We start from the raw sequence: 57,305 nt of genomic DNA, 5'->3' as shown, positions 1-57,305 counted from the left end.
AGCTCGACGCGGACACGAACGAGCTCGCGCAGTACCGCGCGACGATCGAGGAGGAGGAGGCGCGCCTCGCGTCGTTGCCCGCCTCCCAGCGGGCACGGTCGCTGCTGTCGTGGACGTGGCGCGACGGCACCGTCCTGCCGCAGGCGCCTGCCGACGAGCTGCTGGCCGAGGCGCGTGCCCTGCTCGCCCGGGACGAGGCGGAGCTCGCCGCCCGCACGGAGGCGTTGCGGGCCACCGGTGAGGAGATCCTCGCGGAGCAGGCGCGGATCACGACGGTGCGCGTCGAGCTCGAGGCGCTGCTCGGACAGCTCGTCCCGGGGTGAGCGTCAGCGGGGGTGTCCCCGGCACAGGCGACGGTCACCCCGGTCACCGGTGTCCGGGTGGGCCGAGCACGTCGACGACACCCCGGGCGGCCGGCCGTCGTCGCGAGCTGACGACCTGGTTCCCTCAGGCTGCGCCCGGGGCACCGCCCACCGCGCGGACCGCCAGGTCGGCCAGGTCGTCGGCGTCGAGGCCCGGCCACCCGTGCAGCTTCTGCCGCCACCCGGCGGGCACGGCCGCGGCACCGTGGGCGGCACCGGCGAGCGCACCGGCGATCGCCGCGACCGTGTCGGTGTCGCGTCCCCCGCGCACGGCGCGCTCCAGGACGTCGACGAGGTCAGCGCCGTGGTGCAGGGCCGACCAGGCACCCTGCAGCGCCTGCACCACCCACCCGTTCTTGGCGAAGTCCGCCGGCTGCGACTCCTCCGCCTCGGCGATGACGGCCGCCCACCGTGCACGCCGGTCGGCCGGGAGCCACGGGAGCTGCGCGGTCAGGTCGACGACGCCCTCGCGCACCGCGTGCCGCACGGCCAGCGACCACAGCACGCACGCGTCCCCGGCGTCGGGGTCGCCGTGCGTGAGGTCGGAGACGGCGCGCGCGGCGGCCGCGAGCGCGTCCTCCCGGCCGTCACCGAGGTAGCCGAGCGCGACGGGGCCGGTGCGCATGAGGGTGCCGTTGCCGCCCGCGTGGCGGGGGTTGGCGGCGTAGTGCTCCGCGGCCTGCCGGCGCGCCGCCGCGGCGGTGGGCTCCGGCAGGGCGTCGAGCAGGGTGCTGGTCTGCACCCCGATGTCCGTGGCGCTCAGCGCCCACTCCGCCCACGCGGCGACGATCCGGTCGAGGGACGCCTCGTCGTCGAGCGAGCCGCCGTCGGCCAGCACCTGCGCGATCGGCACAGCCATGGACGTGTCGTCGGTCCACTCCCCCGGCTCCCAGTCGAAGCTGCCGCCCCCGGCCATGTGGACAGGCTGGTCGTCGGGCAGCGGCGGACCGAACTCGTAGCCGGCGCCCAGGGCGTCGCCCGCGGCGGAGCCGAGCACGGCGCCGATGGCGCGGTCGGTCTGGGCAGGGGTGAGGGGCATGGGACCTCCGGGGGACGGCGGCTGCGGGTGCCCGAGGGTGCCACGAGGCACCGACATCGCTGGTCGGAGGGCCTGCGCCTCACCCGTCGGCTGGTGCCCCGGAGGTCGAGTCGGCGAGCAGCTCCCGGACGCGCGCGTACTTCGCCACCAGGCGCGCACGGGTCGCCTCGTCCAGCGCCGCCAGCCGGGCGGGGTCGGTGTTGTCCGCCAGGTCGGCGGTCTTGACAGCCACCGCCAGCGGGTCGCGCCTCACGCGCGCGACGTAGTCCTCCATGGCCTCGCCGGCGACCTTGCTCACGGCGACGACGGCCGCGACGACGTCGTCCGGGATGCCGGCGGCGCGCAGGTCGTCGGGGGTGACGCCGGTGTCCTCGACCACGTCGTGCAGCCACGCGGCGGCGACCACGCGCTCGTCACCGCCGGCCGCTGCGGCGTGCGCGGCCACGCGCGCCGGGTGCCCGATGTAGGGGGCACCGGCCTTGTCGGTCTGGCCACGGTGGGCGTCGGTCGCGATCCGGCGGGCCGTCGCGACGAGGTCGGTCACGACGCGCCGTCCGGGGCGGGGCCCGAGGCGGGATCCGGGCCAGGGGCGCCGCCCGCGGGACGGTCGACGGTGAGGCTCGTCGCCAGCGCGCGGACGGCCCGCTGCAGCGCCGGGACCTGCGGGGCGCCCGTGGTGGAGCCGGTGAGCACCGCCAGCCAGATCGAGTCCGGCACGGGCGCGGCCACCTGCACCGTGTGCTGCTCGCCGCCGGTGACGGTCTCCTCGGAGCGCGTCGCCAGGAGCCCGGGACCCAGCCCGGTGGCGACGGGTTCCCCCGCCCGCAGCACGAGCCGCGCGAGGTCGAGGTCGGCCCGGACGGGCGCGGTGCGCAGCCAGGTCAGGCTCATGGTCGACACGTCGGGCTCGTCGCGCTGCTCCGGGGTGACGTCCGCGGGCAGGTGCAGGAACGTCGCGAGCGCACCGCTGGCGGCGCTCGCCCGCGCGACGCCGTGCAGCAGGTACCCCAGGCCGCCGCGGCGGCGGTCGTCCAGCGCCGCCCACAGCGGGGTCCGCGCGACGAGCGCGAGCAGGTCGTCGCCGAGCGAGGCCGAGTCGCCGCGCAACGTCTGCCAGCCGGCGGGCGCCTGCAGCGTGAAGGCGAACGGCGGGCGCGCGGGCGTCCCGGCGCGACGTCCCGGGGGTGCGGCTGCGGTGCTCACAAGCCGCGAGCCTAGCGAGGGACGGCGGCGCAAACGGGGCGGAACACCTCACCCTCGGGACGACGCCCACGGCACCGGTCGAACCAGTATGTTTCGGGCAGCCACCGACGACCCGGAGGGACGCCCGATGACCGCCGTCGACGCGGCCGAGCGTCACGTGCAGGAGCTGCAGGCACTGCTCGCCGCCGTGCGTGCCGCCCGCGCGCGCCTGCCGTCGCTGCGGCATGCGACCGGGACGGTCGGGGCTCCCGGTAGCTGGACGGACACCGCCGCGCACCGGCTGCACCACGACGAGCTGGTGCCCCTGACCGACCAGCTGACTCATGGCCTGGACCGGGCTGAGCAGGCCGTGCTGGACGACCTGCAGCAGGCCCGGCGCGCGCTCACCCGCGCAGAGGAAGAGCACGAGGCCGCCGAGCGGAGGTCCGCATCGTGACCCGGGTGGTGGAGGTCAGCGCGGACGCGGTCGCGGGTGTGCGCTCGGACGTCGCGGCGGTGCGGGCGTCGCTGGACGCGGACTGGGGGTCGCTGCGGTCGCGGGCGCTGGCACTCGGGGTGCGCACCTCGGGGTTCGACGACGTGCTGGGCGCCGGTGACCGGCTGGGCACCCACGTGCTGCCCGTGGTCGACCGGCACCTGGACCGGGCCCGGGCGCTGGAGCAGCTGCGGTACGGGTCGACGGGCAGACCGCTGCCCGTGCTCGACGTGGACCCCGCACCGGTCGCGGTGCCGTTCACCTCCTCCCCGCTCGGTGACGGCGGGGCCATCTTGACCTGGGCGGCGGCCTCCCCGGCCGAGGTCGAGGCGGACGAGCAGCGGACGAGGGAGTCCCGCGGCATCGGCGACTGGGTCTCCGACCGGTGGGACGACGTGTCCGACGCGGTCGACGACGGCACCGACTGGGTCGCCGACACCGCCGGGCAGGCGTGGGAGACCGTCACCGACGCCGGGGCGGCCGTCGGCGACTGGTGGGAAAGCACCACCGCCGACCTCGGCGCGTGGATCGACACCCACCTGACCGGGGTGCGCGAGTTCATCGGCCGGCACGTGGCGGTCTTCCGGTTCCTGGCCGACGCCCTGCGGATCGTCGGGTGGATCCTGGTGGCCGTCGGGGTCGTGCTGGCCGTCGCCCTGGCGGTCATCGGCGCCATGGGCGGCACCGCCGCCGGCGCCATCTTCGGTTTCGGCGTCGGGGCCGTGCCGGGCGGTGCGGCCGGCGCGGTCGCGGGGCTGTCCTTCGGTCTGAAGGTCCTCGGCGTCGGGTTCACCCTTGTCTCCGTCGGGGACTTCCTCGACGTGGCTGCCGACTGGGGCGAGGGCAAGATCGCCGGGCAGGACCTCGTCAAGCTCGGGTCGCTGGAGCTCGGGCTGGCCCTGACGTCCCTCATCGGCGTCGGGGTCGTCGGGAAGATCCTGCAGAAGGCCGTGAGGCACATGCCCGCGTCGTGGCGGCGGCGGATCGACGACTGGCTGGCTCCACCCAACGACCGCCACCGTCCACCCGGCTCGGCAACTGAGTGGGTAGGACCGAACGGGCTGCGGCTCTCCGGCGACGAGGTCGCCGAGGTCGACGCGCTCCTGCTCGCGGCGTCCCGTTCCGAGCCGGCCATCACAACTGGGCTTCAGCGCGCATTGGGCCGGGTCGACGGGGCGACGATGCCGGGGCTCGAGTTCCGACTGAAATCTCCGGACTCGCTCTACCGCAAGATCGCGACCGACCTCGAGGGCAACGAACCACCGCGAGACGTCAGACGTGCCGTGTCAAGGATCAAGGACGCGGTCCGCTACACCGCGCAAGTCCCGGACGCCGACTTCGCGCGCGGAGTCGAACTCGTCACAAGCGACCTCTCGGCGCGGGGCTTCACACCTGTGTCGTGGAAGAACACCTTCGGTCAACCCGGGTACCAAGGCATCAACAGCGCCTGGCGGTCACCCGACGGGCAAGTTTTCGAGCTCCAGTTCCACACTCCAACGAGCTTCGATGTGAAGATGCGTAGCCACGACGTCTACGAGCGGTTGAGGCTGCCCAACCTGAGCCGGCAGGAACGAACTCGACTCCTCGCCGAGACGGTGCGGATCTTCGAGACCGTGCCCATGCCACCCGGGGCCACTGCCCTCAGAGGACCGGAGATCAGATGACAGCCCACACCGAGTACTTCGGGATCCTGTGGGACGGCGACAGCGCCTCCCGACCTCGAGCCATTCTGCGGCGGCGGCCTGTCGGCGACGAATGGGAAGAGGAGCTCCTCCGCAGTGACGGGACGTGGGAGGGCACCGGCATCCTGGCGCTGGTGAGCCTCAACATGTACGAGCACGACGTGCAGCCGATCAGCGCTGCCACAGCCCGTGACTTCGAGCGACGCCTCCTGTCCCGACGCCCTGCGGAGCATGACGAGAGCTGAGCACCGATCGGGGATCGCGGGTTCCGATGGAGCGACGTCATCGCCGAGCTCACACGAGAGACCGTCGCCCGTCCGTTCCACATCAAGGAAGGTGGCCTCGAGCGACGCTCACGCAGCCCGAGCTCCTGCTCTCATTCGTCGTCGAGGCGGGCGGTGTCGCCGAGCAGCGCGGTGACGTGCTGCACCTCCGCCTCGACGACGTGACGCTCCTCGTCCGTGCCGACGAGGGCCGTTACGTCGTCGAGCAGATGGACCGCGGCGTCGTCGAAGGGACCGACCTCGACACCACGTCCCGTCCCGCTCTCGACCGCTTCCTGGCCCTGTCCGCCGGCCAGAGCTGGCGTTCCAGGAATCGTCTTCGCCCGCTGCGGGCACCTTCCGGGGGCATCTCGGAGGTGACCGTGCGCGCCGACGGTCCGGGATGGTCGGCGGACTGGACCGACCTCGAAGGACACCCCAGACCGAGTACTTTGCTCTTCTTTGGGACGGAGATGACATCACCAGACCGCGCACCATTCTGCGACGACGACCGGCGCCCGGCCAATGGGAAGAAGAGATACTTCTCGGCGACGGTACGTGGCAGCGCACGGGCGTGCTTGAACTCGTACGGCTGAACATGTTCGAGGACGACGTGCGTCCGATGAGCACGGCGGCCGCACTCGACTTCGAACGTCAAGTCCTCTCAGCGCGCACCGCGAAAGACGAGCAGAACTGAGTGACAGGCGCATCGCACGCTGGCGCGCCCGCGCAGAGACACCGCCCGGGCGCCGTCGCTTCCAGCAGGGGAGATCAGGTGGCCGCACCGACCGAGTACCCCTGGGGAAGCAAGTGATGCCGGCACCCCTCACTGCGCCGGGCGGCGCACGCCTCGAGTCGCTCGGCCTCGAACCCGCGGCCGGCGACGAACCGTGGGTGCGCTCGGTCCGCTTCGACACCGCACGTGGCACGGTCACCCTCACGTGGGACACGGTTGCAGCCTCCACGCACCTCCTGTGGGTACGCGGGGACGAAGTCCTCGTCGAGGTCACGCGAGAGACCGTCGAGGCGGTGACGGTGGACCATGGTGTTCGAGCTCCAGTTCCACACGCGACCAGACGGGTGCGGAGCTCACAGCCGGTCAGCCTCGCGACGGGCGACGCCCGGAAGGTCGCGTGTGACCGGTTCCGTCGAAGTCGCGACTTAGCGGCGTGCGCGTAAGTGCCCGGACGTGCGCCGACCCTCGGCAGGAGGCGCGGTGACCAGGACCGAGCGGCGGAGCGTCACGTGCGGGCCGGTCGGCGGGGAGTCGCGAGCTGTGGGACGTCCGGTCAGCGGGTGACGACGGTCTGGATCTCGGCGACGGGGACCTCGGCGGTCGTGGTCGTCGTCTGCACCTCCAGCGCCTGGGGCGTCGCGTCCAGCGAGGAGGTCCACGTCGCCTCCCACGTCGCGGTCGCGGTCAGGGTCGCCGTCGGGTACCGCTGCCCATCCTTGACCGGCAGCGCGGCGGTCGAGCGGGTGAACACCACCGCGCAGTCCGACCGCGTCATGCCGGCCGCGTACGGCGTGCCCATGTCCGTGCACATCGCGTCGTGGGCGTTCGGCGCCGACAACGTCAGCCGCGTCATCCGCGCCTCGACCCGCGACCACACCCCCGGCACCGACGCCGTCACCTGCACCGACGTCGCGGAGTCCTCCACCCACACGAATGTCTCCAGGTTCACCACCGTGGCCCCCGTCCCGTCCAGGGACGGGTTCCACCGCACCGTGCCGGCCGGCAGCTGCATGTGCTCGTACGCGACCTCGGCCAGGAATGCCGGGTCCAGGTCCTCGCGCACCGCCGGCGCGGGGGTCCCGGCAAGCACGTACACCGGAGGATGCGCCTGCCGGTACTCCAACCACTCCGCACCTGAGACGTGCGCGGCGCACTCCGCGTCGTACCAGTGCCCCTCGGTATCGGTGCCGTGGTCCTCGTAACCGGGGTGCAGCAGGCCCTGGGCGGCGAAGGCGTCCAGCGTCCCGGACTCGCGCGCCACACCACCGAGCTTCCAGTACTCGTAGTACGAGTACCCGGTCATCCCCTGCCCATACCAGCACCGCCGCGGCACCTCGACCTGCTTGCGGTGCGAGAACGGCACGCCCGTCGTGGTCGAACCGTCGGTGACGACATCCACCGTCGTCCCGGCACCCGCCGAGATCTCCTCACCCGAGGCTTCGCCTGACGTCGGCGGCGTCGGTTCCGCGCCCTTGTTGTCCACCACGGGCGCGGCCGCCGCCGGCAGGGCTGAGCCGCAGACCATGAGCAGCACCGCTGTGAAGGTGATGCCGAGTCGGCGGCCGCTCAGCACGTGCCGTCCCGCCCGCTCGTGCTCAGCTGCCAGGTCGGCCCCGCGTCGCGCAGAGTCACGACGAAACGCTGCCGCTCACCGAACCCGACCTCTGCCGGCGTGTACGTCCCGTCGGGGTCGGCGAACGTGGCGCCGAGGTAGTCGGAACAGACGACGGCGGTCGCGGTGCCGTCGCCAGCGAGTCCCACGTCACTGATACTCACACGGTACGTACCGTCGACGGTGATGCCGTTGTTGCCGTTGTTCGTCGCGACACGCTCCATCACCGTCTGCAGCTCCGGCGAGGCGAGGACCTCGAAGCCTGGGCTGAGGGAGTTGGTGGTCATCGTCCGCCAGTACTCCTTCTCGTAGGCGGCGATGGTGTCGTAGACGTCAGCCTCGTCGCCGGTCAGCGCCGGGACGCCCTCGAGGACGACGCCCAGTGCCGGATCGGACTCCTCGAGGATCCCGTCGGCCCTGGGCGTCGGCGAGGCCGACACGGAGGGCGTCGCCGTGGGCGTGGCCTCGAGGCCGGGGGGCTCGACCGCCGGGGACGTGCACCCGACGGTGACCAGCAGCACCGCCAGCAGCGGCATCGTCCTGCGCAGGCGCACTCGTCCTCGTCCCGTCGGCGGCGTGTGACGGAGCCGAGGCTAGCGGACAAACGGGGCGCCGCGGGCGGTCGGCCCGTTGTTGTGGCACGGACAGGTGACGGCCAGGCTGGTGCGGGACGGCCGAGCCGTCCCCAGGCGACGGTCCGGTGCTGGGCACCGTCGCGGGTGACCCGTTCTGGGGAAACCGCCACACCCCGGTGCCGGACCGGTACGTTTCGGACATTCACAACGGTGCGGAGGGGTGCGATGACCGCAGTGGACGCCGCTGAGCGTCGCGTGCAGGAGCTGCAGGCACTGCTCGCGGCCTTGCGTGCTGCTCGCGCCCGCGTGCCGTCGCTGCGGCGTGCGACCGGGACGGTCGGGGCTCCCGGTAGCTGGACCGGCACGGCCGCGCACCGCTTGCACCACGACGAGCTGGTCCCGCTGACCGATCAGCTGGGCCGCGGCCTGGAGCGCGCCGAGCAGGCCGTGCTGGACGACCTGCAGCACGCCCAGCGCGCACTCGGCCGGGCCCGGGACGACCAGGAGGCCGCCGAGCGCCGGCCCGCGTCATGACCCGGGTGGTGGAGATCAGCGCCGACGCCGTGGCCGGCGTGTGCGGCGACGTCGTCGCGGTGCGGGACTCGCTGGACGCGGACTGGGCGTCGCTGCGGACGCGGGCGCTGGCACTCGGGGTGCGCACCTCCGGGTTCGACGACGTGCTGGGCGCCGGCGACCGGCTCGGCTCGCACGTGCTGCCCGTGGTCGACCGGCACCTGAACCGGGCCCGGGCGCTGGAGCAGCTGCGGTACGGCCCGGTCGGCGGGCCGATCCCCGTGCTCGACGTCGACCCCGCACCCCTCGCCCTGCCGTTCACCGCCACGCCCCTGGACGACGGCGGCACGACCCTGACCTGGGCGGCGACCTCCCAGGCCGAGGTCGAGGCCGACGAGCAGCAGGCCCAGGAGTCCCGCGGGATCGGTGGCTGGTTCGCCGACCGGTGGGACGACGCCTCCGACGCCGTGGCCGACGGCACCGACTGGGTCGCCGAGAAGGCCGGCCAGGCCTGGGAGGCCGTCACCGACGCCGGGGCGGCCATCGGCGACTGGTGGGAACGCACCACCGCCGACCTCGGTGCGTGGATCGACACCCACCTGGACGGGGTCCGCGAGTTCATCGGCCGGCACGTGGCGGTCTTCCGGTTCCTGGCCGACGCCCTGCGGATCGTCGGGTGGATCCTCGTGGTCGTCGGGGCCGTGCTGGCCGTCGCCCTGGCCGTCATCGGCGCCATGGGCGGCACCGCCGCCGGCGCGATCTTCGGGTTCGGCGTCGGCGCCGTACCCGGCGGGGCCGCCGGCGCGGTCGCCGGGCTCACGTTCGGCCTGAAGATCCTCGGCGTCGGGTTCACCCTCGTCTCGGTCGGGGACTTCCTCGACGTGGCCGCCGACTGGGGCGAGGGAAAGATCGACGGCCAGGAGCTGGTCAAGCGCGGGTCCATCGAGCTCGGCCTGGCCGTCACGTCGCTGATCGGTGTGGGGGTCGTCGGCAAGATCCTGCAGAAGGCCCTCACGCACCTGCCCGCGTCGTGGCGGCGGCGGATCGACGACTGGCTGACCCCCGCTGACGGTCGCACTCCGGCCGGCAAGCCCTCCGCATGGGTCGGCCCGGACGGGCTTCGCCTCTCGGCCGACGAGGTGGCCGCGGTCGACGACCTCATGCGCAAGGCCGCGCGCGCGGAGCCGGACATCACCGACCCGCTCCAGCGCATGGTCGGGCAGGTCGACGGCGCGACCATGCCTGGGTTGGAGTACCGCCTGAAGGGCTCGGACTCGCTGTACCGCAAGATCGCGACGGACCTCATGGACGACGCGCCGCCCCGGGACGTCGCAGGCGCCCTCGCCCGGATCAAGGACGCGGTCCGCTACACCGCCCAGATCCCTGATGCCGACTTCGCCAGCGGGGTCGAGCGTGTGACGAGGGACCTGCGCGCGGAAGGGTTCACGCCCGTGTCGTGGAAGAACACCTTCGGTCAGCCGGGCTACCAGGGCATCAACAGCGCGTGGCGGTCCCCCGACGGACAGGTCTTCGAGCTCCAGTTCCACACCCCGACGAGCTTCGATGTGAAGATGCGGAGCCACGAGCTCTACGAACAGATTCGACTGCCCAACATCAGCCCGCAGGAACGGGCCCGGCTCGAGGCGGAGTCGCAACGCGTGTTCGCCACCGTACCGACGCCACCCGGCGCACCCTCGATCCCAGCACCGGAGATCCGATGACACCCCAGACCGAGTACTTCGCCCTCCTGTGGGACGGCGACGACATCGCCCACCCACGCGCCGTCCTCCGACGGCGGCCCGCACCCGAGCAACCGTTCGAGGAGATCCTGCGCGCGGACGGCACCTGGGAGAACACCGGGATCCTCGCCCTGGTGCGCCTGAACATGTACGAGCACGACGTTCAGCCGATCAGCGCCGATGCTGCTCTCGAATTCGAGCGCCGGCTGCTGTCGGGAGGACTGGGCAAGGACTGAGGTCCGGGCGGAGGACCGCGCGTGGCGGCGACCGCCGGCGCCCCAGATCGATCGAGACCTCTGCCGCCCTGCCACCTCGCGCGAGAGCTGCACACCTACGAGTTCACCGGGCGCCTGCCGCACGGGCTGACGATCGAGGTCTCCGAGATCGAGTCAGCCTTCGGCGTCCGGGAGGCGGCATCCAGGTTCGCTTCATGAAAGGCACGAAGCCTGTTCCGATCGCCGACCTGCTGCCCGGCAGCACCATCGAGGGCGAGAACTGGGACGCGACCCTCACGTGGACCGAGGACGGGCGGCGGTCCACCGCCACCGAGCTCGACGTCGGCGCAGCGCGCCGCCTGGCCGCCCTGCTCGCGCACGACCTCGACGCGCTCGTCGCCTCGTACCAGGCCCCGGAGGGGCGGCCTGCACTCGTGATCGTCTGACTCGACGGCGGCCCGGCCAGCACGACGATGGTCCGCTCGAAGCCGGCGTCGCCGAAGGGAGCGACCTGGCCACCACATCCCGTCACGCACTCGACCGCTTCCTGGTCCTGCCCGCCCGACAGCGCTGGCGTTCCAGGAATCGCCTTCGCCCGCTGCCGGCACCTTCCGGTGACGGCCCCTCGAACGTGACCGCGCGCGCCGACGGGCCGGGCTGGTCGGTGGACTGGACCGACCTCGAGGGCCCACAGCGCGCGACGCTCTGGTGGCAGTTCGACGCCCACGAGCTGGCTCTGGGTGACGGCGACCTCGTCCGGCGACCCTGCGAGAGCTCGGGCCACGGTTCGCGCATCCCTCACCCCCGAGGCGTCAGCACCCGACCGTGAACTCCGCCTCCTCGACACGCCAGGTCGCTCCGCCGTCAGGGCTCGCCAACGTCATCGCCGAGCCCACGAACTGGGCGTACTCGGCTTGCTCGAGAGTCAGCGGGGCCGCGGCGTCCGGCATCGTGAACCTGACGTCGGCGTAGTCCTCGCACACCGACGCCGTGGCGGTCGCGCCGTCGACCACGACGTCGGAGATGGTGACGCGCAAGGCCCCCTCGTACCCCCATCCGGCCTCGCGATCCCTCTGCACCAGGGACTCGACCCAGGTGAGCTGGCTCGGCGAGACCGTCGACGCGAGGCCAGGGCTGATCGCGCCCTCCTTCTGGGACCGCCAGGTCTCCACCTCGGTCCTCGCGACCGCGTCGTGCGCTGCGGCGGCCGGACCCCTCAGGTCAGGGATGTCGACGAAGACGATCCCCGCACCGTCCGGGTCCGACAGGTCGGACGCCGTGACCTCGGCGGGCGTCGGGGACGGCGTCGGCGAGGGCGTCGGCGACGGCGTGGGTGACGCCGACGCCGTCGGCTCCGCCGTCGCGGCCTGCTCGACCGCGCACCCCGCGAGCCCCGTCACGACCACCCCGACGACCAGCACCGTCGTACGACGCACCACACACCTCCACGCCACCGCGCACCGTGCGCCGCAGACCGCGCGAAGGGTAGCAAAGCGGACGCTCGGGTGGGCATCAGCGTGCAGGACATGGTCGGGCCCGGAGCTGCACGGCACGACGTTCTCGAGCGGCGCGAGGGCGTCCGTCAGTGGCGCCGGCAGCGGCGGGTGCGGGCGCGAGGGAGCGCGCCGCGACGCAGCATCGAGATGGCGCCGGGAACGCCCGGCGCGATCGTCCGCACGACGAGCAAGGAGAGCACGCACGGGTATCGACGACCTCCGGGGTGCGGACGTCGTCGGGCCGTCCGCGCGGGTCGAGGACGACGAGGGACGCATGCTGCTGATCACCGGGGGCCTCGGTCTGGACGGTGCGGGCGCCTGGCGGGACGACCTGGTCGCCTCCCCCGGCTCGGACACCGTGCCCGACCTGAGCACGGCGGCGAGGGTCCTCGTCGAGTGCCGGTGGGAGGACCCGTTCGCCTCCTGGATCGCGAGGCTCGCCGTGCTCCTGCCGGGGGCGCCGTGGGCGTGGACGACGACGGCGTCGTGTGGCCGGCGACGCGCGTCGGTCCGGAGGCTGTGCGGCTGTGAGGGTGGGTGCAGCAGCTCAGGGCGCTCGGCCACGCTGAGAACGCTCCGAGCCAACGGACCACCGCCCGCCTGACCCGGCAGAAGGATGGACAAGCAGGACTCTTATCCATCCCTATTCGGTGATCGGTGCATAAGATCGTGGCGTGGACACCGCTCCGAATGTCGACGTGCCACGGCCGACGGACGGGCCGTGGCCTCCACTCGGCTGGGAGGAGCGCGCGTGGCGGTCCACCCTGCCGCCCGACCTGTTCTCCCGGTCGGCGCGCGAGGCCCTGCGGAAGCCGTACCGGGCGGCGGTCACGCCCCTGATCGCCGACCTCGACGTGCACCTGCCGCGCGCGACCGCCGCCGCTGCCGAGGACGCGTCGGCAGCGATCCGCGACTTCGATGCCGACGCCGCCGGTGACGTGGCCCCGTTCGCTGCGATCCTGCTGCGGTCCGAGTCGGCGTCGAGCTCGCAGATCGAGAACCTGACGTCCGGCGCGAAGCAGGTCGCCCTCGCGGAGATCGGCGAGGAGTCACGCCGGAACGCGGTGCAGATCGTCGGGAACGTGCATGCCATGCAAGCGGCGATCGCCCTGTCGCGGACGATCGACGGTGCCGCGATCCTGGCGATGCACCGCGCGCTGCTCGAGGAGGCCGAGCCGGAGACGGCCGGCCACTGGCGCACCGAGCAGGTCTGGGTCGGCGGCACGGGCTACTCCCCTCACGGTGCCGCGTTCGTCGCCCCGCACCCCGACCGCGTCCCTGCGGCGATCGACGACCTGGTGGCCTTCGCCGAGCGCGACGACATCCCGCCGCTCGTCCACGCAGCCCTCACCCACGCGCAGTTCGAGACGATCCACCCGTTCCCCGACGGCAACGGCCGCACGGGCCGCGCCCTGATCCACGCCCTCCTGCGACACCGCGGCCTGACGCGGTCCGTCACCGTGCCGGTCTCCGCCGGGCTGCTCGTCGACACACCCGCGTACTTCGACGCGCTGACCGCGTACCGACAGGGTGACCCGGCCACCATCGTCGACGAGCTGGCCCGTGCCACGCACGACGCGGTCGCCAACGGTCGGGTGCTCCTCGCCGACCTGCGCGCGGCGCGCGACGAGTGGCGTTCGAGGATCCGGGCCCGGTCCGACTCGTCCGCGTGGCCCCTCGTCGAGCTCGTGCTCCGTCAACCGGTCCTCAACACCGCCACCGTCCAGCGGGAGCTCGGCATCTCGCACACCAACGCGATGCGCGCGATCGAGCGGCTCGTGGCGGCAGGGGCGCTCGCGGAGGTCGGTGGCAGGCGCCGCTCCGTGCTGTGGCAGTCGACGCAGGTGCTCACCGCGCTGGACGGGTTCGCGGCACGGGCGGGGAGGCGCGGGTTGGGGCGGTCGTGAGGTCGCTGACCGGTGGCGCGGGAGGAAGCGGCGCGAATCCGGGGACCGGTGACGGTCGCACGACAACTCGTCGCAACCGACGCGGCTCCGCACCCCCGATAGCGTCCGCGCTATCGTCGACCCATGACCGACCCCTACGGCGACGAGCTGCGCGCCCGGCGCACGCGCCTGGGCCTCACGCAGCGTGAGCTCGCGGCACGGTCCGGCGTCGCCCAGCCGGTCATCGCCGCCGCCGAGACCGGACGGCGCGGCGTCGGTCCCGAGGGGCGGGCACGGCTCGACGCCGCACTCCGCGTCCGCCCGTCCACGGTCCTCGACCGTCATCGTGCGGAGGTCCGCGAGACTGTTGCCCGGCATCACGGTCACGACGCACTCGTCATCGGCTCGGTCGCCCGGGGCGACGACACGCCCGACTCCGACGTCGATCTCATGATCACGTTCGACGACGGCACCGACCTGGTCGACGTGCTCGATCTCACCGACGAGCTCGAACGGCTGCTGGGGACCAAGGTCGACGTCGTCTCCGGTCGCGTCGTCGGGGCCGTGAGCACACAGGCCCGACGTGAGGCGGTGCCCCTGTGATGGCGTCCGACAAGGTCGCGCGACTCCTCGCCGACCTGGCGTCCACGGGTGAGGACGCGGCCCACATCGTCAGCCACGGGCAGGACGCCTACCTCGCGGACGACGCCCAGGGTCGGCTGCTGCGCAACGCCGGGGAGCGCATCGTCATCAAGGTCTCGACGGTCGTCGAGAGGCTGCCCGCCGAGTTCACGGCGGAACACCCCCAGGTGGAGTGGGTCAAGATCCAGCGGATGCGGAACCTCGTGGCGCACCACTATGACAAGGTGCAGGCGGACTTCGTGTGGGCGACGCTCGCGCACCGCATCCCGGGGCTGGTCGCGGACGTGGCGGGCCGCGCCGGGTGAGCGCCGAGGGGCACCCGCGCGCGTGAGGAGCCGGGCCGGAGTCCTCGGGACGGCTGGCCAACCCTCGCGTCGCCACACGACCGGCCGCACTTGCCGGCACCGAGAACGCGTCGGTCAGCCGCGAGCAGGAACCGGCACGTCGCTCCCGTACCCGAAGACGTGCGCGCTCAGCACGTCCACCTCGCGCCGCGGGTCCCCGAAGAACGCGGCAAGACGATGCACGACGCGCGCGAACGGCCGCTCGCGCGCCTGCCCCGCCCCGCTCCAGTCCGCAGCCGGGACGACGAGGAACAGGTGCTGCGCGTCCTGCGCGATGTGCACCTTCCAGAAGTCCTTGAGCCTGGAGCTGCACGACTCGATGTTCTCCGGCGGGGTGACGGTCACCGTCGGCTGAGTGGTCGCGGTCGGTGACGGCGCGCCCGGGGCAGGGGGGCGGGCGCGCCGACCGGCGCGTCCGCGCGCTGTCAGCCGGCCGTGCCGGGCTGGTCGGGTCGGCCGGCAGCACCGTGCCGCACCGCCCGTACCGCCAGGTCGGAAAGCCCGTCTGCGTCCAGGCCGGGCCACCCGTGGAGCTTCTCGCGCCACGCGCCCGGCACCGCGCGGGCTCCGTGGGCTGACCCCCGCGAGCGCGCCCGCGATGGCGAGCGAACGCCGTCCGCGAGGACCTGGGCGATCGGCACGGCCATCGACGTGTCGTCCGTCCACTCCCCCGGCGCCCACCCGAAGGTCCCCCCACGGCCACCCGCGCCCATCCGGCCCATGCCGCGACGACGCGGTCCAGCGACGCCTCGTCGTCCTGCCATGCGGACGGGCTGGTCGTCGGGCAGCGGCGGGCCGAACTCGTAGCCGGCGCCGAGGGCGTCGCCTGCGGCGGAGGCGAGGAGGGTGCCGGTGGCGCGGTCGAGGAGGGTGGGGGTCATGGTGTCTCCGGACTCTGGGTGCATCGCCGCGTCGCGTCTGCGCGGTCAACTGCGAAGTGAAGACACATGGTCCGCGACGCAGTCGGATGAACATCCTCCGCGCTCGTTGCTAGTCCAGCACGAACCTGATGAGCTCCACGTCGTGAGTCCTGCTGTGCAGCTGCGTCCCGGGGGTACGGGCCCGTGCTAGCCGACCTCCTCGACCACCTCCTTGATGAGTACGACGCAAGGAACACTCCGGTCCTTGGCGACCACGTGGTGGTCGCGCGCGGTCGCCGGTACGACGCCGACGCGCTCGAAGCCGCATTGGCGTCCGCGACGTCAGCGAGCGAGCGGCCCTACCGCACCAGCAGTCGTCGTCCGCTGCTCGAAGCAGCGGGATTCCGTGTGCTCTCGCTGCGCGCATGGTCGACGGGCGACGAACTGGTGTGGCGCATGAGCGTCTGGGACGAGGTCCAGAAGCACGACGGGCTCGTCCGACCCCAGTGGCTGCGCGCCCGTGGGGTGTACGGCGGCGGTCAGGGCATCTACGTCGACAAGGCGCGCACCCGGATCCTCACGCCCACCGGACTTGCCGTCAGCGTCCTGTCGACAGGGCGGCACTACTCCGACCAGTCGGGCGTCGAGCGGATGATCTACAGCTTTCCGATGACCCGCCGCCCCGCCGGGCGCGACCGCGCGGAGATCGACGCGGTGGCGGCACTGCTCGCGGCCCGGATGCCGCTGTTCGTCATCGAGCACGTTGGGACGCTCCGCCGGGTCCGCCTCGCGTGGGTGACGGCATCCGACGACCCGGCTCAGAGCTTCCTTTTCGAGTTCGCCCCCCAGCCACCCCCGCCACTCGTCGTCGAGCCGGATCCCCATCGACCCTTCGAGCGCCACACGCAGCGGCGCCGCACGACTGTGACGACCACGAAGGCCGAGCGTGATGCGCATTTCAGCTACCGCGTGCTTCACCGCTACGAGGCACGCTGCGCGATCAGCGGCGTGCCGGTGAAGGAGGTGCTCGACGCGGCGCACGTCATTCCGGTGGCAGACGGCGGCCCTGACGACGAGCGCAACGGGATCCTCCTGACAGCGACCCTGCACCGGGCGTTCGACGCGGGGCTGTGGGCGCTCAACCCGGCGAGCGGCACGATCGAGCTCGACCCCCGTGTGCAGCCCGCCGACCTTCGGCTGACGACGCTCCGGCTCCGCCCGGGAGCGCCGTACCCGCATGCGGAGGCGATGGCGTGGCGGTACTCCAAGTTCCGGCACCGCGAGCCAGCCCAGACGTAGTCGACGAGAGCCGGTACGAGTGCACTCTCCCCATCACACGTCTAGCCGTTGCGGTTGCATCTGAAAGCGACTTACAGTTACGACTGTCACGCTGCGTGACGGGGAGTCGGCGGAGTTGGCGCCACAGAGCCCCATGGCTGAGGGAGACATCATGGTGACGCGTGTTGCCGCACGGCGAGACCTGCTCATCGACGACCACGACTCCAAGCTCGCCGAGAACGTCCTGCAGTCCCTCGAAGGCCCGGAGGGCTTCCTCTCGGTCGGACGGTCGGACGCCGCCGCCGAGCCGCTTCCGCGCGACATCGGTGTCCTTCTCCAAGAGGTGCTGCGCGCGGTGGCCTCCGGCTCGACGGTCACGGTCACGACCACGCCGCGGGAAGTGACGACGTCGACCGCGGCAGCGATGCTCGGGATCTCTCGGCCCACGCTCATGAAGATGGTCAAGGACGGGACGATCTCCACGCACAAGGTGGGGACCCACACCCGCCTCCGGACCGAGGACGTGCTCGCGGCCAAGCGGGCTCGACGTGAACGTGAGCGCGCCGCATTCGCAGCTCTGCTCGAGCTCGAGGGCGACGAGGAGTGAGAGCGCGAGGTGCTGTCCGACGCGGCCGGCACCTCGCGCTGACCGTGGTCGCCGGTCGCTAGGGTCCGCGCATGCAGGGGACCGGGCCGTACAGCGCCTTCGTCGACGCCAACGTGTGGTTCTCACGGACGCTGCGCGACTGGCTCGGCATGCTCTACACGGTTCCCGAGTCTCCTCCGTTCGTCGTCTACTGGACTGAGGACGTGCTGGCCGAACTGATCTACCACTTGCGCAAGAAGAACCCGAGCTGGCCAGGTGATCGCATCACCGGCATCCGGGACCAACTCGCAGGCACCTTCGAAGCGGGTCGCGTCGAGCGGTTCGAAGTGGACCCGACGTACGGCGGGCGCGACCCCGGCGACGCACACGTCCACGCGGCCGCCGTGGCCTGCCGCGCGGACGTGCTCGTGACGTGCAACGCCAACGACTTTGAGTGGAGCGAGAACACATCGCCGTACGAGGTCATGACCCGGACGACTTCCTCATGCTCGTCGACGACTCGTCCCCCGAGCTCGTCGCGGCTGTCGTCAGTCAGATGTGCGCTTACTGGGTCAGGCGCCAAGGCGAAGCGGACCTGGGAGCCACGCTGCGAAAGGCGGACTGCCCGCAGTTCGCCGAACGGGTGCTGGCGCACCTGCACCGGCAGATGTGACAGGGCTGGAGCCGCCGCATCGGTTCCGACACCCGGACCGTTCCACCGTCAGGCCTCACAACCCCAGCGCCTTCTCCAGCTCCTCCTGGGAAACCTCCTGCGGCACCACCACCGCGTCCTTGAGCGCCACCTTGCTCCGCAGCAACCGGTCGAGGTTGATGTCGAACGACTCCACGTCGGGGTGCAGCGCGATCGGGTAGTGCAGTGAGAACTTCCATCATGGGGAGACCTCGACCTCCCCCCGGCGACCGACCCGCCGCCACCTACACCCTCATCTGCGAAGAGCCGCCAGAGTGGTCAACGTCCCGCTGGGATTGATTACACGCGCTCCGCGCGACATCGAGGTCAACGTCCCCGAGCGCCTGGCGCTCGCGAACGCGACCGGAGCGCGCGACGTGGGCATCGGCGTCGGCGATACCAAGTCGTCCGGCTGCCCTCCAACGCGAGTTCGGTCGCCTCGCGGAGCGCCGTCACGACGAACGATGAGGGTTGGACATGGTCCGCGCTCCGTGCGAAGAGTTAGCGGAGTCTGCGGTCGCCCCGCCTATCGTGGATGCGACGCACAAGTGCGTAGATGCCGAGCGGGACGGCGGTCGCCCACACGAGCTTGCCGACCATTTGTCCAAGCAGCGTATTGAGCGTTAACGGGAAACCGGCGAGCATCAAGAACACGACCGTGTCGAGCGGCGCAGAAACCAGGTTTGACGTGAACGCGGCACGGATGAACCCTCTCCGGCGAACCGCCGCAAAGATGGTGAGGTCTATGAGTTCGGCGATGACGAATGCCGCCACGGAAGCGATGGCGATGCCCGGAGTCGACATGAACCACGAAAGGATTGTCGCGACGGCGATCGCGCAAAGCGACCAACGACGCCCGCCCTGCGAATGAACGAAGTCTCGTGCGAGTAGGGCGGCGCCGGCAGCATACGTCCCGGCTGGAACGAAAAGTCCAAACCCAACCGGCACCAGACCCATGCGGGCGGTGACAACGTTGGCCGTCACCACTGCGCCGATGTATGCCGTCAGTGCGATGGCGAGGCCCAGGCCGACTCGCCGCACGGCGGACGACGAAGGGTCAGCGTCGATCGTCGACTCGAGTTGATCCGTCATGTCGCGCCTCCACGCTGGCTTGCCACTAGTTCGCTGAGAGGAGACCACGTCACAGTGGCGACGACGTCGTGGCTGTGGATGCTCTCGAGGTTCCGGACGCTTACAGAGTGCGAAACGGCGAACCGACGGAGTTCGGCAGAAACGTTCCGCACGACGTCTTCTGCAAAGCATGGGTGGTCGTGGGCTTGCATTGTCAGCACCCGCTCATCAGGCCGCTTAACGAGGGGCACCGCTGGGGCGCTGCCGGAGTTGCGAAGGAGACTCGCGAGCGCCGCAATCGTGACGGGGTAGGCCGTGTCCCCTTCGCCCTCGCCCCAACTCGTTACGGTCGCCAGGCTCCGTTGGTTGTGTGCCCCGTAGTCGCTGATCGCCTTGCTGCATGGGCAAAGGGTCGTGATCTCTGCGGTCAACGTGACACCAACTGTCGTGACCCCACCCGCGTGGACGACATCAAGAGCGGCATCGTGCACCTGCTCACTCACCCGGCCCGATGCCGGCGCTACAACAGGTATTGAGACGGGCATCGCAATCCCAAGGCGCAACTCGTCGGCGTCCAGAAGTGCCGCCCCGTACTTCGCCTGTCTATGCAGGTCGCGGGGGTCGAGCACACGCAACTGGGCGTCCACCAGTTCGACCATGCGACTCATGTGTGTGCCACGACGTTCGGCCGCCAGTCGGACGCCGACTCGAAAGGACGCAACACCAGCCTGTTTGACTTCGCCATCGTCGAACTGCGTCGGGTACCGCAGGTTGTCGATGCCGACCAGATCGATCACTACGCCGCGGTCGTCCGAGGCAGACTGGATGTCCGGCAGTGGATGCGGGTGTTTCATGGTCAGCCCCGGTATGTGCACGCGGAGGTGCACGTCTCGTGGACGCCGACGGCCGAGAGTAGACCCGACAGGTCGCCCTTCAGTCGATCCCAGATCCAGACGGCGAGTACCTCACTGGTTGGGTTCTCCAGGCCGGGGATCTCGTTGAGGTACCTGTGGTCCAGGGAGTCCTCGAGTTCCTTCCATGCGGTCTTGATCTCGCCGAAGTCGATCACCCAACCGAGTTGCTCGTCGAGTGGTCCGGAGACCTCGATCTTGACCTTGTACGAGTGGCCGTGGAGTCGCGAGCACTTGTGGTCGGCCGGAAGGTTGGGCAGACGGTGCGCTGCTTCGAAGGTGAACTCCTTGGAGAGTTCCATGTTCATCGGATCCCTAGGTACTTGTGGGTTTGCATGCTCAGGTGCCACATCGGATGCTCAAGGCAGTAGTCGACCGCGGATGTCGTGTTCTCTGTGACATCGGGCCCATCCATCGGCTGGAGGCGAAACGACCCAAAGTCGAGGTGCTCGAACTGTGCGGGGTCGCCGCCAGCCTGCGGATACACCAGCTTGAGTTCGTCTCCTCCGGTCACTACAAGGGGCGCGCCGATCTTGGGGCTCACGCAGAGCCAGTCCACTCCGGTAGGCGGGGTCCGCGTTCCGTTCGTCTCGACCGCGACGTAGAAGCCCTCGGCGTGGAACGCCTCGACAGCCTCGGTATCGAGTTGCAGGAGGGGCTCCCCGCCGGTGCAGACGACCATTCGGTCTCCGTCTACCGCGGCCGGCCACTTCTCGCCCACGGCGGCCGCCAGCGCTCGTGCCGTCTTGAACCTGCCGCCGCCGGGACCATCCGTGCCAACAAAGTCCGTGTCGCAGAACTGGCAGACCGCCCGGGCACGGTCCTCTTCCCGCCCCGTCCAGAGGTTGCACGACGCGAAGCGGCAGAACACGGCTGGTCGGCCCGCGTGCGTCCCCTCACCCTGGAGCGTGTAGAAGATCTCCTTGACCTTGTACGTCATCAGGCCACCTATGCCTGGTACGCCACGGGGTCAATCGCGCCGGCTTCGGCGAACCCCTTCAAGCGGAGCAGGCACGAGTCGCAGTGGCCGCACGAGCGCCCTGCGTCGTTCGGGTCGTAGCAGGACGAGGTCAGGCCGTAGTCAATACCGAGCTCGAGACCGGTTCGGATGATGTCCGCCTTCGACATCTCCAGCAACGGCGAGTGGATTGTGAGCTTCGACCCCTGGACGCCGGCACGGGTCGCCAGGTTTGCCATCGTCTCGTACGCGCGGATGTACTCCGGGCGGCAGTCCGGGTAGCCGGAGTAGTCGAGCGCATTGACGCCGATGAAGACGTCGGAAGCGCCAACGGTCTCCGCGTACGCGAGGGCGAACGACAAGAAGATCGTGTTGCGAGCGGGCACGTACGTCACGGGGATGTCGGCAGCGAGCTCGTCGGCCGACTCGTGCTTGGGCACCTCGACGTCGCTCGTGAGTGCCGAGCCACCGAAGACCCGAAGGTCGATGTCCGCTACGACGTGGCGCTCGACGCCCTGGGCCTCCGCGACGCGCTGGGCAGCCGTGAGCTCGACGACGTGGCGCTGCCCGTAGCGGAAGGACAGTGCGTAGGGCGCGTACCCCTGGCTCTTGGCGATTGCCAGGACCGTGGTCGAATCGAGCCCTCCCGAGAGCAAGACGATCGCGGGCTTGTGCATGGTGGCGCCTCCTCGACAGACAGTTACGATACCGTCAGAGTACGCAGAAACTGCGGATCAGCGGAACCCGCAGCGCCGGCGCAGTTGCGAGAGTCTGGGGAGGTGCACCGTGGGGCAGTTGTCGATCGTCGTGACCTGCACTGACCGCAAGACACTGTTGCCGGCGTCCGGGCTCAGTGCTCGCGAACTGCCTCAGGGCAGCCTGCCGGAGAGAGCTGACACCTGGCGGGCACGTCTCCGCAGCTTCGATGGTGAGCGACGGGCGCTGCGCGATCTGTACAAGGGCGAAGCGTGGAGGCGTTCGCTCGACGTGGAGAAGAAGGCAACCGAGCTCAATCTCGCGCCGACGATGTACGTCGCAAGCGCCGGCCTCGGGCTTCGCCAGGTCGACGAGGTCGCTCCGGGATACGCCGCGACCTTCGCGACCGGACACGCAGATTCGGTTGCCGAGAGTGCCGGTGGCGCCCGCCAGTGGTGGTCAGCGCTATCCGCAGGGCCTGCGGCGCTGGCACTGGCAGACCTGCCTCGGCGACCCACGTTGATCGTCCTCTCTGCTGCATACGCAGTGCCGCTCGCAGACGACCTTCGCGCCTTGGCGTCCACGAACCCGGACGTACTGGTCGTGGGCGCGGTCCAGCCGATGCCGGGGGCCAGGCATGTTGTGGCTAACCGCGCACTTCGCGCTGAGCTCCGCGGAACGGCCATGAGCCTCAACCAGCGCATGGCACAGGCGTGGCTCGACCGACTCGATGGGCGCCCGCTCACGGCACCAGAACTGTTCCCCGAATGGGACCGATGGGTCGAACGGGTTCAGCAGCCTGAGATCTGGGACCGCACGCCGATATCTGACGAGACGGCCATCCAGGCGATTCGATCGATGATCGCTACGAACGACAGGCTCACGTGGTCACCTGCTCTCCGGCAGTTCCGCGACAGCGGCTATGCCTGCGAACAGAAGCGATTCAAGAGACTCTTTGCCAAGGCGTCGGAGGAGCGGTAGTGACCATGGAACGCACGCTCGAGCGCCGCGCTTTGCGGATTCACCAGAACGATCGCATTCCGCTGTACGTCTTCGCCCTCGCCGCCCAAGAGATCGACCTCGTGGCCGACGTCGCGCGAATCTCTCGTGACGAAGCCGGCAAACTCATCGGCTACCAGCGACCGGAGACCCGGCAACACGTCAAGCAGATCCTTGCTTATCTCGACTCAGATGACGTGCTATTCCCCAACGCCTTGATCCTCGCGCTGCCGGATACCGTTCGGTTTCGCTCGTCGCGGGGTCCCTCGACGACGGATGGCCTTGCCACAGCGGGGACCCTCGACATCCCACTTCCTGCGGACCCCAACGCGCCGCGACCCGCGTGGATCGTCGACGGGCAGCAGCGCAGCCTTGCTCTCGCCCAGACGCGGCACAAGCAACTTCCGGTCTTGGTGGCCGGCTTCGTGGCGCCCTCGCTCGAACTGCAGCGTGATCAGTTTCTGCGCGTCAACACGGTCAAGCCACTGCCGGGCAATCTTGTCACCGAGTTGCTGCCTGAAATCGTCGAAGCGCCATCTCCGCGACTCTCGGCCCGGCGACTTCCTTCCGCGCTCGTCGACATGTTGAACCACGATCCCGTGTCCCCATTCCACGGCCTCATCAAGCGAGCATCGACCGACGCGGCAGACAGGCACACCGTGGTGAAGGACAACAGTCTGATCGAAGCCCTCCGGGAGTCGCTGGAGTCGCCCTCCGGCGCTCTCTTCCCCTACCGGAACTACTCGGCGGGAACCACGGACACCGAGGGCATCCGCTCGTTGCTCGTCGCGTACTGGGGCGCAGTGCACGATGTATTTCCAGACGCTTGGGGAGTTCCGCCTACGTCCTCAAGATTGATGGGTGGAGTCGGCATCCGCGCCATGTCCCGGGTCATGGACAGAGTCGTCGCACACATCGACGCTAGAGCAGACGACGCTAGGGCCCAGGCCGCCCGGGAACTTGGCCGCATCGCCCCCTACTGCCGATGGACTGACGGAACCTGGGAGGAGATCGGCCTTCGCTGGGACGAGTTGCAGAACGTTCCTCGGCACATCTCGGCCCTGTCCAACTACCTCGTACGCAGCTACGTTCAGGCACGGAGTGCGGGTTTATGAAGTTCTACTTTCCAGACAGCCAGGACCTCGTGTCACCCTCATACGACTTCATCCACGATGAGTACAGCCCGCTGCGCGTGCGGCAGAGGGATGACAAGTACGCCCACGAGGTGCTCGGCGAGCGCCCGTACGACGGCATGCTCGTCTCGAAGGCGATCGTCGATGGATCCGTGAAGGGCTCAGGCAAGTACAGTGAGCCCCAGCGTGCACGGCTCTACCGTCTCGGGGTGAAGCGGTTCTTCCGACTTCCGGAAGGCATCGCGACCCTTGGTGACTGCGGCGCGTTCAACTACGTGACCGAAGCGGAGCCGCCCTACACGGTAGAGGAGGTCCTCGACTTCTACGTCGGATGCGGGTTCGAAGCCGGGGTAAGCATCGACCACATCATCCTGGCGTACGACTCGGCGGCATCAGTCGCGACTGCAGATCCTGAGTGGACCCGGCGTCAGGCCATCTCACTTGAGTTCGCACGTCGATTCTGGGATGCGTCTCAGCAGTACGCGAAGCACTTCGTGCCCGTCGGCTCCGCTCAGGGCTGGTCGCCGGCCAGTTACGCGCGCTCCGTCGCGGAACTCCAGGAAATGGGCTACCAGCGGATCGCACTGGGGGGCATGGTCCCGCTCAAGACCCGCGACATCCTCGACTCCTTGCATGCGATCGACGACGTGCGCGTGCCGGGAACAGAGTTGCATTTGCTCGGGATTACTCGTGTCGAAGCAATGGACGAGTTTGCGCGGCACGGCGTGACGAGTTTTGACAGCACGAGCGCCTTCAGACAGAGCTTCATGGACGACCGCAAGAACTACCACACCGAACAGGCGGAATACGTCGCGATCCGAGTTCCTCAGGTCGACGGCAATCCGACCCTCAAGCGGGCAATCCTTGCCGGGCGAGTCTCTGGTCGCGAAGCGATCGCGACCGAACGCGAGACCCTCCATCGACTCCGAGGCCTCGAGAGTGGCGCGTACTCCATCAGCGACGTCCTCGAGACACTGGCTGACTACGAGCGAGTGAGCCAATCGAAGAACAGGTATCTCCAGCAGTACGCGCGAACATTGTCGGACGCACCATGGCGGGATTGCCCGTGCTCGCTTTGCCGCAAGCACGGCGTCGAAATGATCATTTTCAGGGGAACGGAGCGGAACAAGCGCCGCGGTTTCCACAACCTATCTGTACTCGAGCGCAAAATGCGCAACCTGCAGTACCGCTGAGCCCCGAGGAGAGTAGTGAGCGACCGTTACGACCTGCGCCTGCCTGCGATCGAGATCACCCAGGGGGCTCGACGGATCTACACGTTCGCCGTCGACGGCAAGGTAATCCACGACTTCGCCGCCGTCTCACGCGTGCACCGTGACGAACACGGCCTGGGCGGATACCAGCGACCCGAGGTCCTCGCGCACATCCGTGCAATCCGCCGGTACCTGGAGTCCGAGAACGCGATCTTGCCCAACTCCATCGTCTTCGCCTTTGACGATCGAGTGCGGTTTGAGGCGCTCAGCGAGCGCAACGGCCATGCCACCATCGGCGAACTCGTCATCCCGGTCGACGAAGCGCTGCCAGAGGATCAACGCGCCGCACTCATCGTCGATGGCCAGCAGCGTTCCGCCGCGATCCGCGACGCCGACCTCGCGGCCTTCCCGGTCGCAGCCGTGGGCTTCGTCGCCTCGGGTCAGGAAGACCAGCGGGCACAGTTCATCCTGGTCAACAACACCAAGCCGCTCCCCAAGGGCCTGATCCACGAACTCCTGCCCGACACGGCCGGGGAACTCCCCGTTCGCTACGCCCGTCGCAGGTTGCCTGCTCAACTGATGATGCGGCTCAACACCGACGGCGACAGTCCCTTTGCCGGCCGCATCTCGATGCCCACCGCGCCTGACGGGTACATCAAGGACAACAGCGTTCTGCGGATGATCGAGAACAGCCTCTACGAGGGGGCGCTGTACCAGTACCGCGACTCAGAGACCGGTGAGGGTGACGTCGAGACGATGCTCTCTCATCTCAAGTTCTTCTGGTGGCAGGTCGTCACGACGTGGAGTGAGCCCTGGAGTCTTGCGCCCCGCTACTCCCGTCTCACGCACGGCGCGGGGATCCAGTCGCTGGGGTTCGTCATGGACGGCCTCACTGAAGGGCTGAGCGTCTGGGACCTCAGTGGTTCGGATGTCCTCAAGAAGTCGTTCGCGGCGCTTGACGAGGTGGTGGCGTGGACAGGTGGGACGTGGAACTTCGGTGAAGGAGACGCTGTTCGTTGGAACTCGCTTCAGAACACGCCGAACGATGTCCGCCGTCTGACCAACTTCTTGCTCCGAGCGTGCAGATAGTGTGGTCCGCCTACTGAACGGCCCGCGATGGCGTGCATCCTCGACTCCTCGAGGATGCACGCCATCGCTGCGTCGAGGAATTGCCCCGAGAAACTCACGTTCGAGATCACCCTTCTGCCAGCTCGCGAAGAATTGCAGATGACCCGCGCGAATTCACCTGAATTATTGGCAAGCCGACGCGGTGCGCCTTGATGAAATTCGTTGCCGCGTGCTTCGCCGATGCTGAGACCATGACGAACACATCAGCATGCGCGCTGAGCGCGGCCAACTGCTGACTGCCGTCGTGCTCGGTGGTTGTACGTACGTCGATGCCGGGAATCAGGCGGCGCAGAATCTGCGCGGCGCGGGTGATCGCGGAGTCCGTCAGCGAGTAGAGGACCACAACGGCGTCTTCCAGGTGCCTGTAGGGGGCGGCCGGGTCGGTGTCTGAGTTATGGACTTCGAAGTCGTCGGGCAAGGTGGTCGCCAATTCCTCGGCCACCAGACGAAGCCCCTCCAAGTCGGTGAGACTGAGACTGGACTTCACCGGTCGCAGGGCGTCGAGGGCGCGGTAGAACAATCGGCTCTTGGCGTTCAGGGCGAGGGCCTGCGGGCCCGTGGTGGCGGCCTGCAGGACGTCCACCGTCCAACTGGCGGTAACAGCCGAGGTGGCCGCCTCAACGATCAGTTCTGTCCACTCCAACGAGGAGGTCAGGACGGCGACTCCTGGGCTGGAAGTTGCCAAGTAGTCCAGGAGCGCGACGGTCTGTACCCGGATGCCCACGGACCTCTTCTCGCTGACGGCGAATCCTGCGAGGAGCCGCTCGCATAGTTCGGGGCCGTCCGGTCCCGCGAACAGCGATGAGTGTGCCGCCATGAAGGCGCCGCCTTGGTCTCCCAGCCGAGCCAGCGCTTCGTCGTTCAAGGAGCCCAAACGGGTGGCGACGGTGCACTGGTCCAGCGGCGCCCACTCGGAGGTGATGTTGAAGTCGATCGCTGCGCCGCTGGAACTGTCCGCTTCTAGTGCGTCGAACCAGCCGAGCCACCCCAGGTTCCGCTGCGGGCTGAGGAACTCCTCCAGCCACACAAGGTCGCCGCGCACGACGACGTCGTCCTCGGGTGCCGCCTCGCGGAGACCGGAGGAAACGACGAAAGCAGCAACCGCTGCAGCGAGTTGGGGTTCCTCCAACTCCCGTACGCAGGCGAGCAACAGGGCGGCGAGGGTGGGTGTCGGTGTCTCCGCAAGGCCCGCTTCTATCGCGGCGGCGTACTCGCCCTCGCCGACGAGTCGGTGGATCTCGTCGTCCGGTCCGGCAGGTGCCGCGGGTGTGGTGTCCGGCCCTTTGGACGAGGCGGCTGCAACTGGACTCTCGGCGACTGCGGGAGTGAGTAGGGAGCGGAGGGCCTCGGCCAGGCTGGGTGACACGGCCTCAGCCTCACTGGCCAGGCGCTCGAGCGTCGAAGCGGGGGCGGACCGCAGCAGTCCGAGCATGAACTCGACCACCACGCCAGGTCGCGTCGTGGTCGCTGCGCCTGTCGCGAGTGCGCGGAGTTGTGCTGGGATGTGCTCGGCCGCTGCACGGAGCGCATCCGCATTGCCGGAGTTGTCGGCCGATGCCAGGTAGCGGTCGTAGACGGCGTTCTGCAGCAGGCGCGTGATGCCGAGAGGGCGGCGCAGTTGCAGGACGTGTTCCAGGTCCTGGTCCGCGAAGATCGCCCCCGTATCTCCGAGCCCGGCGTGAACGCGGATACGAAGAAAAGCCAGATTCGACTGATCGAGATCCGCGAAGGCCTCGAGTTCGTTGAGACACGCGAGGGCAATCCGGCGATCCCGAGAACTGATCGCGTGACCAAGGTCGTCGAGAACCTCGACGGTGGTCCGTGGTGCGTCGAACTCCGAGCGGGGGCGCTTCCACACCAGTTTGGAGAGAACGAGCAGGGTTTGGCGGACCTCGTCGCGGGAGGCGCCGCTGCCACGTGGAAGCACCTCGAACCGCAACGGGGGGACCCCGGCAGACGCCAGTGCGGTGTCGAACGGATCCTGCGGGTACAAACGCCCCCTGCTGCGGGGGAGGTCGCTGAAAGCCGGACCGACCCAGGCGTCGAGGAGGGTGAGCAACTCCTTGTGCTCGCGCATGGTCGGTGCGAACCCGTACCAGTACAGCTTTCCGTGTCTCGCCCGCGGGAGGAACGCGATCTGTTGACTCTTGATGGCCTCTCGCCAGTTCTCGATCGACGCCTCCAGTTCGGGCTGCAGACCTGCGGGATTGATGTCGTTACCCTCACCGAAGAACTCCTCAGCCACCATGGCCGGCACCCTCGTATAGAGCGTTGTAGGCGATGCGTGCTTCGGCGATCTCGTGGCGATCGCGAGTCAGCGTGACGCCTTCGGCGTTGACCGCCTGGCCGAAGAAGGTGAAGTTCATTGAGCCCTGCAGGTGGAAGCGGTCACCCACGATGCCCTTATCGTGCAGGTGGTGGTGGGTCCTCACCGTGGGTCTGGCGCCAAGGCCGCCGATGTTCTCGAGTCGTTGGCGCGCGACCACATTGCTCTCGACATCGCGTGTCAGGACGCGGACGTCGCAGCCTCTGCGGGCGAGTTCTATCAGGACCTCGGTGAATCGGATCTTACGGGAAGGGAGGCCTGGCAGCACGGTCTTGAACTGGCCGGCGGTGTTGTCGATGACGTCGATGTCCGAGATCCAAGGGGATAGCACCCAGAGTTGCCCGGACGGAACTAGCAGTTCGGTGACCAGGAGGTTCTGCATCAGGTCGTTGAGCACGCGCGTCTGCCCGCGACCTGAGGTAGTGATCCGTCTCATGCAGACACCTCCGCGAGTTCCAAGTTGACCACCACATCGCCGTCCGCCCTGTGATCGATCTCCACCACGCGCGGATAGACGTTGAGGTACTCCGTCACCACCGGCTCCGTACTGAGGTCGACAAGCAGGTTCGCCAGGTCAGTTGCCTGTTCCGGGGTCGCGAGAACCTGGGCCGAACCCCGTCGGGCGAGAACTTCCCGGACCTGTGCGGCGAAGCCACCGCCCAACGGAAGGGGCGGGTCGCCCTCAGACGCGATTGAGCGCAGCACCTCTGGGACTGGCGGCAGATTGTCCGCGAAGGGATTCCATGCGCTGAGTTGTTCCGCCCGCAGTTGCCACCCGCGCGGCCAGAGCAAGCTCTGGACGGCGTCCATGCGCTGACGTTCTGTGCCTGCTCCGACGAGCACGAGTCCGGTGTCCAGGTCGGATCGGGTACGCATCAGATAGGCCCAGGTGCGCGGTGGGATCTCGACACCGAGTCGTCGCTCCTCCAACTTCCACTCCGTCGTCACAGTCGCCAGGGTGGAATCTGTTGCCGGAGTCGAACCTGGCCGCAGGACGCGGCTCGCGAGTGACGACACGACGGACTGTTCGGCACCGTAAATCCCCGATTGGCGGAGGGCATCACGAATCCGTCCGAGGGCGGCAACGCGCATTGCCTGGTCCGGGGCCGAGCGGAACTCGTTGACCAGACCGGCCCAGTGGTGGTCCGTGGTGGTCAGTTCGATCACGCGTTGGAGATGGCTGTCGACGAGTTCGTGGGCGCTTGGTTGGGTCGCCCGCATGATGAGCCGGAGCAATCGACGGGGGTCAGGGCGAACCCGCCCGGCCAATGCCTCGATGAACCCCCCGCCACCGATGGATGACTCGGTCAACCAGATCTCGCCTGTCCTCCGTCGGTTGTCCGAGTCATAGCCGGGTTCGATGTCGACGATCACGCCCTCAGGGTCGTGCTCGGGGCAGATCTGGCGGGCCGCTGCCAGCGTTGCGTGACCGATCGTGGAGAGCGTGCGCTCCCGTAGCCACCGGTTGAATTCCGCGGGCTCCGGAGCCCAGTACTGCGGTGCCAGGGCGTCGAGGCGCGCCACTATCTCCGGGTTCTCCAGCGCCTCCTTCAGTCGCGCGCCCATGTTCGACAGCGTGACCGAGTCCGATTCGATGACGCTCGAGTGCCTAAACATGGCATCCAGGGTCTCGTCCAATCCGTCGTCGAAGGAGTCGTGCACGGCGTCGTAGGCGTCCGCAATGGTGATCTTGTCGCGGACGGCGGTCGTGAGGAGCATCGCCTCCAGGCATTGATGCAGCCAGTCGATCCGGAAACGGTTCAGGAAACCCAGGAGCGCCTCGTCGGTGAGGAGCACGTGCTTGAACCAGGCGCTCCGCAGCGCGGGCAGGAGACTGTCGGGCACCGTGATCTCACTCGGGAGTGCGACGCGGATCCGCAGTCCGTCCACGTCGAACGTCGAGCCCATCGCCGCAGGCTCACCGTGCAGGGAGAAGCGGGACTTGACGCGCTGTTCCGTGCCGTTCGCCAGATTCAAGGTGGCGTCGGCGCTAATTGCTGCGCGGCGGATGTTCACGTGGGCGTTCTGCGCGTGTAAGTAGAAACGCGCATCCTGAATGAGGCGCCCGACGGGGTCGGCAGTCGGTACACGGATGATCAACCCAGCCCCAGTCTCGATGAACTGTGAACGCCACTGCATCGTCGCGTTGGACGAGTCCTTGACCGAGTCGGGAGGAAGGTCGACGAGAACATGATCGGGGCGCACCACCGTGGTCACCGTGGGGGCGCCATCGATGTCGATCGTGCACGGCTCCTCGACCCCGAAGACAGGGAGAATGGTGCTCAGTTCGAGCACCGGCTCGGCAACACCGAGCGGGACCGGGATCCAGTGCCGGTGGTCGAGGTTCCGGGTCGCGAAACGGCGTGACACCCGACCGGGCGCATACTCGCGCAGCATCTGCCCGAGACCCATCGGCTGGAGCTCGCGTTCGGTGTCCCGGTGCATCTGCGGCGGAATGCTTACGTAGGTTTCGGGCAGGGCGAGCTCGCTGAAAAGGTTCATCGGGAAGAAGTCGGGCAGGGGGTTGCCCCCCATCAGATCGCGGAACTCAGCGATCGAGTGGTCGCCCGCGACCGCCCAGTTGTGGAGCAGGCGACGACGCAGCGTGGGAATGGCCGCCAACAGCAACGGTCGCGGCGGGTGCCAGAGGACCTCGTTGGTCTCGGCGTCAGTCAGGCCGAGTGCGTTCTGGATCCAGGTTTGCAGGCTCCGCTGGCGGTCGGGGTCGCGGAGGGCAGTGGTGAGGATTTCGACAGCCTTGAGTTGGGTCTCGCGGCCGGGTTGGGCGAAGGTCTCCGCAGGCTTCTGCCCCAGGGCCGACCAGGCGATCGTGGTCTTGGGGATGTTCTGTTGGCGAAGCTGGCTCGTGAGCCAGTCGACCATGGCGATCGTGGCTTGCATGCGCAGAACGGCACGGTTGCGGATCGGGAGAACCAGATCGGGCAGGACCGGGTCGAAGAGGCTGTCCCAGGCCTCATACGTTGCCCGGTCGCGCCCGTAGTCCGACAGCACCACGGCGGTGTACGGGCGCATCGTGCGCTTACGACCCGCGCGCCCCTTGCGTTGGAGGAATGCCGCGACGCCACGCGGCGCCTTGTGCTGAATGACTACCCCGACATCGGGATCGTCGAAACCGACCTCAAGTGATGCGGTGGCGACGATCAGTTGACTGTCCGCAGTGACGCCGGAGTCCTGTGAGGTCGTCCTGCTGACGCGGAGGCCCTCGCCCCTGGTGGCGAACCTGTGCCCGATCGTGCTCGGCAGGTCCCACACCTGACCGGCGCGACGTTGTTGCGTTGGGTCACCACCCGAAGGAAGTGCCCGCAAAGACGCCAGGGGTGGCTTGAAGGATGTGGACTTGCCCGAGGAGTACCTCTGCCCTTCCGCATCCAGGAGATAGGAGAACAGTCGGTTGGTGACATCGAGGTCGTCGGTGAACACGAAGACCTTCGTGCCATACACGCCCGACGAGACTCGACTGGTGGGTTCATCCTGAGCGCGGGGGAGCAACATCGAGGTTTGGATGGTGGTCGAGAGCACCGACGCGCCACTAGTGGGATCACTCCGAAGGGCGAGCAGGTACTCCGCCCCTTCGTATTCCAACTCCTCCGGTTCGGGAGTGATGCTGGTGACCCGTTCGTCGACAACACCAGTGAGATCGGCCATGTGCCGGATCGGATTGGACAACGTCGCCGACAAACCGACGAACGTGATGGGTGCCTGGACACTGTGGTGCCAACGGCGGAGCACCATCGCGGCCTGTGCGCCAGTAGTTCCGTCGTAGGTGTGGATTTCGTCCAGGAGCATCATTCGAGGCTTCCGGCCAACGGGCGCATCGATTCCGAGGGGGCGCCGTAGGTTTAGGTCGGAGAGGCCCCGGTTGAGCATCTCCGTCGTCACGAACAGCAGATCCGGTGGGGAACTCTGCATCCTCTGGCGGGTCAGGACGACCTGGTCTTGACCGAATTCGCGCTGGCAGGTGACGCAGATCAAACGTTCGACACCACCGTCGATGTCCTCGTAGGGCCAGATCAACTCACCCCCGCAAAGGGCATACCCATTGCCCGGACAACGCATTTGGGGTGACGCCATGCCCTGGGCCCGCCTTCCCCACCCCCGGTAGGGAGCCCGCACGTTCTTCGCGGTCGTGGGCGTGCTGCCGTACAGCGCCCCGATCGTCAGAGACCGCCCGTGCAAGCCCTTCCACAGGGTGTCGAGTCGACGTGCGTGGGCGAACGCCGTGTCTAGTTGGTCCTTGAGGAGTTCGGTGCGGGGATAGACGGCCAGTGCCCGAGTCCACGCGGAGACGTCGTTGATGCCGGCCAGATAACTGAAGGCCGGGAGGTAGAAGGCGTTGGTCTTTCCGCTTCCGGTGCCGGCGCCCACCACCGTCGCGGTGGTGGTCTGGCCCTGGAGTGCCGTCAGGATGTGGCGCGCGGCGCGGACCTGGAATCCACCCAGCAGGTCGTGCTTCCCGTCGCGCTGTGTCATCACCTCGACAACGCTGCGATAGGCGTCGGTCGCTCCATCGAGACCGTCGAGCACCGTGTCCCAGGCGTGGTCGCGCTTGGGGTAGAAGCGAGGCCGGCGCGCATACCGAAAGTCCGAGATCAGGTTGGTTCCGGACTGCCAGTTCTGGTCCAGGAAGTACTGCCGCAGTCGGGCTACGAGGCGGATCGTCTCGCCATTGCGGGTTCGCCACCGGGCGGGCGAGACGTTCGAGTCGTGCACCAGGAGCGCGCGCGAACTCATCGTGTCGATGATGTCGTCCGAGCTCAGGCCCCACTCCTGGCTGTTCGCGAGCTCCCGGTCGATGACTCCGCGCAACTCGTCGGTGCTGAATCCACCGTCGACCACGCCCCAGCACAGGAGCGGATCCTCGAGCGATTCCAGTCGGTCGAGGATCCGGGGGAGAAGGTCGGTGTTCACCGCAGCCTCACGTGGAACCGGTCGACGATGCGCAGCCCGGCGAGCTTCTCCAGGCGCTCGGGTGTGAACCAACTCAAAGGCATGCCGCGATCCTCCTGGGATCCGACGATGCCCTCGGCGATGTCCGCATCGACGACCTCGCCGAGTTTCTCCCCGCAACTGTGGATGGCTGCGATGGCGATGCGGAACTTTTCCACATCCCCTTGGTTCGGGATCGTCCGGTTGCTGATCGCCTGTAGGCGACCCCGTGCGCTCTCGAGTGCGTCCCGAATCTCCTCGACGTCCACGCCCCCCTGGGCGAGGGCGTCCACCAGGTCACTGTTGATGGCAGGAGGGGGTTGATTGACATGCGCTTGCCAGGAACCTGCGACGAGGGTGCGAAGTTCGCCGACGTACTTCTCAGCGGAACGCACGCGAGCCTTCGCGAGGTCCAGGTTCTGCTCGATCGTCAAGGAGGGCAGGTCCGCAGCCAGGGCCCGGAGGCTCTCGGACACGAGGGCCGCCTCCTGGTCGCGGTCGGGCGGCAACTCCAGATCGAGTTGCCGCACCTCCGCGAGACCGACGTTGAGCCTCGGCAACTCTACGAGCGCAGGACGGAGTCGGCCACTGAGTTCCGCGAATTGTCCGGTGCGCACCTTGACTTGGTGTTCGTCATTGGCTACATCGGCGTGCGCGCGCAGGTCCTGGATCGTGCTGCGCAGGGTCATGCCTTGTCCTCGGGTTCGGGCGCAGGCGCTGCAATGCCCACGATTATGTTGGCCAGTTCGTTGAGATCTGCGATTAACCGGTCGCGAGCATCAGCGTAGTCGCGTTGGACGTTGGAAGCGGCGCCGTTGGCCAGGTTGCTCTGGAGAAGTCGAACGGTGTGCAGGGCCAGTTCCAGCCAGGCGTTCACCCGGAGTGCGGGCCCATCCCAGTCACCATTCAAAGTCTGGAATTGCTCATCTGTGCTCAACTGGTCCCACCGGGTCAGTTTGGCGAAAACGGTCTCCACCTTGGCCTGATCGCCGGGTTTCACCGCCTTCGCGGCCGCCTGCAGAGCGGCAGAGTTGATCCCGCCGGGCAGTGCGCCCGCGGCCGTACGCTCGTTGACCAATCTCAGCAGCTCCGTGCTCACGTCGGCGAGTTCACCACCGAGATCGGACAGATCGGGAACCATGTTCAATGCTTCGTAATGCAGGGCGTCAATCGAAGCGATCCGGGCCTCGAGAGTCGAAACCGAGGCTTTGACGAGGTCGGGAGTTGATTCAGGCCAAGCCACCCCCGTTGCTCCGCCTCGGATGATCTTGATCACCTTGCTGAGGTCGAGCGCCAAGGGCTTGCCGGAGCCCTGACTGTAGGACGCGTGTCGGAGCAGTCGTTGTTGCAGTTGTGCCCTGCTGACTCTTGTGACGGACGCCCCACTTCCGGCGCCGTCGACGAGGAACGTGTGTAGCGCGCGCAGGCCGGGCCTCGGATCCGGGTCCGGCCGCGTTGACACCGGCGCGAATAGAGCGCGGACCTTGCTCGCCGCATCCGACTTGAACGCGTCGGCAATTCCGAGAGCGCGGGCAATAGTCAGCAGGGTCTCCACCAGGCGAACTAGCTCGAGGTCGTCCTCTGCGCGTTCGGGCGGGAGTAGCGCGGCACTGACCGTGCTCACCCAATGCTCGATCCTCCTCTCCGCGAGACGCTGCAACTTCTCGCCGCCCGGAACCTCGACCCACGACCCCTTTGAGTGCGCCCAGGCCAGGGCCCGAAGGGCTCGCATGTCGTCGGCGTTCGACTGCCCGATCGGTAGGACAGCAGTCGCTAGCTTGGCTTGGTTGAACTCCACCATCCTGGCTTCGAAGCCCGGGGCGAGAGCCTTGTCGTTGCTCCAGAGACTGTCGCCACCCAATCCGTCCTCGAACCCGAGTCGTGAACGCACTGCGGTGAAGACGATGTTGCGCAGGTCGTTGATGTCGCCCTGCCGATACTCCTGTCCCTGCGTTGCGAGCCAGCGGTCCACTGCTTTCACGAGCGGCGGTTCGACCATGGTGCGCGGCGGAGCAGGAGCAGGTGTGAGCACAGGGGCAGGAGTCGCCGCTGGTCCCGGCCCCGGGGGTTCGGGTGCAGCATCGTCGAGACCGTCGACAGGCGCGATGTCGAAGGCGGCATGGATCGTCGGAGCAAGGTTCTCCGCCCCCGCGCGGGATCCCCAGAACCGCACCAACCGGACACGGCGCTCATTGAGTTCGTCGTCTCCCGGCGGTCGCAACCTAACCTGGTCCTCGATATTGGCGAGTCGGTCGTCCGCGCCGGTACGGAAGTCGGAGGCGAAGCCTTCGCTCGGGAACCGGCCGTGTTCGATCTCAGTCTGATCGCGATGCAGGACGGGGCGGAGGACCCGGGTAAGCACATTGCGGGCCACGAAACTGCCGTCGACCGACTGGCTCTTGATGGCCCGGTCGAGCGCCGCGGCGTTGAACGGGAAGAGTCCGTAGCCGTCCACCTCCCCGAACGAGGCATGGCACGCCGCGTTCACGGGGCATTGCTCGCACGCGTTCGTCAGTTCGTCACCGCGCGCGTGCGCAGCGCCCAGTTCCGCTGCTCCCACGCGTACGGCATTGAGGTATCGACCCACAAATCCGCCTGGATTAAATGAGGTTTCGATCCCGCCGGGAAGTTCCAGATCGAAGACGCAATAAGTTCGGGTGTAGACGGTCTCCGGCATCTGATTAACGAAGTAACCGGTGGTCACCGCCATGACGACGCGCATCGGGCAAAGTCTCTGCGTCTCAGTGGAGATGAGGGTGATGGCATCGATCAAGCCTCCCTGGATCCCCTGGAAGATCGAGAAGTCCTCGATGAGCACCAGCAGTTCAAGGTCCTGCTTGTCCATCTCGACTCGGACGTCGGTCAGAATCTGCCTCAGGTCATCGCCACCCACGCCGAAGACCTCGCTCACCGACGGGCCGAGTTGCTCGTTGATCATGGTGGCGGCGAGTTCCCGGAAAGCCGGTGCGCTGGTCAGAGCACCAGCCACCTCACGTGCGGCCTGGCCGGCCCTGTTCACGTCGTCGACGGAGAGATTTAGGTCATCGGCAGTGAAACCAAACGCATCCTCTTTGTCCTCGTCGCCCTTGCCTGCCAACTTCTCGCGTACTAGACGCGCAATCGGGCCCTTCTCGTCGAGGAGTCGACCTCGGAAGACATCGTCGCCGAACAATGCAGGAAGGCCGCCCGGGGAAGCCAGGTAGGCGCGGCTCTCGATTTCTTCGGCAGAGCCGTCGGATCGGTTTCCCCGGGTTTCAATGTTGACGGCAAGGGCGTTACGCAGTTTCAGTTGCGCCGTCTTCTCGTCCGCCGCGGCGTCGACGGCTGTCGCGACCTTGGCGCGAAGTTCGTCCGCCCGGTTGCCGGTGGCGTGCTCGAGGATCAATTCGAGGATGCCGCGCAGGGACATCCGATGCTTGGGGACGAAGATCAGGCGAGTGGAGTCCTTGGTCTCCAGATGGGCGCGAAGCCAGCGCACCAGGTGGGACTTTCCCGTGCCGGACTTGCCGAGGATGGGAATGATCGGTAGGTCGGCCGGCTGCTCCTGAACTGCGCGGAGCAACGCGTGCTCGTCGACGACTACGCCCCCCTGAGCGTTATCGACCTGGTCGCGTTGCGTGATCGGGATCGTGCTGTGGGTGGCTAGGAAGACGCTGTCGGAGGTGCTCTCCGCCTCGACCGGGATGATGGTCGACGCCTCGTTCGCGTTCCAGCACGCTGCTGGAAGGGTGCCGCGCCAACTCACCGCTTGCCTCCCGCCTCGACGATGGCGTGCGTCTGTCGGGCCGTGTCGAACCGAGACAAGCGAATACCCTCCGCGTCCGGGAGTGTCTCGAACGTCACTCGCCCACGTTCCTCGAGAATGCGCAACGCCTGCCCTACGGAACTGTCCGCACAGTCGGCCGCGATGCCCGGGTCCGGGTCGGTACCCAGGACCGAAACCAGTCCAGCGCGCACGGACCCGCCGTGCAGGACCGGCAACGCTCGCCCGATCCGCGCGAGCAGGTCGTGAATGCCGATGCGCTCTTCCGGCACGTTCGCCAGTGCGTCGTCCACCGCAGTTACCGGGAGTGGCACCAGGCCGGATCGATCCTTCATGACGGACGGCGTGGCAAGCCCCAGGGCTGGAATCCACCGGGCGGCTGCCGTCCAACGGGTGTCGTTGGTCACCGCCCAGGATTCGCGATCATTGGTCTTGAACTGCTCGGCCTGCAGTGTCTGCAGATTCTCGATCCAGGACAGGGGGTTTCCCAGGGCGTCCTGCGCCATTACCCACGCCAGAGCACGGTTGAGGTCTCGAGCGCCGCTGGTGTGCGCGTCGCCCGGCTGAGTGACCCAGACGTCGCCGTCACGACCGAGGTCAAAGACATGCGTCTGGAGCACTCGGCGGAATTGGTCAGTGTTGAACGGAGCCTTGGGGACGCGGACCTCCTTGCCGAGTTGCACGGTGCCGTCGCTGGTCGTCTCGAGCACGTTGATGGCGCGCAGCGAGGAAATCGTGTTCTTGAGACCACCGGCGGCATCGGCACCTGGGTTCAGGCCCTCGGGCTTGAAGGCAGCCACAATGTCGTCTTCGGTGGAAGAGCGGCGCGCGTCGAGGAGGTGATTCACGATCGCCCGGCCGAGCCCCGGCAGTGTTCGGGGCGGGTTGAGTACTGCCATCACAAGCTCCTGAGAAAGTACGACAGCGACCAGTGCGGGACGCGGATGTTCTTGACGGTCTGATCCGGATACTCGGGATCGGCGGTGCTTTCTGGCAGGACGACGATCCGGAGCGCGCCGGACTGCCCGGCAAGCCAACTCAACCGGGGCGAATCGGTGGGATCCAGTAGAACCAACGTCGGAACCGCGAACTGGAAGGGGGGACCCATGACGACGGGATCGATTGCAACGAGCCCCTCTGCTGCTGAACGACTTGCCCCGGTCACGGCAGGTAGGCCGACGATGCTGGCCGAGGCGAGTATCCCTCGGACCCCATGCGTAACGGCCTTGGTGACAAGCTCGGCCAGGTGCAGCCGGAGTTCGCCTTCGGGATAGGTCACGACGAGGGTTCGACTTCCGTCGGCCATCACATCCAGCGCGGAACTCACCGGTCGGTGCAGGTCGGGAAGGGATGCCTCGGACACGACGGGCCGCGCGGCCCGGTAGGACGGGTCTGCGACGTGGCCGGCGGAGGGACATCCCGAACAAGCGGGTGCGACCACCTGGTGAGCGTGCATCGGGCCGACATCTCGATATTCGTACTCCTCACTCAGGATCGAGCCCCAGCACTCCTCCAGCACGAACATGCGCTCGATGCGGTCCCGAGAGGACGCCTCGGAATCCCGGATCTCCCTGCGCACCTTCTCGATGGCAGCGACGACTGCAGCCTCGTCGACGTTCGCCACTTCAGGGCGGATCCGCACTGTCGCGCGCTTGACGTATTCTGCCCAGGCGGCCTCCACGCGCTCCTTCCAAGCGGCTTCGGGTTCGTCGGCGTCGCGCTCTAGGGCAGGCGGGGGGGTGTCCACGATGTCGAGCACCCCAGCACGCTGTAGGAGTACCAACGTGTTGCGATTCCAGAGTTGATTGCTATCCGATCGGTAGTCGAGCCAAGGCGGAACGGTGCTCGTGTCCAGCACCAGTTGGCGCCGGGCCGGATCGTCTGCCACCCGAGCCGTTCTCATGGCCTCCCAGCGTCCCCAGGTCTTGGCGTCGCCGAGGACAGTGGCGTTCTCGATGTTGCGCCCTTCTTGGGCATCCGTGATGCTCGGCATCCACACCGACAGTGCCGCATGTCCGTCACGGCCCCCGCGACCGACTTCCTGGTAGAAACGGTCGACCGAGGCCGGTACACAGGCATGGAGAACTGTGCGGACGTCGCTCTGGTCCACACCTAGCCCGAAGGCGCTGTTCCCGACGACGACGTCGACGGAGGTCGGCCCGTCGTCCCCCGACCACGCGCGCAGGATGTTTAGTCTCTCCTCGGCGCTGACGTCGCCGTGGAAGACTGCCGTCCGGGCGAATCCTGCCTGCCGGAGTCGCTCCGCAATCTTCGCCGCCGACTCCTTCTTGGTCGTGTACACAATCGCCGGCCTCGGGAGGTAGCGCAGGGCTTCCACGACGCGCTCGAGCCGCTCTTCGTTGGAGACCGGGTGTGCATACAGGTATCGGATCTCCGTGCGAAGGAATGTCGACCCGACGAACAGTGACGTGCCCGACCCGGCGAACAACTCCTCGTTCAGTTGCAGGCCCTGCTGCGAGAGCGTCGCGGTCAGGAGTGCGACGCGGGGCGGGGTCACCCCCTGCGCCCGGGCGACGTCCCGCAGTTCGGAGACTAGGGAGGCAACAACTTGGAACTCTGGGCGGAAACTCAGTCCCCAAGAGCGAATGAGATGCGCCTCGTCGATCACGACATGGCTCAGGGTGCCCCGGGAGGCGAGGTGGCGCAGAGATTGGGCGAGGCTGGTGACCAGGGCTTCGGGTGACGTGAACAGGACCTTTTGGGATCCGTCGCGTAGACGTTCTTTGATCGCCTCCTTCTCCACGGCGGGCCGGTCCCCGTAGTAGGCCAACTCCTTCGGGAGCCCCTGCTGGGGGAAGCGCTGATGCAGCTGCCGCTCCTGGTCGAGGGCGAGCGCGATCGTCGGAACTACCACCACTGTCACTCCCTTGCGGGCCAGGAGGCCGGGAGTAATTCCCACCAGGGACTTGCCGGTCCCCGTCGGGAGAACCACGTGAAGGGTGTCCTCCGGATCGCCGAGAGCGGCCGCGCGCACGGCGCTGGCCTGGCTCCGCGAGCGGTATGCGTCGATGCCCGCAGCGGTCGCCACTGCAGGATCCACCGGCACCGCCATGTCGTGGCGCGACGACGTGGACACCAGTCCACCAGGACCGTCGAAGCTGTTGGGACTCGTGCAGGCCAGGTCGATCCAGGCCCGGTCGCCGAGCAGCCAGTCCGGGTCCCAATCTTCGCCCAGAGTCACCCGGTGCTCGTGCGCGCCGAACCTGCTCGCCTCCAGGTGGGCCGCGCGCAGGTACTCGACCGGAACGCCCCGGTCATCGAGTCGTAGAACCATGAAGTGGTTCGACTGCCCGGAGGTGCCGCGCCGGTGACGGAGGATCTGCCCCACCATTGCGGCGATGTCGCCGGCGATGTCCCGGCCGGGCTTCTCCGAGAGCCAGGCGTCTACGAGTCGCCGGTACGGCCCCTGGAGGTGTGCACGATGGTCGGCGCCGCCGGCCAGGGTCGCTGTCGCGAGGTCCCACTGATCAGTCACGGGTCAGCTCGTCAGAGGTCGTCCGGACAACACCACGATGCCGGTGCTGTCGAGCCGAAGTGTCGGCGTGGCCACCGCGGCGGACAGAGCACGCGCGACCACTTCCTCACGATGAATCTCCTCCTCGAGAAGCCTCAATTCCGACCCCGAACTGCGCACGGCCCGCAGGCGCAGTTGCGACTGGCGCGTGGCGGCATCCCGGGTCGCGATCGCCGAGGCCCTCTCGATGGCGGTCCGGACGTCGTCCTGATCGCGGACGAGTCGTTGCGCGGCAGCCTCCGCCGCGCGCCAAGTCTGCCCCCAGGTCGCAGCAGGAACGAGTTCGTACGCGTTCTCGATCCTGACCCGGTTGAGTGAGTAGTCCCCACCCTCTCTCACTGGGCTCGGCTTCGCGTACGGAGCAGCCAACGCGTTGAGGTGCACCGCGGTGGTCAACTCACGCGCCGTGGCCGTCGTCCACACGCTCACGATGATCGGCGGGAAGATGCCGTCGGCGCGCCGGGTGAGGGCAAGTTGGTCGATACCAGCGCTCACCGTGACCAGGTCGCTGCGCGGATCTCTCTCGGAGGGTACTTCGAGCGGGTTCGCCTCGACGGTGTAGTCGAACCGATAGACGGGGGTGTCATCGCGCTCCCAATCGGGCAGCCAGCGCCACATGCCGAACGCGCGCCCGCGGTCGTCGTGCCAGAGGAAGTCGCTCACCGCGTCGATGAACTGGTCGCCATAGCGGTACAGGTGCATGTCCTCATGCTCAAGAGCGACCTGCCGCACGAACGTCCCGCGGTGGCCTTTGAGCGGCACGAAGTCGCGGACCAGGCGTGTCGCCGGGATCAGTGGGAGCTGTGCCTGCTTGCCCGGCAGACGGCCGATCACCTCGTAGCCGCCCAGGCCGGCGACCGGGTTGCCGATCGGTTCGAACCGGAGATTGCCCGCAGACCTGTTTGCGGCCAGGAGGTTGTCGCTCACCTCCGCGAATGCCAAGGCACTCGACTCGACCTCCGAGATCTGTGCGTAGACGGATCGGTCGTCCGTGCTGGACTCCAAACTGTCGAGAGCATCCTGCTCCCGGACCCTCTCGATGGCTGCGTCCAGCAATTCCCTCACACGAGTTACTGCCTTGTCTGCACCGTCGAGCCCTAGTTCCAGCAGTATGCGCCACGCCTCGTCCGTGGCATCGTCTACGGCCTGTTGGAGGCTGGCCACCGAACCGTCGAAGATGCCGAAGCCTTCGGCGAGGATGTGCGCCCACGCGCCCACGTAGGAGGTGTCCCGGACGCCGGAGACGAGATAGGACCGCCTGCGCTTCGATCCCTCTGGCGACCACCGATCGCAGCGCCCGATCCGTTGCTCCAGCCGATTCGCTGCCGCCGGCAGGCCGAGGTGCACCAGGACGTCAGCAAACTGCAGGTTCCGGCCCTCCTCAGCCGAGGAATCGGCGACCAGGACCGCAGCACTCCGGGAGCCCTCGAACGACCGCACAGCGCGCTCGGTTTGCTCGCTGGCTTCGGTACTCAGGTGGCGGAAGACGGACTTGGCGCCGAGGAGGTCCTCTAGTTCCTGGGCGACTTCCTCGGCGAGTTTCGGCGTCGGGCAGAACACGACTGCCCGTTCCTTCGACGTCATGCGTTCGCTCAGCGCGTCGGCGAACGGCCGACTCACCGTCGCCCTGCGGTCGACGAAGCCGAGATCCTGCTCGATTCGCCTCAGCGCGGACTGCTCGTCGTCGGTGACCGCCGCGGTGGCCCGATCGGCGCACCAGGTACGCAGCGCATCCGGATCGACGGTCAAGGAGACGGCCTCGGCAAAGGTGCGCCCGGTCGCGGTCATCGCGGCCGGGTCACCCTCTGCCCTCGCCAGGGCTTGTTCCCGCCACCGATCGAGCGCTTCTGTGACCTCGGCGTCCGTTGAGGACTTCAGAACGGCAGGCTCAGGCGCGCGGCGGCCCGACACCCGATAGGTCGCCTCCAGGGCCGCGGTCCGGCGCGTGCGAAGCATGCGGCGGTGAACGCGGTACACCTCGGCAACGTGTGTGCGCAGGGCACGGATCAGCGTTGCGGTCTGGTCCTTGTCTTGCGCGGCGACGGCTTCGCGCGCGCGGGCGACGATCGCGACGAGGTCGTCGTCGTCCGGAAACTCGGCCTCGATCTCCGTCAGGCGTCCGTTGAGCAGGAAGGCGGGCAGCCCAGGCTGCAGACCGAGAAACACACGCCCCAGCCCAGCGCGGGCCTCAAGGCGGGAACGCAACTGTTCCGCGGTGGTGTCGGCGTACACCGCGGGGTCGAGCAACTTCAGCATCGCCAGGAACGCGTCCTCGTTGTGCAGCGCCGGCGTTGCGGACAGCATGAGCAACCGAGGGCTCGCCAATGCCACCTCACGGAGGCGCTGAAAGCGCGCCACCAGCACGGGGTCGGCGCTGGTCGACATCCGGGCGAGGTTGTGCGCCTCGTCGACCACCACGAGGTCGGATGCCTCCCAGGAATCCGGCTCGTCGTCACGGCAGAACCGAACACAGGCCCGAGTGAAGTCGTGCACGCGGAACTTCTGAGTCAACTCGCGCTTCCACTGCTCAAGGAGGAACGGCGGCAGAATCAAGAGAACGCGCAGTTCCGGCTTGTCTAGCAGCATCTGTCTGATGACGATGCCCGCTTCGATGGTCTTCCCGAGCCCGACCTCGTCGGCGAGGAGGTAGCGCTGGACTGGGTCCTCGAGGACCCGCCATGCGGTCTCCACCTGGTGACTGTGCAACTCGATGCAACTGGAGAGCGCTGCACGCATTCCGTGCGTTGCCGAGCGTTGCTGAAGGATGCTTCGAAGGAAGGGCAGGCGCAGTTCGGCGAGCACCGGTGACTCGAGCATGCCCGCTTCGCCGAACCCCACCGGATCGGCCAGTGGCTTGTCCCAACGCACGTGGATGCGCTCTTCGGGAACGAATCCTTCCCACTCGTGGCCCCGCACGTAGATGTCGTGGTGCTCGTTAGCCTCGATAATGCGCCCTGAGCGCCAACGTTCGTTCGCGTCTTGCCAGAATACACGCAACTCGGGGGACAGGGGTAGGCGGGTGAGGCTGGCACGCGACACCGCTTCCCGGTAGCGGTCCGTCGGCGCCTGCCCGGGCGCATCGAAGTATTCGAGGACGAGCTTGTCGCCCTCCCGGGCGGCAAGTTTGCCGGGCCCGAAACGGTTGTCCGAGGACAGCAGCAGGTCGCCGCGACTCAGGGACCTCGCGCGCCTTCCGGTCGCCTGCACGGGGGAGGCAGTCGCCTTCTTCCGCGGCTGCCGCGGCTGTGGCACGTTGCCCTCCGCGTCCCGTGAACCGCGGCAACGGGGAAACTGCGAGCAACCCCAGAATGCCTGCCCGGCGCTGCGCCCGCGCGAGGCGAATTGCATCACCATCGGCGACCCGCAAAGAGGGCAGCGCATGTCGTCGATCACCTTCGAACCCCGTCTTGAACTCTGATGTTCCCGAGGCTACCGTAGACGCTTTCGCCGATGCCTCTCAAGCGACATCTCGCACGCGAACTCTGGGCCGCCATGCGCCCCTTGCGCACTGCCCACAACGACCTCGCGCACGCCGCTTGACAGCTATAGGAGCATCTGTGGGGCGGGCACGAGAGCTCTCCGGTGGCGATGCGACCACGTGGATCTCGTCCTTGACGAGGTAGGCCCTGACTGCCTGCACGATTTCGGAGACCTTCCGGCACCGGGCATCGTCGCCATCTGGCTCAGACGTCGGCGCGTCGGTCTCGTCCCTGCGCGGCGCTGACGGCGTCAGCATCGCACCTTGATAAGCAACTGCAGACGACAGTCCGGGCAAGGTCCAGTCGCGGCCAGCGCCCTCAAACATCCCGGGTGTTTGGTCGAGGAGGGAGATCAATGCCCTCTCGTCGATCTGCTTCCCACGTCGATTCAGCATCCATTGAATCTCCCCGGCCTCCAGTGGGCGTCCGCTGCGTAGCACGGCAGCCTGCGCATCCCTGGCGACGTCCGCCGTAGCGCCGACGAGTGCCTTCCGCGGGAGGTGGCGCTCGGTCGGGTTGAGCGGATCGCTGGGAAGGCTGAGAGCGAGTCGCCGCAGCGCGCTCGCCGCGTCCGGGTGCGGGGTCCCGAGCGCCGACGGCAAGGGCGGCGTGGTCCCGCCCGAAGGCGGGGGAGCAGCGCCCCGGCGCGAGATGTCCGTGGTCGGAGCCTTCGCGGTCGGGCGTTCTGACCGTACAAGGCTGCGGTCGTGCTGCGGCCGCTCGCGTGCACCATCGTCACCTCGAGCCGACGCTCTGGTCTCCCCTGGCGAGTGGTTCCTCAGAGCAGTCAGTGCCAGGTCCGCGACGTCGTTCTCAGTGACGCTGCCACGGCCGACGGCGAGCAACGCGGAAGGCGTCTTGTCGCCGCGCTCGATCGTTATTTGCCGCGTGTGTTTCCCGAGGTGCACGTGAACGGTGAGATCCCCGGCTGGAGGCGTGATGGACACGTTCACGCCACCGAGCGCGGTCCGAGCGCCAGGCTCGCGTCGGCGGATCTCGTCGGCCAGCGTCTGACAGTGGACGCTGCCAGTCGGCACAGGGGTCCTCGGGCCGAACTGAGCGATCTGTGTCGGGGCCGCGGCAACCGTCGTCACACGGGCGCGAGGGAGAGCGTGCATCTCTCCATCATCGGCGCACGCGTGACGCAGGATGAGAGCGCGTCGGGTGAGATCGTCCTAGTCGAGCGCCTCGGCGAGCCCGTCGTCGGTGCCCGTCCCCGTCGGCTCGATCTCCGGCGCCCCATGCCCGTCACGTCCTTGCTGATGCCGCTCCCCCCGCCGGTCCGGGCCGGGCACCGCGCCCGGCCCGGACGGAGGTCGTCACTGGTCGCCGATCTTCTTGTCCGCCGCCGACTGCGCCTTGTCGAGCTGCTCGTCGTGCTTGCCACCCGTCGCGGACGAGGCCGCGTCGGACCCCTTCTCCAGGGCGGAGTCGCTCGCCTGCTCACCCTTCTCGCCCTGCATCGCGTCGGACGCCTTGCCCTTGAGGTCGTCGATACCCATGCGTGTTCCCCCTCGGTCCTGCGGAGGGCCTGCCCGACACCCGGGGCGACGAGCGGGCCGCACCGGGCGCCCCGGCGCCGTTCCATCCTGCGTCGACCCCTGGACGCCCGCACCCGCACCGCGGGATCCGGACGGCACCGCACCTGCCGAGGGGCCGAGCCGATCGGCACATCACGTCGCGGCGACCAGCGGGACCTCACTCTCGCGAGCCGACGGCCGTCAGCGGTCCCGCGCTGGGGGCAGGGCGATCTCGTAACCGAGTCCCTGCAGGGCTCGGACGTGATCGATCCCGTCGTCGTGGCTGCCCGGCAGGTCCCAGGGCGACACGAGCCGGCCCGTCGCGTCAGCCTCGTAGATCGCCGTGGTTCCCACGCCTTCGCGCTGGTAGGCCAGGACCAGCACCCAGTCGATCGGAGCGTTGGCGAGCCGGCCCAGCTGGTAGGGCGGGTCGAGGTGGTAGAGCGTGGCCGTGTGCGGGGGGACGAGGTCAGCGCCCTCGGCGTCCGCCCGCGGCTGCAGCATGGCGACGAGCCACGCCACCCGCGGGCCCGGCTGACGCGCAGCCACTCGCGCGCAGGGGGTCCAGTGCTCGCGTGACGTGACGGCGACGTACCGGTCGCCGACGCGCACGACGCCGAAGTCGTACACCCACACCGTCGGGTCGCCGGTACGGAGGTGCTGCACGAAGGGCTTGAAGTCGTGCAGCCACCAGCTCGCCCGCTCACCCGAGGGACCGACGAGCTCGATGCGATGCGGGCCGACGCCCGTCAGCCGCCACGGGGTGCCGTCAGCCCGGACAGCGCGGGCGACGAGGTCCGGCTGGACGACGTGACCGGGAGCGTCGGAGACGCACGCGAGGTGGGTGGGGTCGTCGAGGTGCAGATCAGGCACGGGGTACTCCGTCAGGTCGAGCAGCTTCCCGTGCCGGCGGCACGGGCGGATCTTCCTCCGGGGGCACCGTGCGCTCAGCGCGGTTGCCAGTCGGCCAGCCGGAGGGCTTGAGGCCGAGCTTCGTGATCGGGAGACACCCTAGGGCAGACGACTGACAGCGACGCAGCCGGCTGATCGCGGCGTCATTCGCGCAGTTCTCCACAGATGCGAGACGACCCCCGAGCGAAGCGCTTTGAACTAGTACCTTCCGGACATGCGAATGCACGGACAAGTCGCCCTCGTTGTGGTCACGGTCGGGCTGCTGGTCGCCGGGTGCATGACCGACGCCAGGCCCGCCGACCCCACGGCGGAGCCCACGGAGACGGCGACGCCGACCCCGTCGCCCACGCCCTCGCTGACGTCGGACGTCACCGTGCCACCGGAGCGACCCGAGGCTATGGCGACACCGAGTGCCGACGGCGCGGCGGCTGCGGCTAGGGCGTGTCTCCCATATGAGCGTGGATCACACGTGAGGGGGCTCGACCGCTTCTAGGATCAGGCGTGATTCAGGAGCGCTTGCAGGAGCGGTTTCGTTGGCTGGGTGATCGGACAGACCCGGACTTCCGTGCCGATCTGACGGGGTGGTGGCGGGATGCGGAGTTGCTGGTGCAGCTCGGCCCGGCGCTGGCCGGTCTGTTCTCGGACGTGTCGCCGACGGTGATCGTCGGACCTCAGTCCCGGGGTTCGCTCCTCGGGCCTTTGGTGGCGGTCCATCTTGGTGTCGGGTTCGTGGAGCTGTTGAAGAACCACGCCTCGGCGGCCGATTCGGACGCATGGCTGCAGGTCACGACGCCGCCCGACTACCGCGACCGACACCTTCGGCTAGGGGCGCGCCGGGCGCTACTGACCTCCGGAGACCGGGTGCTCTTCGTCGACGACTGGGTCGCGACGGGTGCTCAGGTCGAGGCTGCGCATGCTCTGGTCGAGCTCAGCGGGGCCACGTGGCTAGGAGCCGCCGTCCTCGTCGATGGCGCTGAGCGAGCCCACGTGAGGCGGAAGGTGAATCTGCGCAGCCTGCTCCACATTCGCGACCTGTAGACGACCGGCTACACACGTGACCAGGTGATGCAGGCGGCGAGGATGACCGCGGCGCGGTAGGTGATGGCGAGCTTGTCGTAGCGGGTGGCCAGGCCGCGCCACTGCTTGGTCAGGGCGAAGTGGCGTTCGACGACGTTGCGTCCGCGGTAGGCGATCGTGTCGAGTCCGCGTGGTCCTCCGCCACGCGCTCCGCGTCGTTTACGGGCGGCGATCTCGTCGGACTTCTCAGGGACGACGACCTTGATGCCGCGGGCGCGCAGCGCCCGGCGGTAGATGCCGGCCGAGTACGCCTTGTCCGCGATCACCGCGTCGGGCCGGGTCCGGGGGCGGCCCGCAGCCAGGCGGGGGACGCGGATGTCGGCCAGCACCGTGGCGAGCAGCGCGCCGTCGTTGCGGTGCCCACCAGTGATCACGGCAGCCAGCGGGCGACCACGCCCGTCGACCGCGGCGTGGATCTTGGTGGTCAACCCACCGCGTGACCGCCCGATGCCATGACCTGCAGGTTCACATCGCTCGATCGGCAGATCCCTGTGATTCGATCCGGCCCCCCCGTGTCCTGATCCGGACGCGTGGTGTTCGTGGCGTGCTGGTGGGCGCGAGCGATCGTCGCGTCCACCGAGACAGCCCAGTCCACCTGACCGGCCGCGTCGGCCTCAGCGAGCAACCGCGCCAGCACCCGGTCCCACGTCCCGTCCGCGGCATAGCGTCGGTGCCGCTTCCAGGCCGTCTGCCACGCCCCGAACGGCTCGCGCGGCAGGTCCCGCCACGCGATCCCCGTCCGATACCGATAGGCGATCGCCTCAACCACCCGCCGGTTGTCCCCGAACGGATGCCCACGCCGGCCCTCATTCGAGGGCAACAGCGGCTCTACCCGAGCCCACTGCTCGTCCGAGAACACCCGATACCGCGAAGACGCCGTCACCCCCACACACTCCCGCGAGCCTCAGGTGAGATATGGGAGACACGCCCTAGTTGTCCACGCCCCACTCCCACGCATCCCCCAGCCGCTTCCGCACCGCCTCCCCCCCCACCTCCTCCACATACCCCCGCGGTCCCACGACGACCAGCAGCACCCGCGCCCGCGACAGCCCGGTGTAGAGCATCGTCCGCGCCCGCGCCGGATCGCGGACCCCGTTGACGGCCAGCACGACCACGGTCCGCTCGAGCCCCTTGAACCCGAGCACGTGCCCGTAGAACACGTCATCGCCGGCGAAGAACCCGTCCCAGTACTCCTGGTAGCCGGCCATCCCGACGGTCTCGACCTGCATGGGGTGCCGCCGCCCGGTGGTGAGCAGCGCGATCTGGCCCGGCGCCCAACCCTCGTCGAGCAGCGCCTCGACGACGTCATCCGCGGCACCGACCGCCTCCTCAACCGGCACGTCCACCACGCGCACCGGCGCGCCCGCCCACCCGCGCGGCCGAGTGACGCCGGCATGCAGCGCACCGCAGAGCTGGGCGATCTGCTTGGTGGAGCGCAGGTTCTCGTCGAGCTCGATGACGGTGAGCTCGACGGGCGCGGTACCGGAACGGGGGAACACCCGCTGGCCGTCGTCGGAGAACACGGCGAGGCGGCCGCGGTCGGGGTCGCGCAGGCAGCGCAGCAGCGCGGGCCACCACTCGTCGCCGAAGTCCTGGGCCTCGTCGACGACGACGGCGTCGAACAGGTCCGCCTCGGGGCGCTGCGCGGCGAGGTCGCCGAGCTCGCGCGGCAGGCGCTCCTCCCAGTCGGTCGGATCGGCATCGTCGCCCGGTGCGGCGCCCCACCGCACCGGCAGCTCGTGGAACAGCCCGACGTACGCGGGCCGCTCCCGCACCGGCCACGTCGCGGTCGTCCGCTCCAGGTACCGCGCCAGGCCCCGCGAGTAGCACATGAGCGCGACGCGCTCCCCGGCCCGGGCACGTCGCCGCGCGTGCTCGAGCGCGAGCCACGTCTTGCCCGTCCCCGCCCCGCCGACGACGTGCACCCGCGGCACCGCGTCGAGGAACCGCATGGCGTGCGCCTGCTCGCGCGTCAGCCGGTCGAGGTGGTCCTCGTACTCGGCAGCGACAGCGAGCGTCTCCGCCTGGGACGGGAACCCGCCGGTCAGCCACTCGACGAGCGCTTCGGCGGCCGGCTCGTCGAGCGGCGCGTGACCGGCTCCGTGCTCGTCGATCGCCCGTCGCACGAGATGGACGGCGCGCCCGCCGTCGGCGACGTCCGCCCGGTCGAGCAGCATGGCCCTCGGCAGCTCCGGCGCGTCCCAGTCCCCCGGCACGTAGGTGTGCGGCAGCGCGACGAGATGCGCTGTCCGGGCGAGCGCCCCTGCCAGGCCGTGCCGGCGCAGCAGCGCGAGCAGGGTGTGCTTGGCGTCCTGCACCTGCCCGACGGGGTCGATGGGGTGCCGCCCGGCACCGGACCCCTGCCACCACTGCCCGTCGGCGCGGACGACGTGCCCGCCCTTCACCTCGATCGCGGCGACACCCACCCCCGGCCACACGACGAGCAGGTCGATCTCCCGCTCCTTGGGACCGTCCTGCAGCGCGGTGCCCGCGAGGAGCACGACGTCGTCCGGCAGGTGGTCGCGCAGCGCCTCCCACACGGTCTGCTCGGCACCGCCGTCCTCGGGGAACGCGGGGTGCTCGGGGTAGGTGCGCGCCACGGTCGTGACCTCCTCGGGTGGGTGTCCACCTCCGGTATCGACATCGCGGGCCACGGCCGTGAGCCGCCCGCGTCGGGGCGTGCGACGTCAGGCGTCCGCCGAGGCGGCGGCAGGGTCGTGCGGGGCGTCCGACGGGGCGTCACCACCGTCGACTCCGCCCGTGCCGGGGCACCCCGCGCCGGTGGGTCCCGACGTCTGCGGACGCAAGTCGGACGTTCGCGGGCGGCGCGTGACACCGCGGTCGGGTGGCTTCTCGGAACCGTGACGGCACCGCGCCTGGCATCGCATCCGCCACTCGTGTGGACGGCGCCCGCAGGGCTCTGCGAACCGGTAGGTTTCGGGCGGCCCGCCGGATCGTGACGAAGGAGGCGCGATGACCGCAGTCGACTCGGCCGAGCGCCGGGTGAAGGAGCTGCAGGCGCTGCTCGTCACGGCGCGTGAGCGTGTCCCGTCGCTGCGGCGGGCGACCCATGCAGTCGGGGCTCCGGGGAGTTGGACGGGCACGGCCGCCCACCGGCTGCACCACGACGAGCTGGTCCTGCTCAGCGGCCGGCTCGCGCACAGGCTCGAGCGCGCCGAGGACGCGGTACTCGAGGACCTGCAGCACGCCCGACGAGCCCTCAGCCGCGCTCAGGACGAGCAGGAGGCCGTCGAGCGGAAGTCCACCACGTGACGCGGGTCGTCGAGGTCAGCGCCGAGGCGGTCGCCGGCGTGCGCTCGGACGTGGCCCAGGTGTGCGAGGCGATCGACGCGGAGTGGGTCTCCCTGCGGGCACGCGCCCGCAACCTCGGGGTGCCGACGCCCGGGTTCGACGACGTCCTCGGCGCCGCCGACCGGCTCGGTTCGCACGTGCTGCCGGTCGTCGACACCCACCTGGACCGGGCCCAGGCGCTGGAGCAGCTGCGGTACGGGTCGATGGGCGGCCCGCTGCCCGTGCTCGATGTGGACCCCGCACCGGTCTCCGTCCCGTTCACCACCACGCCCCTGGACGACGGAGGCCAGACGCTCACCTGGGGCGCGACCAGCGCGAGCGAGATCACCGCCGACCGGCAGGACACCGACCGCTCCCGTGACATCGGCGACTGGTTCGCCGACCGGTGGGACGACGCCGCCGACGCCGTGGCCGACGGCACGCAGTGGGTCGCCGACAAGGCCGGGCAGGCCTGGGACGCCGTCACCGACGCCGGGGCGGCCATCGGCGACTGGTGGGAACGCACCACCGCCGACCTCGGTGAGTGGATCGACACCCACCTGGACGGGGTCCGCGAGTTCATCGGCCGGCACGTCGCGATCTTCCGGTTCCTGGCCGACGCCCTGCGGATCGTCGGATGGGTCCTCGTGGTCGTCGGTGCCGTGCTGGCCGTCGCCCTGGCCGTCATCGGCGCCATGGGCGGCACCGCCGCCGGCGCGATCTTCGGGTTCGGCGTCGGCGCCGTACCCGGCGGAGCCGCCGGCGCCGTCGCCGGGCTCACGTTCGGACTGAAGATCCTCGGCGTCGGGTTCACCCTCGTCTCGGTCGGGGACTTCCTCGACGTGGCCGCCGACTGGGGCGAAGGCAAGATCGACGGACAGGAGCTGGTCAAGCTCGGATCCCTCGAGCTCGGCCTGGCCGTCACGTCGCTGATCGGTGTGGGGGTCGTCGGCAAGATCCTGCAGAAGGCCCTCACGCACCTGCCCGCGTCGTGGCGGTCGCGGATCGACGACATTCTCGCTCCACGCAGGGGCGTGGGCGGGCCTCGCACTCATGACGAGATGATGGCGCCGTTGCGGTCGGACTCCCCTTCGGGTCCAGGCTGGGTGCGCGAGCCTGACGTCGCACCCGATGCGCAGTACGGCAAGCCACGGAGCATGACGTCGTACCCCAGAGGTGGGAGCGCGCCGCCGCGCACCATCGACCCGGACGTGGCGCGACTGGGGGGCGACCTGTCACACCCCTGGGGACGCGATCCCCACACCGGGTTGCCTTTCACGGAAAGGGAATGGTCACGCCGATACATCAACGAGCGGGCCGACCTCCGTTGGCCACCCAATGACGGGGCCGTGGCAGGATCGCGGGTCGTCTTCCACGATCTCGAACGGTTCCGCGCGCTCTACGGAGATCGGTTCGACCGCGTCGGCTGGCCGGGCGGCACCTACCTCGGCGTACCGCCGGGCTTGGCATGGGGCGAGCGCGCGTTGCCGCCCGCAAACCTGGACAGGCCCGTCATGGGGTACACATTCACAGGAAGGGTTCCACGTGGCATCACGGTTGAGGTCTCGGAGATCGCTCCGGCGTTCGGCCAGCCAGGCGGCGGCATCCAGGTTCGATTCCTGCGGGACGGGAACGCAGCAACGGTGACCGACCTCTTGAGATGGGGAGTGCTCGCATGACACCTATCACCCTCCCGCAGGCCGTTCTCCAACTGGCTGCCGAGTCCGGCGCCTTCGTCAGCTCGACGAGCGACGGCTCGGGCCTCGAGATCGGGGACTCCGAGACGAATCACGTCGTCCGCAGGGCCCACGACGTCTTCACGGTCGATGAAGTGCAGCGTGGCAGGACGACCGGCGTCGTCCTGCGTACTGCCGAGGAGGCCGCGCTCTTCCGGTTCCTCGCGTTGATCTTGGGCAGCAGGTGGCGCGCTGCCACTGGGATGGGCGAGCTCGCGCCCGCTCCGCGAGATCCTCCGGAAGGAACCGCCCTGGACACGTCCGACTGGCGGCACTCCACTGTGCGGTGGGTCGAGGGCGGGACCGAGCGGTGGGCCGATGACCTCGTCGACTACAGAGCGGCAGACCTTGCCAGGACACTCGTCTACCCGCTCGACGTCGTCGTCGCCGCAGTTCGGGAGCCGTCCGGAGCACCCGTGTTCACGTGAGCGGCATCGGGAGCCATCGATGACCCTTGGCACGAGGCCAGCCCTCACGCTGACTGGTCCACAGGCCTATCCGATCGCCACCGACCGCCGCCTGTAACCGGTACTTTTCCGGCATGCCGACGCGCCCGGGCCGACGAGGCTCCACTCTCACGCTGGCGGTCCTGCTGGCCTCCGGTGCTGCGCTGACGGGCTGCACCGACGACGGCGAGCCCGCACCCACCAGCAGTCCGGCGACCACCGCGAGCTCGACGCCGACGCCGAGCCAGACGCCCGAGTCACCAGGGTTGCCCGCCCGACCCGCAGCGATGTCGACGAATGACGAGGCGGGTGCGCTCGCCGCGGCGCAGTACTTCGGGGTCGATCTGTACGCGTACGTCTTCGCGACCGGCGACCTCGCGGAGTGGCGCGCGATGTCGGATCCCGCCTGTGGGTTCTGCAACGGAGTCATCCAGAACGTCGAGCAGATGCAGGCCACCGGTGAGCTCGACCGCGGTCAGGTCGCTCTCGTGGAGTCCGCCTACGGGTCGACGATCACGGAAGGCAGCCGGTACACGGCAACGATCGTCGTGCAGCAACCGGCTTCGACGGTGGAGGACGCCAGCGGCACCGTCACCGGACAGCGCGAGGCGCAACGGTACGAGCTCTACTTCGCGATCGCCTGGCAGGACGGGTGGCGGATGCTCGCGGTCGACGCGACCGCCGTCGAGGGATGACCGTGCGCGTTCTCCGCCGGGGTGGGATGGTCGTCGGCACGACTCTGACACTCGTCGTGCTCATGGCGTCGGGGACACTGGCGGCGGGCCGGGACACCTCCTACGGTGGCCAGACGTCTGAGACCGGTGATGCGGTCGAGCTCAATGCGCGGGACGGCAACGAGCAGCAGCAACGGCACGAATCCCTCAAAGGCACCCCCGCCTACGACCTCACCCAGTACCGCCGCGCCCCGCGGTGCAACGTCTCCAACGCCGTCCCCACGACACCCCTCAACGGGCAGTGCCCGCCCGCCGACGGGGTCGCCGGGGTGAACAACTGCGGTGAGGACGTCCCGCTCGACGCGCTGTGGAGCCGGGAGCGCTCGACGCCGACCGCGGCCTGGTCGCCCTGGACGATCGTCGACGCCGGTGGGTGCGCCGCCGACATCCTCCCCGTCCTCACCTCTGACGACTTCCGTCGCCTCCCCCTGCCCGCCCCCACCCTGACCCTGCAGCCCGACCGCGGCTGGGCCCTGGTCAACATCGAGACCATCGTGTCCACCGACCCGGCCCCGGTGACCCTCCGCACCGACCTGCTCGGCATCGGCGTCACCGTCGAGGCCACACCGCGCCGCTGGGCGTACGACTTCGGCGACGGCCACACGCTCACCACCAGCTCTCCGGGCCGCCCCTACCCGGACCACGACGTCTTCCACGAGTACGAGCAGCCCGGCACGACCACCATCACGCTGACGGCCGAGTGGACCGGCCGCTACCAGGTCGACGGCAGCCCGCTGTGGCGCGACGTCGACGGCGTCGCCAGCACGACCGCGGCCACCGCACCGTTCACCGTCGAGGAACGCACGAGCCGCCTGGTCTCAGGCTTGTGCACCGACGTCCCCCGCCCGCCCGACTGCTGACGCGCACCACGCCAACCACGACACCCCCCACGCCCGCGATCGGACACCCACGATGCCCGCACCCCTGACCGCACCGGACGACACCGACCTCGCGCATCTCGGCCTGACTGCCGACGTCGGCGAGGAGCCGTGGGTGCGGTCGGTGTCGTTCCCGTCCGAGCACGCCACCGTGCGGCTCACGTCGAGGTCACCCGCGAGACGGTCGACACCGTCACGATCGACCGGGACGCGGACGGGCACCACGTGGCCGTCACGTCCCGCAGCGACGGCCTGGCGGGCCGGCTGACGGTCACCGTGACGTCCGCAGGCGTACGGATCCACGACACCGTCCTGCGCACCTGACACCAGCCGGCCGACGTGCGGGCACCGTCCTGACCCCCACGCCACCTCCCCACCACCCGAGGATGTCCCACCCATGCACCCACCGAGAACCGCGCGGTGAAGACCGCCAATCTCGTCTCGACCTCGACCTCCTTCGAGGACGACGTCTGGCGCGCCGCGGCGGCCCTGGGGGCGGTCGTCGACGGACCGTACGCCCAGTACCCCGACGACCAGGACCGCTACCTGACGATCTTCGGCGCACTCGACCCCCGGCACGCGCACGACTGGCGTGACGACCTCGCCGCGCGCCCCGGACTGGACGACATGCCCGACCTCAGCACAGCCCTCGCTGTCTCTGTCGAGTGCCGCTGGGAGGACTTGTTCGCCTCGTGGATCGCACGGCTGGCGGCACTGCTACCGGAGCCCGCGTGGGTGGTCGACGGCGACGGGGTCGTGTGGCCTGCCGCCGGCGTCGACCCGAGGGCGGTGCGCCTGTGACGCGTCAGGGGCAGTTCGTCACCGGAGCGTCGTACCCACCGCAGCCGGCCGGATACCAGGAAAGGACGGTCCGACGCCACGAGACAGACCGAGACCCTCGGTCCGCCAGCCTCGCGGACCGTGGAAAGGCCCGCACCGTCAGTGCCCGACCTGCGAGGATTCGCCGGTGCCTGCCAACGTTCGAATCGTGAACCGACCTGGATCCCGCCGAGCGGCCACGGCGACGACGATGGCCGTCGGGGTCATGGTTGCCGGGGCCTGCACCGCAGGGCCTCTCACGGCGGACGAGCAGCGCGCGGCCATGGCGGACACCACGCGCACCGTCGCCGACCGGACGGCAGACGGCATGAGGACGGACTCGATAGAGGTCACAGACGACGCTGCCGAGCTGCGCGACTGCCCCGACGGCGGGAGCCGATACGTCTTTGCTGCGACAATCGGCCCTGTCGGTCGGGACAAACTAGCGAGCACCATGGGCAGTGCGTTGACCCGCGCCGAGAACAGGTTCCTCGGCGTGGTCGAAAGACTCGGACTCGACCCGGCGGATGAGGGCCTCGCACGCTTCGATCGTCTGGATATCGCCGACCCGGCGGCGGCTGAGGACGTTCGCCACGCGACGTATCACGTCACGGACGGCGACCTGCAGGGCATCACGCTGTCGTTCAGCGCAGCAACAGCCGGAGCCGATGACATCGTCGTCGACGTCGAAGGCCACACGCGCTGCACCTGACTCAGACCCTGCCGAACACAGCCTGCACACGCCCGAAACCGGCGTGGAACTCGCCGGCGGCATCCGTCACGGAATCGTAGGTCGACTGAACAGAAGCGTCGACGTTGGTCGACACCATCCACGCCGCGAACTCTGCGTCGAGCGCAGGGCTGTCGATGATCCTCACAGGGTCGATCAGTCCTCCGGTCGGCGACCGGAGCGCTGACGGCAGGCCCGCTGCATGTCGTGGATCGTTGGCGACCAGGAGCTGGGCGACCACGGCGTCCTGGAGCCGGGCGACTCGGACAGCCTGTGCCTCGAGCCGTCCCGCGTGCGAGGCGGCGACGTCGCCGTCGACGAAGACGCCCAATCCCTTGTTCATGCCGAACTTCCCCGCTTCCCAGAGCACGGTGCCGACGAGGCCGTCAGGCCCCGCGACCTGGTCCAGGACCAGACCGGTCGTCGTTCCCAGGAGGTCGCGGGTCGCCTGCGCCTGGGCGTCCATCTCGCTGCGTACCTGGTGCTGGGCGAGGTACTGCGCTCCCGCGAGGCTGCCGAACCTGCTGGCGACTCGGCCCATCTGCTCGCTGTTCCCCGCTGCCGCGTCCAGGCGCACCGCGTTCACCATCAGCCCGTAGTACAGCTCACCCACCGCACGGTCGAACGGCGCCGAGAGCTCGTCGGTGTGACCGAAGGTCGCCAGGAACCCGCGGGTGTCCTCCAGGGAGAGGTAGAACAGCGGCCGCGGCCCCGGGATGTCCTCCCACCCCTCGGGTCGGCTGCGGGTGGACTCCGGCACCCGGCACGCCTCCGCCGTCGCCCCGGCGAGCATCTCCGGCGCCCAGGC

General features: G+C 68.9%; 55 protein-coding genes, 1 pseudogene and 1 riboswitch (2 of these 57 cut by a window edge). Of the genes and pseudogenes, 29 read left to right on the top strand and 27 right to left on the bottom strand.

The features are described 5' to 3' along the window. Positions 1-323 carry the 3' end of a hypothetical protein gene (locus BMZ16_RS01520; protein WP_177199553.1) on the top strand. It extends 913 nt beyond the left edge of the window, so only the last 323 of its 1,236 coding nucleotides appear in the window; the start codon falls outside the window, past its left edge; the stop codon is at positions 321-323. Positions 324-447: 124 nt separating this feature from the next. Here BMZ16_RS01520 and BMZ16_RS01515 read toward each other — a convergent pair whose 3' ends face one another. The 3 genes from BMZ16_RS01515 to BMZ16_RS19625 form a co-directional block, all read right to left on the bottom strand. Then, positions 448-1,401: an ADP-ribosylglycohydrolase family protein gene (locus BMZ16_RS01515; protein ID WP_089797846.1), complete on the bottom strand. Its 954-nt coding sequence runs from the start codon at positions 1,399-1,401 to the stop codon at positions 448-450. A 79-nt stretch (positions 1,402-1,480) separates the two neighbouring features. Next, a complete protein-coding gene (locus BMZ16_RS19630; RefSeq protein WP_089797844.1) occupies positions 1,481-1,945 on the bottom strand; it encodes an HD domain-containing protein in 465 nt (154 codons plus the stop codon). Continuing rightward, a complete protein-coding gene (locus tag BMZ16_RS19625) occupies positions 1,942-2,604 on the bottom strand; it encodes a hypothetical protein (protein ID WP_089797842.1) in 663 nt (220 codons plus the stop codon). The genes BMZ16_RS19630 and BMZ16_RS19625 overlap by 4 nt, the downstream gene beginning before the upstream one ends. Positions 2,605-2,731: 127 nt before the next feature. Here BMZ16_RS19625 and BMZ16_RS01500 point away from each other — a divergent pair, with 127 nt between their 5' ends. From BMZ16_RS01500 to BMZ16_RS20005, 4 genes are read left to right on the top strand one after another with little or no spacing between them, the layout of a single operon-like run. Further along, complete coding sequence (locus tag BMZ16_RS01500; RefSeq protein ID WP_143082716.1) at positions 2,732-3,040, top strand: hypothetical protein; 309 nt, start codon at positions 2,732-2,734, stop codon at positions 3,038-3,040. Then, positions 3,037-4,743 (top strand): hypothetical protein, encoded by a 1,707-nt coding sequence (locus BMZ16_RS01495; RefSeq protein ID WP_089797838.1) that lies wholly within the window; start codon positions 3,037-3,039, stop codon positions 4,741-4,743. The genes BMZ16_RS01500 and BMZ16_RS01495 overlap by 4 nt, the downstream gene beginning before the upstream one ends. Further along, positions 4,740-5,006 (top strand): hypothetical protein, encoded by a 267-nt coding sequence (locus BMZ16_RS01490; protein ID WP_089797836.1) that lies wholly within the window; start codon positions 4,740-4,742, stop codon positions 5,004-5,006. The genes BMZ16_RS01495 and BMZ16_RS01490 overlap by 4 nt, the downstream gene beginning before the upstream one ends. 6 nt (positions 5,007-5,012) lie before the next feature. Next, positions 5,013-5,210 (top strand): DUF6222 family protein, encoded by a 198-nt coding sequence (locus BMZ16_RS20005; protein WP_369822487.1) that lies wholly within the window; start codon positions 5,013-5,015, stop codon positions 5,208-5,210. Here the strand turns inward: BMZ16_RS20005 and BMZ16_RS18815 are convergent. The 3 genes from BMZ16_RS18815 to BMZ16_RS01470 all read right to left on the bottom strand — a co-directional run bounded on the left by BMZ16_RS18815 (position 5,138) and on the right by BMZ16_RS01470 (position 7,926). Further along, complete coding sequence (locus BMZ16_RS18815) at positions 5,138-5,461, bottom strand: hypothetical protein (RefSeq protein ID WP_143082715.1); 324 nt, start codon at positions 5,459-5,461, stop codon at positions 5,138-5,140. The two genes, BMZ16_RS20005 and BMZ16_RS18815, sit on opposite strands and share 73 nt — an antisense overlap. Before the next feature lie 852 nt (positions 5,462-6,313). Then, complete coding sequence (locus BMZ16_RS01475) at positions 6,314-7,333, bottom strand: hypothetical protein (protein ID WP_089797830.1); 1,020 nt, start codon at positions 7,331-7,333, stop codon at positions 6,314-6,316. Continuing rightward, the gene (locus BMZ16_RS01470) at positions 7,327-7,926 is read right to left on the bottom strand and encodes a hypothetical protein (protein ID WP_089797828.1); all 600 of its coding nucleotides are present in this window, start codon (positions 7,924-7,926) and stop codon (positions 7,327-7,329) included. Before BMZ16_RS01470 ends, BMZ16_RS01475 begins: the two co-directional genes overlap by 7 nt. A 246-nt stretch (positions 7,927-8,172) precedes the next feature. On the opposite strand from BMZ16_RS01470, the gene BMZ16_RS01465 reads away from it, so the two are divergent. From BMZ16_RS01465 to BMZ16_RS01450, 4 genes are all read left to right on the top strand, one after another. Further along, a complete protein-coding gene (locus BMZ16_RS01465) occupies positions 8,173-8,481 on the top strand; it encodes a hypothetical protein (RefSeq protein ID WP_143082714.1) in 309 nt (102 codons plus the stop codon). Further along, a complete protein-coding gene (locus tag BMZ16_RS01460; RefSeq protein WP_089797824.1) occupies positions 8,478-10,181 on the top strand; it encodes a hypothetical protein in 1,704 nt (567 codons plus the stop codon). The genes BMZ16_RS01465 and BMZ16_RS01460 overlap by 4 nt, the downstream gene beginning before the upstream one ends. Next, positions 10,178-10,435 (top strand): hypothetical protein, encoded by a 258-nt coding sequence (locus BMZ16_RS01455; RefSeq protein WP_089797822.1) that lies wholly within the window; start codon positions 10,178-10,180, stop codon positions 10,433-10,435. Before BMZ16_RS01460 ends, BMZ16_RS01455 begins: the two co-directional genes overlap by 4 nt. A 194-nt stretch (positions 10,436-10,629) precedes the next feature. Next, positions 10,630-10,860 carry a hypothetical protein gene (locus tag BMZ16_RS01450; protein ID WP_089797819.1) on the top strand — a complete coding sequence of 77 codons (231 nt, stop codon included), beginning with the start codon at positions 10,630-10,632 and terminating at the stop codon, positions 10,858-10,860. Positions 10,861-11,226: 366 nt separating this feature from the next. Here the strand turns inward: BMZ16_RS01450 and BMZ16_RS01440 are convergent, their stop codons facing one another. Then, positions 11,227-11,850 (bottom strand): hypothetical protein, encoded by a 624-nt coding sequence (locus BMZ16_RS01440; protein ID WP_089797815.1) that lies wholly within the window; start codon positions 11,848-11,850, stop codon positions 11,227-11,229. A gap of 734 nt (positions 11,851-12,584) precedes the next feature. Here BMZ16_RS01440 and BMZ16_RS01430 point away from each other — a divergent pair. From BMZ16_RS01430 to BMZ16_RS01420, 3 genes are all read left to right on the top strand, one after another. After that, positions 12,585-13,817, top strand: coding sequence for a Fic family protein (locus BMZ16_RS01430; protein WP_218143293.1), 1,233 nt, complete (start codon positions 12,585-12,587; stop codon positions 13,815-13,817). Between the two features lie 123 nt (positions 13,818-13,940). Then, complete coding sequence (locus BMZ16_RS01425; protein WP_089797810.1) at positions 13,941-14,399, top strand: nucleotidyltransferase domain-containing protein; 459 nt, start codon at positions 13,941-13,943, stop codon at positions 14,397-14,399. Continuing rightward, a complete protein-coding gene (locus tag BMZ16_RS01420; protein WP_089797808.1) occupies positions 14,399-14,743 on the top strand; it encodes a HepT-like ribonuclease domain-containing protein in 345 nt (114 codons plus the stop codon). The genes BMZ16_RS01425 and BMZ16_RS01420 overlap by 1 nt, the downstream gene beginning before the upstream one ends. Positions 14,744-14,857: 114 nt before the next feature. Here the strand turns inward: BMZ16_RS01420 and BMZ16_RS01415 are convergent, their stop codons facing one another. Together BMZ16_RS01415 and BMZ16_RS01410 are read right to left on the bottom strand one after the other, a co-directional pair. Further along, a complete protein-coding gene (locus BMZ16_RS01415) occupies positions 14,858-15,127 on the bottom strand; it encodes a hypothetical protein (RefSeq protein ID WP_255366290.1) in 270 nt (89 codons plus the stop codon). A gap of 80 nt (positions 15,128-15,207) precedes the next feature. After that, positions 15,208-15,663 carry an ADP-ribosylglycohydrolase family protein gene (locus BMZ16_RS01410; protein WP_089798644.1) on the bottom strand — a complete coding sequence of 152 codons (456 nt, stop codon included), beginning with the start codon at positions 15,661-15,663 and terminating at the stop codon, positions 15,208-15,210. Between the two features lie 183 nt (positions 15,664-15,846). Here BMZ16_RS01410 and BMZ16_RS01405 point away from each other — a divergent pair, with 183 nt between their 5' ends. The 4 genes and pseudogenes from BMZ16_RS01405 to BMZ16_RS19620 all read left to right on the top strand — a co-directional run bounded on the left by BMZ16_RS01405 (position 15,847) and on the right by BMZ16_RS19620 (position 18,179). Beyond that, positions 15,847-16,941 carry an HNH endonuclease gene (locus BMZ16_RS01405; protein WP_089797806.1) on the top strand — a complete coding sequence of 365 codons (1,095 nt, stop codon included), beginning with the start codon at positions 15,847-15,849 and terminating at the stop codon, positions 16,939-16,941. A 151-nt stretch (positions 16,942-17,092) separates the two neighbouring features. Further along, positions 17,093-17,527 (top strand): helix-turn-helix domain-containing protein, encoded by a 435-nt coding sequence (locus BMZ16_RS01400; RefSeq protein ID WP_089798643.1) that lies wholly within the window; start codon positions 17,093-17,095, stop codon positions 17,525-17,527. Between the two features lie 71 nt (positions 17,528-17,598). Then, positions 17,599-17,886: pseudogene (locus tag BMZ16_RS20000) on the top strand (hypothetical protein); the annotation flags it as partial. 125 nt (positions 17,887-18,011) lie between these two features. Beyond that, positions 18,012-18,179, top strand: a complete 168-nt coding sequence (locus BMZ16_RS19620; protein ID WP_255366289.1) for a hypothetical protein — start codon at positions 18,012-18,014, stop codon at positions 18,177-18,179. A gap of 519 nt (positions 18,180-18,698) precedes the next feature. On the opposite strand, the gene BMZ16_RS01390 is transcribed toward BMZ16_RS19620, so the two are convergent. Genes BMZ16_RS01390 through queC form a run of 5 tightly spaced genes read right to left on the bottom strand, consistent with a single transcriptional unit; the run spans position 18,699 to position 21,814 of the window. Further along, positions 18,699-19,289, bottom strand: a complete 591-nt coding sequence (locus tag BMZ16_RS01390) for a VUT family protein (RefSeq protein ID WP_089797803.1) — start codon at positions 19,287-19,289, stop codon at positions 18,699-18,701. Next, positions 19,286-20,122 carry a GTP cyclohydrolase I FolE2 gene (locus BMZ16_RS01385; RefSeq protein ID WP_218143291.1) on the bottom strand — a complete coding sequence of 279 codons (837 nt, stop codon included), beginning with the start codon at positions 20,120-20,122 and terminating at the stop codon, positions 19,286-19,288. Before BMZ16_RS01385 ends, BMZ16_RS01390 begins: the two co-directional genes overlap by 4 nt. Positions 20,123-20,124: 2 nt before the next feature. Beyond that, the gene (gene queD, locus BMZ16_RS01380; protein WP_218143290.1) at positions 20,125-20,487 is read right to left on the bottom strand and encodes a 6-carboxytetrahydropterin synthase QueD; all 363 of its coding nucleotides are present in this window, start codon (positions 20,485-20,487) and stop codon (positions 20,125-20,127) included. After that, entirely contained in the window at positions 20,484-21,119 is a 636-nt protein-coding gene (gene queE, locus BMZ16_RS01375) for a 7-carboxy-7-deazaguanine synthase (protein WP_089797798.1), read from the bottom strand. Before queE ends, queD begins: the two co-directional genes overlap by 4 nt. Positions 21,120-21,127: 8 nt before the next feature. Continuing rightward, positions 21,128-21,814 carry a 7-cyano-7-deazaguanine synthase QueC gene (queC, locus tag BMZ16_RS01370; RefSeq protein WP_089797797.1) on the bottom strand — a complete coding sequence of 229 codons (687 nt, stop codon included), beginning with the start codon at positions 21,812-21,814 and terminating at the stop codon, positions 21,128-21,130. Positions 21,815-21,923: 109 nt separating this feature from the next. On the opposite strand from queC, the gene BMZ16_RS01365 reads away from it, so the two are divergent. Genes BMZ16_RS01365 through dbpB (BMZ16_RS01350) form a run of 4 tightly spaced genes read left to right on the top strand, consistent with a single transcriptional unit; the run spans position 21,924 to position 26,265 of the window. Further along, entirely contained in the window at positions 21,924-22,814 is an 891-nt protein-coding gene (locus BMZ16_RS01365) for a hypothetical protein (RefSeq protein ID WP_089797795.1), read from the top strand. A gap of 5 nt (positions 22,815-22,819) precedes the next feature. After that, entirely contained in the window at positions 22,820-23,947 is a 1,128-nt protein-coding gene (gene dbpB, locus BMZ16_RS01360; RefSeq protein WP_089798641.1) for a DGQHR domain-containing protein DpdB, read from the top strand. After that, complete coding sequence (gene dpdA / locus BMZ16_RS01355; RefSeq protein WP_089797793.1) at positions 23,944-25,158, top strand: tRNA-guanine transglycosylase DpdA; 1,215 nt, start codon at positions 23,944-23,946, stop codon at positions 25,156-25,158. The genes dbpB (BMZ16_RS01360) and dpdA overlap by 4 nt, the downstream gene beginning before the upstream one ends. 15 nt (positions 25,159-25,173) lie before the next feature. After that, positions 25,174-26,265, top strand: coding sequence for a DGQHR domain-containing protein DpdB (gene dbpB, locus BMZ16_RS01350; protein WP_089797791.1), 1,092 nt, complete (start codon positions 25,174-25,176; stop codon positions 26,263-26,265). Positions 26,266-26,371: 106 nt separating this feature from the next. Here the strand turns inward: dbpB (BMZ16_RS01350) and dpdD are convergent, their stop codons facing one another. The 10 genes from dpdD to BMZ16_RS18810 all read right to left on the bottom strand — a co-directional run bounded on the left by dpdD (position 26,372) and on the right by BMZ16_RS18810 (position 46,747). Next, positions 26,372-28,552, bottom strand: a complete 2,181-nt coding sequence (gene dpdD / locus BMZ16_RS01345) for a protein DpdD (protein WP_143082713.1) — start codon at positions 28,550-28,552, stop codon at positions 26,372-26,374. Further along, positions 28,542-29,066, bottom strand: coding sequence for a phospholipase D-like domain-containing protein DpdK (gene dpdK, locus BMZ16_RS01340; protein WP_089797787.1), 525 nt, complete (start codon positions 29,064-29,066; stop codon positions 28,542-28,544). Before dpdK ends, dpdD begins: the two co-directional genes overlap by 11 nt. Continuing rightward, entirely contained in the window at positions 29,063-33,559 is a 4,497-nt protein-coding gene (gene dpdJ / locus BMZ16_RS01335; RefSeq protein ID WP_089797785.1) for a protein DpdJ, read from the bottom strand. The genes dpdK and dpdJ overlap by 4 nt, the downstream gene beginning before the upstream one ends. Beyond that, complete coding sequence (locus tag BMZ16_RS01330) at positions 33,556-34,266, bottom strand: hypothetical protein (RefSeq protein WP_089797783.1); 711 nt, start codon at positions 34,264-34,266, stop codon at positions 33,556-33,558. Before BMZ16_RS01330 ends, dpdJ begins: the two co-directional genes overlap by 4 nt. Next, positions 34,263-37,322 carry a protein DpdH gene (gene dpdH / locus BMZ16_RS01325; RefSeq protein WP_089797781.1) on the bottom strand — a complete coding sequence of 1,020 codons (3,060 nt, stop codon included), beginning with the start codon at positions 37,320-37,322 and terminating at the stop codon, positions 34,263-34,265. Before dpdH ends, BMZ16_RS01330 begins: the two co-directional genes overlap by 4 nt. Beyond that, positions 37,319-38,239: a protein DpdG gene (gene dpdG / locus BMZ16_RS01320; RefSeq protein ID WP_143082712.1), complete on the bottom strand. Its 921-nt coding sequence runs from the start codon at positions 38,237-38,239 to the stop codon at positions 37,319-37,321. Before dpdG ends, dpdH begins: the two co-directional genes overlap by 4 nt. Continuing rightward, positions 38,239-40,836, bottom strand: coding sequence for a protein DpdF (gene dpdF / locus BMZ16_RS01315; RefSeq protein WP_089797777.1), 2,598 nt, complete (start codon positions 40,834-40,836; stop codon positions 38,239-38,241). Before dpdF ends, dpdG begins: the two co-directional genes overlap by 1 nt. Before the next feature lie 3 nt (positions 40,837-40,839). Continuing rightward, positions 40,840-44,268, bottom strand: coding sequence for a protein DpdE (gene dpdE, locus BMZ16_RS01310; protein WP_089797775.1), 3,429 nt, complete (start codon positions 44,266-44,268; stop codon positions 40,840-40,842). A gap of 1,405 nt (positions 44,269-45,673) precedes the next feature. After that, the gene (locus tag BMZ16_RS01305) at positions 45,674-45,856 is read right to left on the bottom strand and encodes an Rv0909 family putative TA system antitoxin (RefSeq protein ID WP_089797773.1); all 183 of its coding nucleotides are present in this window, start codon (positions 45,854-45,856) and stop codon (positions 45,674-45,676) included. A 219-nt stretch (positions 45,857-46,075) separates the two neighbouring features. Beyond that, on the bottom strand, positions 46,076-46,747 hold the full coding sequence (locus BMZ16_RS18810; protein WP_143082711.1) for a hypothetical protein: 672 nt from the start codon (positions 46,745-46,747) through the stop codon (positions 46,076-46,078). Between the two features lie 18 nt (positions 46,748-46,765). Beyond that, positions 46,766-46,875, bottom strand: a riboswitch (SAM riboswitch). Between the two features lie 412 nt (positions 46,876-47,287). On the opposite strand from BMZ16_RS18810, the gene BMZ16_RS01300 reads away from it, so the two are divergent. Next, positions 47,288-47,824: a phosphoribosyltransferase family protein gene (locus BMZ16_RS01300; protein WP_255366288.1), complete on the top strand. Its 537-nt coding sequence runs from the start codon at positions 47,288-47,290 to the stop codon at positions 47,822-47,824. Between the two features lie 8 nt (positions 47,825-47,832). Here the strand turns inward: BMZ16_RS01300 and BMZ16_RS01295 are convergent. Then, positions 47,833-48,752 (bottom strand): IS5 family transposase gene (locus BMZ16_RS01295; protein WP_255366287.1). Its coding sequence is split into 2 segments (ribosomal slippage): positions 47,833-48,372 and positions 48,375-48,752, totalling 918 coding nucleotides; the frame shifts between segments, so codons are not numbered across the junction. A gap of 40 nt (positions 48,753-48,792) precedes the next feature. Beyond that, positions 48,793-50,463, bottom strand: coding sequence for an NERD domain-containing protein (locus BMZ16_RS01290; RefSeq protein ID WP_089797771.1), 1,671 nt, complete (start codon positions 50,461-50,463; stop codon positions 48,793-48,795). Positions 50,464-50,836: 373 nt separating this feature from the next. On the opposite strand from BMZ16_RS01290, the gene BMZ16_RS01285 reads away from it, so the two are divergent. The 8 genes from BMZ16_RS01285 (at position 50,837) to BMZ16_RS01250 (ending at position 56,479) form a co-directional block, all read left to right on the top strand. Next, complete coding sequence (locus BMZ16_RS01285) at positions 50,837-51,136, top strand: hypothetical protein (RefSeq protein WP_089797769.1); 300 nt, start codon at positions 50,837-50,839, stop codon at positions 51,134-51,136. Positions 51,137-51,312: 176 nt separating this feature from the next. Then, positions 51,313-52,833 (top strand): TNT domain-containing protein, encoded by a 1,521-nt coding sequence (locus tag BMZ16_RS01280; RefSeq protein ID WP_143082710.1) that lies wholly within the window; start codon positions 51,313-51,315, stop codon positions 52,831-52,833. Then, positions 52,830-53,318 (top strand): alpha/beta hydrolase family protein, encoded by a 489-nt coding sequence (locus tag BMZ16_RS01275; protein WP_089797765.1) that lies wholly within the window; start codon positions 52,830-52,832, stop codon positions 53,316-53,318. The genes BMZ16_RS01280 and BMZ16_RS01275 overlap by 4 nt, the downstream gene beginning before the upstream one ends. Before the next feature lie 113 nt (positions 53,319-53,431). After that, complete coding sequence (locus BMZ16_RS01270) at positions 53,432-54,031, top strand: DUF6318 family protein (RefSeq protein WP_255366286.1); 600 nt, start codon at positions 53,432-53,434, stop codon at positions 54,029-54,031. Positions 54,032-54,033: 2 nt separating this feature from the next. Then, positions 54,034-54,930: a PKD domain-containing protein gene (locus BMZ16_RS19115; protein WP_177199550.1), complete on the top strand. Its 897-nt coding sequence runs from the start codon at positions 54,034-54,036 to the stop codon at positions 54,928-54,930. 129 nt (positions 54,931-55,059) lie between these two features. Beyond that, positions 55,060-55,272 (top strand): hypothetical protein, encoded by a 213-nt coding sequence (locus BMZ16_RS01260; RefSeq protein WP_089797761.1) that lies wholly within the window; start codon positions 55,060-55,062, stop codon positions 55,270-55,272. 96 nt (positions 55,273-55,368) lie between these two features. After that, positions 55,369-55,749, top strand: coding sequence for a hypothetical protein (locus BMZ16_RS01255; RefSeq protein WP_089797759.1), 381 nt, complete (start codon positions 55,369-55,371; stop codon positions 55,747-55,749). A 301-nt stretch (positions 55,750-56,050) separates the two neighbouring features. Then, positions 56,051-56,479, top strand: coding sequence for a hypothetical protein (locus BMZ16_RS01250; protein WP_143082709.1), 429 nt, complete (start codon positions 56,051-56,053; stop codon positions 56,477-56,479). A gap of 1 nt (position 56,480) precedes the next feature. On the opposite strand, the gene BMZ16_RS01245 is transcribed toward BMZ16_RS01250, so the two are convergent. Then, positions 56,481-57,305, bottom strand: the 3' portion of a protein-coding gene (locus BMZ16_RS01245; protein ID WP_089797755.1) for a hypothetical protein. It continues 459 nt past the right edge of the window; the window shows 825 of its 1,284 coding nt (coding positions 460-1,284); the start codon falls outside the window, past its right edge — the gene reads right to left on this strand; the stop codon is at positions 56,481-56,483.

Source organism: Cellulomonas sp. KH9 (genome assembly GCF_900114185.1).
GTDB lineage: Bacteria > Actinomycetota > Actinomycetes > Actinomycetales > Cellulomonadaceae > Cellulomonas.
The sequence above is the reverse complement of the archived record's forward strand: the minus strand, read 5'-3'. Positions and strand labels throughout refer to the sequence as shown.

Coding starts and splice junctions, on each gene's coding strand:
- dpdD (WP_143082713.1), bottom strand. CDS start 28,552: ATGGTGGCTGAGGAGTTCTTCGGTGAGGGTAACGACATCAATCCCGCA.
- BMZ16_RS01455 (WP_089797822.1), top strand. CDS start 10,178: ATGACACCCCAGACCGAGTACTTCGCCCTCCTGTGGGACGGCGACGAC.
- BMZ16_RS19620 (WP_255366289.1), top strand. CDS start 18,012: ATGCTCGTCGACGACTCGTCCCCCGAGCTCGTCGCGGCTGTCGTCAGT.
- BMZ16_RS01305 (WP_089797773.1), bottom strand. CDS start 45,856: ATGGGTATCGACGACCTCAAGGGCAAGGCGTCCGACGCGATGCAGGGC.
- BMZ16_RS01390 (WP_089797803.1), bottom strand. CDS start 19,289: ATGACGGATCAACTCGAGTCGACGATCGACGCTGACCCTTCGTCGTCC.
- BMZ16_RS01410 (WP_089798644.1), bottom strand. CDS start 15,663: ATGACCCCCACCCTCCTCGACCGCGCCACCGGCACCCTCCTCGCCTCC.
- dpdK (WP_089797787.1), bottom strand. CDS start 29,066: ATGAGACGGATCACTACCTCAGGTCGCGGGCAGACGCGCGTGCTCAAC.
- BMZ16_RS01275 (WP_089797765.1), top strand. CDS start 52,830: ATGACACCTATCACCCTCCCGCAGGCCGTTCTCCAACTGGCTGCCGAG.
- BMZ16_RS01400 (WP_089798643.1), top strand. CDS start 17,093: ATGGTGACGCGTGTTGCCGCACGGCGAGACCTGCTCATCGACGACCAC.
- dbpB (WP_089798641.1), top strand. CDS start 22,820: ATGGAACGCACGCTCGAGCGCCGCGCTTTGCGGATTCACCAGAACGAT.
- BMZ16_RS01425 (WP_089797810.1), top strand. CDS start 13,941: ATGACCGACCCCTACGGCGACGAGCTGCGCGCCCGGCGCACGCGCCTG.
- BMZ16_RS01385 (WP_218143291.1), bottom strand. CDS start 20,122: ATGAAACACCCGCATCCACTGCCGGACATCCAGTCTGCCTCGGACGAC.
- BMZ16_RS01270 (WP_255366286.1), top strand. CDS start 53,432: ATGCCGACGCGCCCGGGCCGACGAGGCTCCACTCTCACGCTGGCGGTC.
- BMZ16_RS01450 (WP_089797819.1), top strand. CDS start 10,630: ATGAAAGGCACGAAGCCTGTTCCGATCGCCGACCTGCTGCCCGGCAGC.
- BMZ16_RS01420 (WP_089797808.1), top strand. CDS start 14,399: ATGGCGTCCGACAAGGTCGCGCGACTCCTCGCCGACCTGGCGTCCACG.
- BMZ16_RS01465 (WP_143082714.1), top strand. CDS start 8,173: ATGACCGCAGTGGACGCCGCTGAGCGTCGCGTGCAGGAGCTGCAGGCA.
- queD (WP_218143290.1), bottom strand. CDS start 20,487: ATGAACATGGAACTCTCCAAGGAGTTCACCTTCGAAGCAGCGCACCGT.
- BMZ16_RS01500 (WP_143082716.1), top strand. CDS start 2,732: ATGACCGCCGTCGACGCGGCCGAGCGTCACGTGCAGGAGCTGCAGGCA.
- BMZ16_RS01515 (WP_089797846.1), bottom strand. CDS start 1,401: ATGCCCCTCACCCCTGCCCAGACCGACCGCGCCATCGGCGCCGTGCTC.
- dpdG (WP_143082712.1), bottom strand. CDS start 38,239: ATGGCAGTACTCAACCCGCCCCGAACACTGCCGGGGCTCGGCCGGGCG.
- BMZ16_RS01330 (WP_089797783.1), bottom strand. CDS start 34,266: ATGACCCTGCGCAGCACGATCCAGGACCTGCGCGCGCACGCCGATGTA.
- dpdA (WP_089797793.1), top strand. CDS start 23,944: ATGAAGTTCTACTTTCCAGACAGCCAGGACCTCGTGTCACCCTCATAC.
- BMZ16_RS01490 (WP_089797836.1), top strand. CDS start 4,740: ATGACAGCCCACACCGAGTACTTCGGGATCCTGTGGGACGGCGACAGC.
- queE (WP_089797798.1), bottom strand. CDS start 21,119: ATGACGTACAAGGTCAAGGAGATCTTCTACACGCTCCAGGGTGAGGGG.
- BMZ16_RS01250 (WP_143082709.1), top strand. CDS start 56,051: ATGGCGGACACCACGCGCACCGTCGCCGACCGGACGGCAGACGGCATG.
- BMZ16_RS01285 (WP_089797769.1), top strand. CDS start 50,837: ATGACCGCAGTCGACTCGGCCGAGCGCCGGGTGAAGGAGCTGCAGGCG.
- queC (WP_089797797.1), bottom strand. CDS start 21,814: ATGCACAAGCCCGCGATCGTCTTGCTCTCGGGAGGGCTCGATTCGACC.
- BMZ16_RS01460 (WP_089797824.1), top strand. CDS start 8,478: ATGACCCGGGTGGTGGAGATCAGCGCCGACGCCGTGGCCGGCGTGTGC.